The organism is Azospirillum brasilense (genome assembly GCF_003349955.1).
Taxonomy (GTDB): Bacteria; Pseudomonadota; Alphaproteobacteria; order Azospirillales; family Azospirillaceae; genus Azospirillum; species Azospirillum brasilense_B.
The window spans coordinates 1-42,898 of the sequence record NZ_QLKQ01000068.1 but is presented as its reverse complement, the minus strand read 5'-3'; the positions used below and the strand labels follow the sequence as shown (position 1 = coordinate 42,898).

General features: G+C 68.5%; 36 protein-coding genes. 8 read left to right on the top strand and 28 right to left on the bottom strand.

Annotated features, from left to right (window positions below; genetic code table 11):
- Positions 1–149: 149 nt before the first annotated feature.
- The 7 genes from DXK32_RS24605 to DXK32_RS24575 form a co-directional block, all read right to left on the bottom strand.
- Positions 150–1,565 (bottom strand): amidase, encoded by a 1,416-nt coding sequence (locus tag DXK32_RS24605; protein WP_114860906.1) that lies wholly within the window; start codon positions 1,563–1,565, stop codon positions 150–152.
- A 31-nt stretch (positions 1,566–1,596) separates the two neighbouring features.
- Complete coding sequence (hydA, locus tag DXK32_RS24600; RefSeq protein WP_114860905.1) at positions 1,597–3,048, bottom strand: dihydropyrimidinase; 1,452 nt, start codon at positions 3,046–3,048, stop codon at positions 1,597–1,599.
- Between the two features lie 142 nt (positions 3,049–3,190).
- Complete coding sequence (locus DXK32_RS24595) at positions 3,191–3,922, bottom strand: maleate cis-trans isomerase family protein (protein WP_114860904.1); 732 nt, start codon at positions 3,920–3,922, stop codon at positions 3,191–3,193.
- Between the two features lie 17 nt (positions 3,923–3,939).
- The gene (locus tag DXK32_RS24590; protein ID WP_114860903.1) at positions 3,940–5,271 is read right to left on the bottom strand and encodes an amidohydrolase family protein; all 1,332 of its coding nucleotides are present in this window, start codon (positions 5,269–5,271) and stop codon (positions 3,940–3,942) included.
- The gene (locus tag DXK32_RS24585) at positions 5,268–6,050 is read right to left on the bottom strand and encodes an ABC transporter ATP-binding protein (protein WP_114860902.1); all 783 of its coding nucleotides are present in this window, start codon (positions 6,048–6,050) and stop codon (positions 5,268–5,270) included. Before DXK32_RS24585 ends, DXK32_RS24590 begins: the two co-directional genes overlap by 4 nt.
- A 3-nt stretch (positions 6,051–6,053) precedes the next feature.
- Entirely contained in the window at positions 6,054–6,860 is an 807-nt protein-coding gene (locus DXK32_RS24580) for an ABC transporter permease (protein WP_114860908.1), read from the bottom strand.
- 156 nt (positions 6,861–7,016) lie between these two features.
- A complete protein-coding gene (locus DXK32_RS24575; protein ID WP_114860901.1) occupies positions 7,017–8,030 on the bottom strand; it encodes an ABC transporter substrate-binding protein in 1,014 nt (337 codons plus the stop codon).
- A gap of 225 nt (positions 8,031–8,255) precedes the next feature.
- On the opposite strand from DXK32_RS24575, the gene DXK32_RS24570 reads away from it, so the two are divergent.
- The 3 genes from DXK32_RS24570 (at position 8,256) to DXK32_RS24555 (ending at position 10,638) form a co-directional block, all read left to right on the top strand.
- Positions 8,256–9,002, top strand: a complete 747-nt coding sequence (locus tag DXK32_RS24570; protein ID WP_247877322.1) for a GntR family transcriptional regulator — start codon at positions 8,256–8,258, stop codon at positions 9,000–9,002.
- A 581-nt stretch (positions 9,003–9,583) separates the two neighbouring features.
- Entirely contained in the window at positions 9,584–9,751 is a 168-nt protein-coding gene (locus DXK32_RS32780) for a hypothetical protein (RefSeq protein ID WP_199230182.1), read from the top strand.
- A gap of 152 nt (positions 9,752–9,903) precedes the next feature.
- Positions 9,904–10,638, top strand: coding sequence for a proteasome-type protease (locus tag DXK32_RS24555; RefSeq protein WP_040136233.1), 735 nt, complete (start codon positions 9,904–9,906; stop codon positions 10,636–10,638).
- On the opposite strand, the gene DXK32_RS24550 is transcribed toward DXK32_RS24555, so the two are convergent.
- From DXK32_RS24550 to DXK32_RS24535, 4 genes are all read right to left on the bottom strand, one after another.
- Positions 10,635–12,737, bottom strand: coding sequence for a molybdopterin-containing oxidoreductase family protein (locus DXK32_RS24550; RefSeq protein WP_114860899.1), 2,103 nt, complete (start codon positions 12,735–12,737; stop codon positions 10,635–10,637). The genes DXK32_RS24555 and DXK32_RS24550 overlap by 4 nt on opposite strands.
- A 27-nt stretch (positions 12,738–12,764) precedes the next feature.
- Positions 12,765–13,907 (bottom strand): THUMP domain-containing class I SAM-dependent RNA methyltransferase, encoded by a 1,143-nt coding sequence (locus DXK32_RS24545; protein ID WP_114860898.1) that lies wholly within the window; start codon positions 13,905–13,907, stop codon positions 12,765–12,767.
- 157 nt (positions 13,908–14,064) lie between these two features.
- Positions 14,065–14,823: a GntR family transcriptional regulator gene (locus DXK32_RS24540; protein WP_114860897.1), complete on the bottom strand. Its 759-nt coding sequence runs from the start codon at positions 14,821–14,823 to the stop codon at positions 14,065–14,067.
- Between the two features lie 36 nt (positions 14,824–14,859).
- Positions 14,860–15,546 (bottom strand): CBS domain-containing protein, encoded by a 687-nt coding sequence (locus DXK32_RS24535; protein WP_114860896.1) that lies wholly within the window; start codon positions 15,544–15,546, stop codon positions 14,860–14,862.
- Positions 15,547–15,707: 161 nt separating this feature from the next.
- Between DXK32_RS24535 and DXK32_RS24530 the strand changes: the two genes are divergently transcribed.
- Positions 15,708–15,896 (top strand): hypothetical protein, encoded by a 189-nt coding sequence (locus DXK32_RS24530; protein WP_114860895.1) that lies wholly within the window; start codon positions 15,708–15,710, stop codon positions 15,894–15,896.
- A 7-nt stretch (positions 15,897–15,903) separates the two neighbouring features.
- On the opposite strand, the gene DXK32_RS24525 is transcribed toward DXK32_RS24530, so the two are convergent.
- The 4 genes from DXK32_RS24525 to DXK32_RS24505 form a co-directional block, all read right to left on the bottom strand.
- Positions 15,904–16,608 (bottom strand): TerC family protein, encoded by a 705-nt coding sequence (locus DXK32_RS24525; RefSeq protein ID WP_114860894.1) that lies wholly within the window; start codon positions 16,606–16,608, stop codon positions 15,904–15,906.
- 97 nt (positions 16,609–16,705) lie between these two features.
- Positions 16,706–18,196, bottom strand: coding sequence for a tripartite tricarboxylate transporter permease (locus tag DXK32_RS24520; protein ID WP_247877321.1), 1,491 nt, complete (start codon positions 18,194–18,196; stop codon positions 16,706–16,708).
- A gap of 224 nt (positions 18,197–18,420) precedes the next feature.
- Positions 18,421–18,927, bottom strand: coding sequence for a tripartite tricarboxylate transporter TctB family protein (locus tag DXK32_RS24510; RefSeq protein ID WP_114860892.1), 507 nt, complete (start codon positions 18,925–18,927; stop codon positions 18,421–18,423).
- 83 nt (positions 18,928–19,010) lie between these two features.
- On the bottom strand, positions 19,011–20,084 hold the full coding sequence (locus DXK32_RS24505; protein ID WP_114860891.1) for a Bug family tripartite tricarboxylate transporter substrate binding protein: 1,074 nt from the start codon (positions 20,082–20,084) through the stop codon (positions 19,011–19,013).
- Positions 20,085–20,592: 508 nt separating this feature from the next.
- Between DXK32_RS24505 and DXK32_RS24495 the strand changes: the two genes are divergently transcribed.
- Positions 20,593–22,293, top strand: coding sequence for a right-handed parallel beta-helix repeat-containing protein (locus tag DXK32_RS24495; RefSeq protein ID WP_432612362.1), 1,701 nt, complete (start codon positions 20,593–20,595; stop codon positions 22,291–22,293).
- Between the two features lie 101 nt (positions 22,294–22,394).
- Here the strand turns inward: DXK32_RS24495 and DXK32_RS24490 are convergent, their stop codons facing one another.
- The 13 genes from DXK32_RS24490 to DXK32_RS24430 all read right to left on the bottom strand — a co-directional run bounded on the left by DXK32_RS24490 (position 22,395) and on the right by DXK32_RS24430 (position 39,528).
- A complete protein-coding gene (locus DXK32_RS24490; protein WP_114860888.1) occupies positions 22,395–22,865 on the bottom strand; it encodes a hypothetical protein in 471 nt (156 codons plus the stop codon).
- A 143-nt stretch (positions 22,866–23,008) separates the two neighbouring features.
- On the bottom strand, positions 23,009–23,779 hold the full coding sequence (locus tag DXK32_RS24485; RefSeq protein WP_114860887.1) for a hypothetical protein: 771 nt from the start codon (positions 23,777–23,779) through the stop codon (positions 23,009–23,011).
- A 162-nt stretch (positions 23,780–23,941) separates the two neighbouring features.
- Positions 23,942–25,129 carry a polysaccharide pyruvyl transferase family protein gene (locus DXK32_RS24480; protein ID WP_114860886.1) on the bottom strand — a complete coding sequence of 396 codons (1,188 nt, stop codon included), beginning with the start codon at positions 25,127–25,129 and terminating at the stop codon, positions 23,942–23,944.
- 63 nt (positions 25,130–25,192) lie between these two features.
- Complete coding sequence (locus tag DXK32_RS24475; protein WP_205215823.1) at positions 25,193–26,482, bottom strand: hypothetical protein; 1,290 nt, start codon at positions 26,480–26,482, stop codon at positions 25,193–25,195.
- Positions 26,482–27,795: a glycosyltransferase family 4 protein gene (locus DXK32_RS24470; protein ID WP_114860885.1), complete on the bottom strand. Its 1,314-nt coding sequence runs from the start codon at positions 27,793–27,795 to the stop codon at positions 26,482–26,484. Before DXK32_RS24470 ends, DXK32_RS24475 begins: the two co-directional genes overlap by 1 nt.
- A gap of 29 nt (positions 27,796–27,824) precedes the next feature.
- Positions 27,825–29,987, bottom strand: a complete 2,163-nt coding sequence (locus tag DXK32_RS24465; RefSeq protein ID WP_114860884.1) for a hypothetical protein — start codon at positions 29,985–29,987, stop codon at positions 27,825–27,827.
- Positions 29,984–31,297, bottom strand: a complete 1,314-nt coding sequence (locus DXK32_RS24460; protein WP_114860883.1) for a glycosyltransferase family 4 protein — start codon at positions 31,295–31,297, stop codon at positions 29,984–29,986. The genes DXK32_RS24465 and DXK32_RS24460 overlap by 4 nt, the downstream gene beginning before the upstream one ends.
- Complete coding sequence (locus DXK32_RS24455) at positions 31,294–32,121, bottom strand: class I SAM-dependent methyltransferase (RefSeq protein ID WP_114860882.1); 828 nt, start codon at positions 32,119–32,121, stop codon at positions 31,294–31,296. Before DXK32_RS24455 ends, DXK32_RS24460 begins: the two co-directional genes overlap by 4 nt.
- Positions 32,122–32,125: 4 nt before the next feature.
- On the bottom strand, positions 32,126–34,477 hold the full coding sequence (locus DXK32_RS24450; RefSeq protein ID WP_114860881.1) for a glycosyltransferase family 2 protein: 2,352 nt from the start codon (positions 34,475–34,477) through the stop codon (positions 32,126–32,128).
- Positions 34,478–34,551: 74 nt separating this feature from the next.
- Positions 34,552–35,373, bottom strand: coding sequence for a calcium-binding protein (locus DXK32_RS24445; RefSeq protein ID WP_114860880.1), 822 nt, complete (start codon positions 35,371–35,373; stop codon positions 34,552–34,554).
- A gap of 754 nt (positions 35,374–36,127) precedes the next feature.
- Complete coding sequence (locus DXK32_RS24440; RefSeq protein ID WP_114860879.1) at positions 36,128–36,343, bottom strand: hypothetical protein; 216 nt, start codon at positions 36,341–36,343, stop codon at positions 36,128–36,130.
- A gap of 93 nt (positions 36,344–36,436) precedes the next feature.
- Entirely contained in the window at positions 36,437–37,810 is a 1,374-nt protein-coding gene (locus DXK32_RS24435) for an HlyD family type I secretion periplasmic adaptor subunit (RefSeq protein ID WP_114860878.1), read from the bottom strand.
- Positions 37,807–39,528 carry a type I secretion system permease/ATPase gene (locus tag DXK32_RS24430; RefSeq protein ID WP_114860877.1) on the bottom strand — a complete coding sequence of 574 codons (1,722 nt, stop codon included), beginning with the start codon at positions 39,526–39,528 and terminating at the stop codon, positions 37,807–37,809. Before DXK32_RS24430 ends, DXK32_RS24435 begins: the two co-directional genes overlap by 4 nt.
- Before the next feature lie 475 nt (positions 39,529–40,003).
- Between DXK32_RS24430 and galE the strand changes: the two genes are divergently transcribed.
- Genes galE through DXK32_RS24405 form a run of 3 tightly spaced genes read left to right on the top strand, consistent with a single transcriptional unit; the run spans position 40,004 to position 42,803 of the window.
- Positions 40,004–41,023 carry a UDP-glucose 4-epimerase GalE gene (gene galE / locus DXK32_RS24415; RefSeq protein WP_114860874.1) on the top strand — a complete coding sequence of 340 codons (1,020 nt, stop codon included), beginning with the start codon at positions 40,004–40,006 and terminating at the stop codon, positions 41,021–41,023.
- 14 nt (positions 41,024–41,037) lie between these two features.
- Complete coding sequence (locus DXK32_RS24410; RefSeq protein ID WP_114860873.1) at positions 41,038–41,574, top strand: MarR family winged helix-turn-helix transcriptional regulator; 537 nt, start codon at positions 41,038–41,040, stop codon at positions 41,572–41,574.
- Between the two features lie 50 nt (positions 41,575–41,624).
- A complete protein-coding gene (locus tag DXK32_RS24405) occupies positions 41,625–42,803 on the top strand; it encodes a DUF2336 domain-containing protein (RefSeq protein WP_114860872.1) in 1,179 nt (392 codons plus the stop codon).
- Positions 42,804–42,898 lie beyond the last annotated feature (95 nt).

Sequence of the window (42,898 nt, the reverse complement as noted above, 5' to 3'; positions counted from 1 at the left end):
CGCAACCAAAAAGCGTTGAAAGCCCGTCTCGCAAGAGGCGGGCTTTCGGCATTTCGGGTTTGCTTCGGCGCACGCCTTCAGGATCGCGCAGAAGTGCGCCGGATTTCCTGGAGGCCCCGTCATCTGAGAGAGCGGGGGAGGTGGCGCGGTCACATCCCTTCCGGCCAGCGATGGCGGAACCCCAACTCCCGCTCCAGGAAGCGGGCGCAGCGCAGCAGCCGGTCCTCCTCGTAGGGACGGGCGATCAGTTGCAGGCCGATGGGCAGCCCGTCGGCCGTCCAACCGCAGGGGATCGACAGGCAGGGGAAGCCGATCAGCGACACGGTGTAGGTGATCGCCAGATAGTCGATGATGGTGGACAGCCGGAAGCCGTTGATTTCCGTCACGTCGCCTTGGGCGTTGGGGAAGGGCGGCACGCTGGCGCTCAGCGTCATCAGGATGTCGTGGTCGCGGAAGAAGGCGGCGAAGCGGCGGTAGAGGGCGCTGCGCTGGGCCTCCGCCCGCAGATAGTCGGCGGCGCTCAGCCCCTTGCCCCGCGCGATGTTCCAGGCGACCGACGGGCTCAGCCGGTCGCCATCCTGCTCCAGCGTCCGGCCGTAGGTGTGGAAGATGTGCGCGGCGCGCAGCGTGCCGAAGGCGGCGCCGGCTTCCCGGCAGTCGGGCGTGGCCTCCACGAAGTCCCCGAAGCGGCCGTCCAGACCGCGCATCACCGCCTCGAACCGCTCGGCCAGCCCGAGGTCGATCAGGGCGGAGCCGAGGTCCGTGCTCCAGGCCACCCGCAGCGACAGCGGATCGAACGCGTCGAGGTCCGGCACCGTCCATTCCGGAACGGGCAGGGAGGTCGGGTCGCGTGGGTCCGGCCCGCTGACGGCGGCGAGCGCCAGAGCGGCGTCGGCCACGTCGCGGGCGAGGAAGCCCTGCGTCGCCAGCCCGTCCCAGGCCAGCGCGCGGCCCGGACTGGGGATGCGCCCTGGCGTTGGGCGCAAGCCCACCACCCCGCAGAAGCTGGCCGGCGTGCGCACCGAACCGCCGAAGTCGGTCCCCTGGGCCAGCGGCACCAACCCGGCGGCCACCGCGGCAGCACTCCCGCCGCTCGACCCGCCGCTGGTCCTGTCGAGGTCGTAGGGGTTGGCCGTCGGCCCGCACAGCTCGTTGCCGGTGATGGCGCCGAAGCCGAACTCCGGCGTGTTGGTCTTGCCCAGGATGATGGCGCCCGCCGCCTTCAGCCGGGCGACGCTGAGGTCGTCGGTGTCGGGAATCAGGTCGGTGTAGAGGGTGGAGCCGTAGGTGGTGCGCAACCCCGCCGTCAGCGTCAGGTCCTTGATGCCCATCGGCACGCCGTGCAGCGGGCCGAGCGGCGACCCTGCCTCGACCCGGCGGTCGGCGGCCTCGGCGGCGGCAAGGGCCGCGTCGGGGGCGACGGTGATGAAGGACTTCAGCCCGCCGTCCAGCGCCGCGATGCGCTCCAGGCTCGCCGCCACGAGGTCGCGCGCCCGGAAGCGGCGGGTGCGCACGCCCTCCGCCATCTCGGAGGCGCTGAGGCGGAACAGGTCGGGTGTGCTCACGGGCAGGGTCTCCGAATGGTGCGGACCGAGTTTAGAACGGCAGGAGGGGGGCGGGCGAGCCCTTGGGCCGCGCCGGGGCGGGCAGGCCGCAGGGCAGGAACTCGCCGCGCCCAGGTTCGGCCAGCAGTTCGCCGTCGCGGCAGATCACCGCGCCACGGGACAGCGTGGCGACCGGCCAGCCGGTGACCTCGATCCCCTCATAGGGCGTGTAGTCCACATTGTGGTGCAGGATGCCGTTGGTGATGGTGACCGTGCGCGACGGGTCCCACAGGGCGATGTCGGCGTCCGCCCCCACGGCGATGGTGCCCTTGCGCGGGTGCAGGCCGTACATGCGGGCGGGGTTGGCGGCGGTCAGCTCGACGAACCTGGTCAGCTCCATCCGGCCCTTCATCACCCCCTCGGAGAAGAGCAGCGGAAGGCGCGTCTCGACGCCGGGGATGCCGTTGGGGACGCAGCGGAAGGGCGCCTGCTCGCCATGCACCTTCTTGCCGCCCGGCCCGTCGAAGCGGAAGGGCGCGTGGTCGGAGGAGAAGACCTGGAAGGCGCCGCCGGTCAGCCCGTCCCAGATCACCTTCTGGTTCGCGGCGTCGCGCGGCGGCGGCGAGCAGATGCACTTGGCGCCCTCGAACCCCCCTTGATCAAGATCAGGCCCACCCAGGTCGTCGGCGGTCAGGAACAGGTACTGCGGGCAGGTTTCGGCGTAGATGCGCAGGCCGCGCCCCTGCGCCCAGCGGATCTGCTCCACCGCGTCGGCGCCGGAGACATGGACGATCAGGATCGGCACGTCCACCAGCTCCGCCAGGGAGATGGCCCGGTGGGTGGCCTCGCGCTCGGCCACGCGGGGGCGGGAGACGCCGTGGAAATAGGGGGCGGTCTGGCCGGCGCGCTCCAGCTTCTCGGTCAGCCAGGCGATGCAGTCGGCGTTCTCCGCGTGCATCATGACCATGGCGCCCTCGGCGCGGGCGATGTCCAGAACCTCCAGGATCTGGCGGTCGTTCAGCTTCAGCGCGTCGTAGGTCATGTAGATCTTGAAGGACGTGTAGCCCTCGCGGATCAGCGCCGGCAGCTCCTGGCCCAGCACCTGCTCGGTGGGGTCTGTGACGATGAGGTGGAAGGCGTAGTCGATCAGCGGCTTTCCGGCAGCGCGGCGGTGATAGTCGTCCACCGCGGCGCGCAGCGTCTTGCCCTTCTCCTGGCAGGCGAAGGGCAGCACCGTCGTGGTGCCGCCGAAGGCGGCCGAGCGGGTGCCGGTCAGGAAATCGTCGGCCATGACGGAGCCGTCGCCGGTCGGCTGGTCGAAATGGACGTGCCCGTCCACCCCGCCCGGCAGGACGAGCAGCCCGGCGGCGTCGATCTCCTCCCGCCCGGCGGCCAGCCCTTCGCCGAGCGCGGCAATCCGCCCGCCGCGCACGCCGACGTCGGCCTTGAACACGTCCGACGCGGTGGCGACCGTGCCGTTGCGGATGACCAGATCGAAGCTCATCGTCGTTTCTCCCATCGTGACGTTTTTGCCCCCTCCCTAACCCTCCCCCGCTGACGCAGGGGAGGGGACTGCCCCCGCTTCGCAGAAGGCACCCTCTCCTGCGAAGCGGGGGAGGGTCGGGGAGGGGGCAAAGGCACGGCCCTCAGCCATGCAGCTCGTGGAACAGGCTGCCCCAGCCCTCGACGCGGCGGGTGTCCACGCCGGTCATGCGCAGCGCCTTCCACACCACCGTGGACACCGTGTCGTAGACGGGGATGCCCAGCGCCTTCTCCATGCGCTCCGCCACCGGGGCGCCGCGCATGTTGGTGCAGATGATGGCGATGGCCTCCGGCTTGGACTCCGCGACCTCCAGGCACATCCGCTCGATGGTCTCCTCGGTCACCTCGGAGAAGGAGAAGTTGCCGCGGTCGTTCAGGTGCCGCTCCGCCACCACCTCGAAGCCGGCGGCGTTGTAGTTGGCGACCATCTTGTCCTGGATCTCGTCCAGATAGGGGCTGACGATGGCGAAGCGCTTGCGCCTGGTCGTCGCCAGAATCTCGTTCAGCGCGAGCATGGAGGTGCAGGCGGGGATGCCCGTCTCCGCTTCGATGGAGGCGCACAGCTTTTCGTCCGCCGCGAAGCCCAACCAGCCGGCCGAGGTGCCGTTCCAGCCGATCACGTTCAGCCGGGCGTCGGCCAGCAGCCGGGCGGCGTCCAGGAAGGGCGCGTCGGTGAACTGGTCCAGCGCCGCGGCGCGCAGTGAAATTTCCTTCACCGTGAAGCGCCCGAAATGGGCGGTCACCTCCGGCAGGCCGCTCAGCATTGCGGAGGTGACGGGCTCCAGCACCGTGTTGGAGGAGGGGGTCAGCATGCCCAGAAGGACGCGGTTGCTCATATCCATGGTTCTTTCGGTCAGGCGCGCGCCCACAGCGCGCGGGCGGCCTTGTCGGCCTCGGTGCAGATCTCGTTCAGGTCGGCGCGGACGGGGCGCCCGTCCGCGACCAGCGTTTCGCCGTCCACCAGCACCATCTCCACGTCGCGCCCCTGCGCGGTGTGGACGAGCGTGCCGAGCGGGTTGATCAGCGGGCGCAGATGCGGCCGGCGGGTGTCGAAGACGACGAGGTCGGCCTTCTTGCCCAGGGCCAGCGTGCCGATCTCGTCGGCCATGCCCACCGCCTGCGCGCCGCCCAGCGTCGCCATGCGGAGCACGTCGGCGGGCTGCCATGCGGCGGTGACCCCGCCCTGCTGGATGCGCGCGGTGGCGAGCGCCCAGCGCATCGCCTCCACCATGTCGCCGTGCTGCGTGTCGGTGCACAGCGCCAGATTGACGCCCGCCTCCTTCAGCTTCGGCGTCGGGGCCAGCCGGCCCGAGGCGGCGTTGCATTTCGGCACATGGACCGCGTGCGCCCCGGCGCGGGCGAGGCGGGCGATGTCGGCGTCCTCGACATAGAGGCAGTGGGTGGCGAGCAGCCGGTCGTTCAGCAGCCCGCACTCGTCCAGCAGTTCCGCCGGGGTCAGGCCGGTGGATGCCTTCACCCGCTCCACCTCCACCCGGCTCTGCGCCAGATGGGTGTTCACACGCATGGAGCGCGCCGCAGCCTCGTCCGTCAAGGTGCGGAGGAAGGCGGGGGAGCAGGTGTCCGGCGCATGGGCGGCCATCTGCACGCGGATGCGTCCATTGTTGGCGCCGTTCCAGCGGTCGTGCAGGTCCAGCGTGCGCAGCAGCAGGTCGCTGCCGATGGCCGCGTCGAAGCGCCATTCCCCCTGGGCTACGCGGGCGAAATCCACGTCGTGGACGCGCCAGCTCGCATGGACGCGCAGGCCGAGGTCGGCGATGGCGTCCAGCGTCGCGTCGGCGTGGACGAAATGGTCGCAGATCAGCGTCGAGCCGGCGAGCAGGGCCTCCACCGCGCCCAGCCGGGCCAGCGCGCGGGCCTCCTCCGGCGTGGCGTCGGTGCCCTTGGGCACGCCCGGCGTGTAGGAGGGGGCGAAACCCAGGTCGGCGGCGACGCCGCGCACCATCACCAGGACGGCGTGCAGATGCGCGTTGACGAAGCCCGGCGTGACCACCCGCCCCGGCAGATGCCGGACCTCGGCGGCGGCGGGAAGTCCCTGCGATGCCGGGGCGAGGTGGGCGATGCGCCCGTCGCGGATGCCGATGGCGGCGTCCTCGACGACGCTGCCGGCCGCCTCCCCGGTCAGGGCGGTGACTCCGGTCAGCAGCAGGTCGAGCCGGCCGGTCACGCGACGGCGGCCTGCCGTTGCTGCAGGCCCTCCTCACGGATCAGGTTGAGGATGTGGCGTTTGTGGTCGTTGAAGCGCGGGCCGGTGGTGTCGCGCGGGCGTGGCAGGTCGAGCGCGATCAGCTCGCGGATGCGGCCTGGACGGCTGGTCATCACGGCGACGCGGGTGCCGAGCACCAGCGCCTCGTCCACGCTGTGGGTGACGAAGACGACGGTGCAGCGCTGCTTCTGCCAGATGGCCACCAGCTCCTCCTGCATGTCCATCTTGGTCTGGGCGTCGAGCGCGGCGAAGGGCTCGTCCATCAGGATGACCTGCGGGTTCAGCAGCAGGGCGCGGGCGATGCCGACGCGCTGGCTCATGCCGCCCGACAGCTCCGCCGGGAAATGGTTCTCGAAGCCGCGCAGGCCGACCATGTCGATGTAGTCCTGGGCGGCGTCGCGCCGGTCGGCCTTGCGCCAGCCCTTCAGCCGCAGATGGAAGGCGACGTTCTCCCACACCGGCAGCCAGGGCATCAGGTTGGCCTGCTGGAAGACCATGCCGCGGTCGGCGCCGGGGCCGTCCACGGCCTTGCCGCCCACCGTCACGCTGCCTTCCGTCGGCTTCTCGAAGCCGGCGATCATGTTCAGCAGCGTGGACTTGCCGCAGCCCGACGAGCCGAGCAGGCAGAGGAACTCGTTCTTCTCCACCGACAGGCTGACGTTGTCGATGGCCAGCAGGTCGCGCTTGCGCTTGGCGTCGCGGAAGATCTTGGTGATGTTGCGAAGTTCGATGGAAGCCATCGCTCAGCCCTCCCGGCTCTGGAGCGTGGAGCCGTGCTGCCAGTGCAGCGCGGCGGACATCAGGACCTTGATGAGCGCGTCGGTCGCGTAGCCGAGCAGGCCGATGCTGGCCATGGCGGCGAGCACGAGGTCGTAGCGCAGGAAGTAGTAGCTGTCCCACAGCACGTAGCCGAGGCCGCTCTTCACCGCGACCATCTCCGCCGTGACGGTCAGCATCCAGGCCGCGCCGATGCCGATGCGCAGACCGGCGAAGATGCTGGGCAGGGCCGCCGGGAACACGACGTGGCGCAGCAGCTGCTGTTCCGTGGCGCCCATCATCGAGGCGGCGCGGATCAGGTTGCGGTCGGCGGTCTTCACCCCGTGGATGGTGTTCATCAGGATCGGGAAGAAGGCGCCGAGGAAGACCAGGAAGATGGCCGGCTTGTTGGCGATGCCGAACCAGATGATCGCCAGCGGAATCCACGACACCGGCGGCACCGGGCGGAGCATCTGGAGCGTCGGCTCCACCGTGCGCTCGACCCAGCGCCACCAGCCGATGGCGATGCCCAGAGCCACGCCGCTGACCACCGCGATGCCGTAGCCGGCGGCGACGCGGGTGGCGCTGGACAGGGCGTCGGCCAGCCAGCGGCCGGTGTTGCCCTGCGAGGTCTCGTCGAAGCCGAAGATCCAATCGCCCCAGGTGTGCAGAACCACCGACGGGGCCGGCAGCAGCGCCGCCGGCAGGAAGCCGGACCGGGAGAACACCTCCCAGGCGGCGAGGATGAAGAGGGGAACGACGGCGCGCTCCCAGGATTTCGACAATGCCGTCATGGCCCGGATTCCCTGTCCCGTCATGTTCATAGCCCTCTCCCCTCCTGGGAAAGGGTGGCCCGTAGGGCCGGTGAGGGGGATGCGCTTTTGCCGGACCTTCCGCCACGCGCAACCCCCTCACCCTGGCCCTCTCCCCAGAGGGGAGAGGGGAAATTCTTAGAAGCCCAGCTCGCTCTTCGGCTTCTTGGTGACCGCTTCGAGGAACGTGTAATCCAGGTTCTTCTCCGCGGCGGCGGTGACGTCGTTGGAGATGTACTTCAGCTCGCGCATCATCGTGGCGATGGCCAACGTGCTGTCCTTGTGGATGGCGTAATCCGGGGAGGCGTTCTTCAGCGCCTCGATGGCGACGGCCTTGTCCATGCCGGTGTATTTGTTGATGACGTCCACCCACACGGTCTGGTCGGACTTCAGCTTGTCGACCAGGGCGACGACCGAGCCGACGGTGGCCTCGACCGCCTTCGGGTGGTCCTTGATGACGTCGGAGCGCGTGACGATCAGGTTGGTCAGGTTGCCGGCCGCCTGGTCGTAGGGGAGGGCGAAATGCGTGCCGACGCCGGTCTGGCGGATCTGCGAGGCGAAGGGTTCCACCGTGCAGATCACGTCGACCTCGCCGCGCTGCAGGGCGGCGGCGTGGTCGGACGGGTTCGGGATGTTGATGAACTGCACGTCCTTGTTGACGTTGATGCCGTGCTTCTGGAGAGCGCCGCGCATGTGGATGTCCTGCGCGTTGCCGCGCGACGCCGCGACGCGCAGCGGCTCGCCCTTCTCCTTGCGCTCGGCGATCAACTTTTTCAGCCCGTCCCAATCATCGGCCTTCAGGGTGATGCCCTTGCCGACGACGATCTCCGACCCACCGTTCACCTGACCGGACACGGCCACCACGTCGAAGCCCTTATCGAGCGCCGTGATGTAGTGCAGGTAGGTGACCTGGGCCATGTCGATGCTCTTCGACACCAGCGCGGTCAGCACGTCGTTGCCGGAGTTGAAGTTGATCGCCTCGATCTCCACGCCCTTGGCGAGTTCCGGGGTCAGCGCCATCGGCAGGCAGTGGGCGCATTTGGCGAAGCCCAGTTTCAGCTTCTCCGCGTCGGCGGCCTGGGCCGTCGCGGCGGCCGACAGAGCGAGGAAGGCGGCGGTGACGGTCGTCAGGGTGAGGGACCGGAACGTCATGAAAGGAGTGCTCCCGATGTGGTTGCGTCCCTCCTCCTTTCGCAAGGCGCGTGCCAAATTGTATACAATATTACAATCGCCAATTTGTTGGCTGTTTTCAGCCGTTTAGAGCATATTGAAGGAAGCTGGCCGCGCGAGAGCGGGTTTGCCTGAATTTTGGGCATAGCGCATCATTTCGGTATGCATGCCCAAGTATGCAGCACTTTTGGGGGGTGGTGGGTCAGGATGGACAGGATCAAGACCATGAAGGCGCCGGCCCGGCCGATCCGCCGCGCGACGCTGCACCATTCCGCCGTGGAGGAGCTGCGGGCGATGATCCTCGACGGCGAGCTGCCGCCGGGCGTCCGGGTGCCTGAGGTGCAGCTGTGCGAGCAGTTGGGAATCTCCCGCACGCCGCTGCGCGAGGCGCTGCGGGTACTGTCGTCGGAAGGGCTGGTGGAGCTTCGCCCCCACCGCGGCGCCATCGTCGCCCCGGTGGACCCCGGCGAGATCGGCGCGATCTTTGAGGTGATGGACGCGCTGGAGCGGCTGGCCGGGACGCTCGCCTGCCGCAACGGCTCCGACGCGGAGTTCGCGAAGCTCGACCGGATGCATGACCAGCTGGTCACCCAGCACGAGGCGGGGGAGCGTGCCGCCTACTTCCTGACCAACCGGCAGATCCACGCCCAGATCGTCGCCATGGCCCGCAACCCGGCGCTGGAGGCGACCTACGCCGGCTTCGCCGCCAAGATCCTGCGCGCCCGCTCGCTCGCCAACTACGACACGGGCCGCTGGCAGGAGTCGGTGGACGAGCATGAGGGCTTCATGGCGGCGTTCCGCCGCCGCGACGCCGAGGAGGCGGGGGCCCTGCTGGCCGACCACAGCCGCCGCACCGCAGTGGCGGTCATCCAGGCTCTGCGCCAGCCGCCGGTTCAGGCGGTGGGTCAGGAGGGCGGGGCGGCTGCCGATCCCACGCCGATGGATGTGGAGTGAGTCGTTCGATTAAGGCTTGAATTATGCTGCGCTGCGGAATATATTAGTTTCACTGACGCCTTTTCGGGCGTTTCCTCCCTAGACTCAGGCCGCCGGAGCAATCCTGGCGGCCTTTTTCTTTGCGCGCCGCGCGGCCTCTGTTCTTGTGCGGCGCAACAAAAAACCGACAATGTTTGGTGGAAAGCAAGGCCCGGAAAGTGAAACACGCTGCCGCCGTCAAAGCCCTGCGGGGGTGCGGGGGCTTGAGGCATGCAGCGTGTTGCATTGTGTGCGCGCCTTTGTTTTTGTGCGGCGCGCCCCTGCTTTCACGGACTACCGAGTCCTCCCTAGACTCCGGCCTGACGCTGTTCGCAGCGCTACGAAAGATAGACCATACGTACCCGCATGATGTCAATGGGCACAGAGGCCGGGGGAGTATATTTTTCCGCCTATGACCTTGCGCGGGTACCGGCAAACCCCACGCGAATCGGGACATGATCGACTGCCAATGTAGGAGCGGGCCGATCGTGGCGCGTACCATCGCCGTCTTGGTTCACGTCATGCCCGCCGGGCAGCGGAACCGACACTGCGGAGGAAGCACCATGGCCGACGAGCGGAACCCGAATCAAATGGGCAGCCAGGACGAGCGGAAGCAGGGGCAGCAGACCCAGGACAACCCGAAGAACCGGCAGCAGGGGCAGGACCAGGCGAACCGGCAGCAGCAGGACATGGACCGCGATCGGAACGAGAAGGGCGGGCAGCAGCGCTGACCACAAGCCGCATGGGCAGGGGGCATGATGTCCCGTGTCCCCCGATGGGTTTGCGGCGTGCTGGTTTTTTCGGCATACACTGGGGCGGCCAGCCGGCCGCCCCTTTTTCGCGTGGGCGGTCCGGCTTCCGCTGGGAGGAGAGAGGACGGACCATGACCTACTGCGTCGCCCTGTATCTGAAGGACGGCTTGGTGATGCTGTCGGACACGCGCACCAACGCGGGGGTGGATCACATCTCCATCTTCAGCAAGATGCACGTCTTCGAAGAGCCGGGCGACCGCATGATCGCCCTGATGACCGCCGGCAACCTGTCGCTGACCCAGTCGGTGATCGCGCTGATTCAGGAGGGGGTGGAACTGGACGGCGAGATCCGGACCATCTCCAGCGTGAACGGCATGTTCCAGGCCGCCCAGCTCGTTGGCGCCGCCGTCCGTCAGGTGTGGAAGCGGGACGGCCACGCGCTGAAGGAGCAGCGGGTGGATTTCGACCTGTCCATCATCCTGGGCGGCCAGATCCGCGGCGACCGGGTGCGGCTGTTCCACGTCTACGCCGCCGGCAACTTCATCGAGGCGACCGCGGACAACGCCTTCTTCCAGATCGGCGAACACAAATACGGCAAGCCGATCCTCGACCGCGCGTTGAACCACAATACGCCGTTGGAGGAGGGGATGAAGCTGGTGCTGATCTCCATGGACAGCACGCTGCGCTCCAACCTGACGGTCGGCCTGCCGCTCGACCTGATCGCCTACCGCCGCGATTCGCTGAAGCTGGAGACGCGGCGGCGGATCGGCGAGGACGACCCCTGCTTCAAGGAAATCAGCGACGGCTGGTCCCAGGCGCTCCGCGAGGCCTTCCGCTCCCTGCCGCCGCCCAAATGGGCTGATTAAGCGGAGGACGCCGCCTTCCGCACCCGCACATGGCTGTCGTGGAAGGCGGCGCCGCCGAAGGGCGCCACCGGGTCGGCGCCGGTCAGGCTGTTGATGCCGCGTCCGCCTTCGTGCGCGGCGTTGGGCCAGATGGATTCGGCGATCACCACACCGCGCCGCACCCCGTCGAACAGGCGGGCGTGCAGGAGCACCGCGCCGCGCCCGTTGGCGGCCTCCACCCGGTCGCCCTCCGCGATGCCCAGCGCCGCCGCGTCGTCGGGGTGCAGCATCAGGCTCGGGCGGCGCTCCCGCCCCGTCGACGTCGGGGTCTCGGTGAAGCTGCTGTTCAGAAAGTTGCGGGCCGGCGCGGTGACCAGCCGGAAGGGATGCTCCTCGTCCGCCTCCTCCGTCACTGCCCAATGGTCGGGGAAGGTCGGCATCGACTCGACCGGGCCGAAGGTGGACGGCGCGGCATAGGGCACCGTGGGCCAGTCCGGCTTCAGGCGGAACTTGCCGTCGGGCCAGCGGAAGCCCTTCACGAAATGCGCGTCCTCGAAGGCCGGCTGCACGTCGAGGAAGCGCTGGGATTCCAGTGTTTCCAGCGTGCCGTGGCCGGACGCGCGCAGCGTGGCGTCGATCAACTCCCGCTCGGTCATGGCGAAGCCGGGGTGGGAGTCGCTGCCCAGCCGCCGCGCCAGCTCCGTGATGACGGCGTGGTTGGGTCGGCAGTCGCCCGGCGGATCGACCAGCTTCGGCCCGAGCAGGATGTGCTGGTTGCCGCCGGCCTGATAGAGGTCGTCGTGCTCCAGGAACATGGTGGCGGGCAGCACGATGTCGGCCATGCGCGCCGTCTCGGTCATGAATTGCTCGTGCACGCAGACGAACAGGTCGTCGCGGGCGAAGCCGCGGCGCACGCGCGCCTGATCGGGGGCGATGGTCACCGGGTTGGTGTTCTGGATCAGCAGCGCCGTCACCGGCGGGCCGCCGGCCAGCGCCTCCGGATCGCCCTCCAGGATCGGGCCGATGCGCGACTGGTCGAGCGTGCGCACGGTCGGGTCGCGCAGGTCCAGCCCCTCGATCAGCGTCTTGTTCCAGCCGTAGATGCCGCTGTTGGAGTGGAAGGCCCCACCGCCCTCGACCTTCCAAGCGCCGCTGACCACCGGGATGCAGGAGGCGGCGTGCATGTTCACCGCCCCGTTGCGCGAGCGGGTGAAGCCGTAGCCCAGCCGGAAATAGCTGCGCGGCGTCTGCCCGACCAGCCGGGCGAAGGCCTCGATCTCCGCCGCCGGCAGGCCGGTGATGGCCTCGGCCCATTCCGGGCTGCGGCTGGCGAGATGCGCCTCCAGCCCGGCGGGGTCGTCGGCGTGGCTGGCGAGATAGGCGCGGTCGGCCAACCCGTCGCGGAACAGCACATGCATCACCGCGCAGGCCAGCGCCCCGTCGCTGCCCGGACGGATCAGCAGGGGAATGTCCGCCTGCTCCATGGTCGGGGTGCGGTAGACGTCGACCACGGCGATCTTGGCCCCGCGTTCCTTGCGGGCGCGGACGGCGTGGGTCATCACGTTGACCTGGGTGGAGACGGCGTTGGTGCCCCAGATCACCACGAGGTCGGACTTGGCCATCTCGCGCGGGTCGGCCCCGGCCAGCTTGCCGGCGCCGGCCAGCCAGCCGGCCCAGGCCGGGTTGGTGCAGATGGTGGCGAAGAAACCCGACCAGCGCCGGGCGTGGCGCAGCCGGTTGATGCCGTCGCGCTGCACCAGCCCCATGGTGCCCGCGTAGTAGTAGGGCCACACCGTCTCCGGCCCGTGCCGCCGCTCGGCCTCCAGGAACTGTTCGGCGACGATGTCCAGCGCCTCGTCCCAGGAGATCGGCGCGAACTGGCCGGAACCCTTGGGGCCGGTGCGGCGAAGCGGCTGGGTCAGCCGGTCGGGGTGGTGCACCCGCTCGGCGTAGCGGGCGACCTTCGCGCAGATCACCCCGGCGGTGTAGCTGTTGTCGGCGGCGCCACGGATGCGCCCGATGCGGCGCTCGTCCAGCACCTCAACCTCCAGCGCGCAGGTGGACGGGCAATCGTGCGGGCACGCCGAGGCTTGCAGGCGGGGAGCGGGGCGGTTCGACATGGTTCTACAGATGGGGCCTGGAGGGGGTCAGGGAAGGGCGGCGGTGCTGTGCAGCGTCACGCGCAGGCCGCCGTGCGACACCGACGGACCGGACGGCTGGAAGGGCAGGCCGGTCGCCTGGGCCAGCGACGCCTCGTTGGTGACGAGGCCGACCCGCCAGCCGGAGAAGCGCGACAGCAACGTCTGGCCCAGCGCGCCGTAGAGGGCGAACAGCGGCTTCTTCTCGCCAATCCGCGCACCGTAGGGCGGGTTGACGATGACGAGGCCCGGCGGACCCTCCGGCGGCATCAGGTCGCTGACCGCGTGCTTCTGGAAGTCCGTCAGGGCGGCCACACCCGCGCGCTCGGCGTTGGCGCGGCTCATGGCGATGGCCCCGCCGTCGCGGTCGCTGCCGTAGAAGCGGACGGCGGGTGCCGTGCCCGCACCACCCGCGGAGCGCATCGCCTGCCACGCCGCGTCGTCGAAGGAGGCGAGCTGTTCGAAGGCGAAGCGGCGCGTGCGTCCAGGGTGCAGGCCGGCGGCGATCTCCGCCGCCTCGATGACGAAGGTGCCGGACCCGCACATGGGATCGACCACCGGCTCCGTCCCGTCGTAGCCGCAATGGCGCAGGAACAGGGCGGCCAGCGTCTCGCGCAGCGGGGCCTTGTGGATCTCCTCCTTGTGGCCGCGCTTGTGCAGGGACTCGCCCGACGCGTCGACGCTGATGGTGCAGAGGTCGTCGTCGATGCGGGCCTTGATGGACACCTCGGCCTCGGCGGAGATGGGGGCGCCCAGCTCCTCGCTGATGGCGCGCTCGATACGCTGGGCGGTCGCCCCGGCGTGGTAGATGCGCGAGCCCTTGCAGGACGCCTCGACGCGGACCGGCACGTCGGGGCGCAGGAACTCCGCCCAGGGCACCCGGCGCGCCCGCTTGTCGAGCTGGGCGAGGTGGAAGGCGCGGAAGGAGGCGACGCGGGCCAGCACGCGGGTCGCGCCGCGCAGTTCCAGGTTCGCCCGCCAGACCTCCGGCCAGCCGCCGCGGACGGTGACGCCGCCCTTGATGGCGGTGGCGTCGCGGAAACCCTTGGCCTTCACCTCCGCGCAGAGCACGGATTCCAGGCCCGGCGCTGTGACGATGAAGATCTCGAAATCGGTGCCGGTGTGGTCGGCGGCGGCGGTGTCGCTGGTCATGGCCCCTAGATACCGCCATGGCAATCGCTTTTGAAGTCCCCTCTCACCTCCGGGAGGACGGCCAGGGTGAGGGGGAGCGCCTGTGCCGAACGCTTCGCTGCGCGCGCACCCCTCTCACCGGCTCTCGGCGGATGCCAGAGGAATCCGCCTGCCACCGCTACATCAGCGGCAGTCCGTCCTTGAACGCGGCCTTCACGTCGGCGCTCCGCACCTCGGCCAGCCGCAGCCAGTCGAGGAAATCGCCGTGGCGCTCGACATGGGCGGCGAGACCCAGCGTGTGTTCGCGCGCCAGACGCTCCGCCAGTTCGCCGTCGCGCCGCTCCAGCGCCCGGATGATGTCGCGATGCTCGTGCATCGACTGTTCGGCCCGGTTGTCCTGGCGGATCGACAGCTTGCGGATGGCCCTCATGTGGATGAACAGGTTGTCGGTCAGCGTCTCCAGGATGCGCGCCCGGCTGAGGCGGATGATCGCCTTGTGGAACTCGATGTTGGCGTCGGAATATTCCTGGATGTTGTCGGAGGGCGCCTGCTCCTCGAAGCTGCGGAAGATGTCCCACAGCGTGCCGATGTCCTCCGCGGTGGCGCGCTCGGCGGCGAGGCGGGTCGCCATGCTTTCCAGCGCCGCCCAGGCGATGATCATCTCGATGATCTCGGTCTTGGTCTTGCGGACGATGTAGATTCCCCGCCGCGGCTCCAAGCGCACCAGTCCTTCCTGCTCCAGCAGGGTCAGGGCCTCGCGGATCGGGGTGCGGCTGACGCCCAGCAGGCCGCTGAGCTGGCGCTCGTCCAGCCGGACGTCACCGGGGTGGTCGTAGATGTCCATCTGGATGATGGCCTGCTTCAAGCGTCGATAAACCTGGTTGCGGAAGGTGGCTCCGGAGTCCAGGGGCTGGACGGTCAATTCGGGTGGCGGCATCGGGCTGCTCCTTCAATGGGGCGCATAGGCGGGGGATCACCCGACGAAGCGGTTCCGGTTCAGATGCTCCTCGACGCGCTTCACCCCGCTCACGCCGCTCGCCGCGGTGTGCAGGGCGCGGCGCTGCTCCTCGCTGTCGACCATGCCCCAGAGCTGCACGACCCCGTCGTTGACGACGATGTTGATCCGATCGAGGTCCACCCAGGACTGTCCGTCCAACGCCTCCAGCAGCGCGGCGCGGATCGCCTCGTCGCCGGACGCGCCGAAGCCGGTCCCGCCGCGCCGGTTGCGGAGCAGCCCGTGCAGCAGATTGGCCCGGCTGATGATGCCGACCGGGCGGCCGTCGACCAGGACGGGGGCGCGCTTGATCCGCTTGTCCTCCATCAGGTCGGCGATCTCGGCGATTTCCGTGTCGGGCGCGACGGCCTGGACCGGGCGCGACATGACGTCGCGCGCGCAGCGCCCATGGGTCTTCAGGAAGTCGGCGGCCTGCACGTTGCGGCCCACCAGCATCTCCAGCCAGCGGGCGCGCGGTCGGTCGGTGCCCGTCTCCACCCGGCGCAGAAGGTCCCCCTCGCTGATGATGCCGACCGCGCGGCCGTCCTGGTCGACCACCGGCAAGCCGCTGATCCGATGGGTCAAAAGCAATTCGGCAATGTCCGGCACGGGGGTGTCCAGCGCCACCGTGATGACCGGCGATGTCATGACGTCCTTCGCTTGCATCTCGACGTTCCTCCCTGAACTGACGGTGCGGAGCCTGTGTCCGGCTCCTGCTGCGTGTCTGGTATACGAAATGCTATGTTTCTTATCCCTTGCTCCCCAACGGACTTTGCGCCATCTCTGCTGCAACGCAGCATGAGTGTGGTCGAAGTCCGGAGTTCCCGATGTTGGAGAGTCTTGCCATCGTGTTCGCCCTGGCCGGGTTGGCCGCTGTGGTGACGGAGATTTTGCGGAACGATCCGGGCCTCATCTCCGAGATCACCAGCGACGTGCGCGCCATGGCCCTGCCGGGCCGGTTCCGGGCGGTGCGGGGCGACCGCTGCCGCGAACCCCGTCGCCCATCCTCCTGCTGACGGCTCCTCAGGCGGGATCGGTCTCCACCAGGGCGCGGCGGCGGTTGATGCTGCGGGCCATCAGATAGCCGGCGGTCATCACGCCCAGCGCCGCGACGAAGGGGGCCGTTCCGGTCAGCACCGGCAGGCTCTCCGTCACATGGGAATGGATGCTCGGGTCGGTGAGGATGACCTCCGCCGCGATGTAGCCGAGCAGCCCGGCGCCGGCATAGACCAGGGCCGGCAGCCGCTCGATGGCCTTCAGGATCAGGGTGCTGCCGAAGACGATCAGCGGAATGCTGATGGCCAGCCCGAGGATCAGCAGGACCGTGTTGCCGTGCGAGGCGGCGGCGATGGCGATGACGTTGTCCAGGCTCATTACCGCGTCGGCGATCACGATGGTGCGGACCACCCCCCACAGCCCGGCGGTGGTGCCGGCATGTTCCGCCTGCGCTTCCTCCTCGGTGGGCAGCATCAGCTTGATGGCGATCCAGAACAGCAGCACCCCGCCGATGATCTTCAGGTACGGGATGGCCAGCAGATAGGCGATGATGACGGCGAACAGCACGCGCAGCACGATGGCCGCCCCGGTGCCGAGAATGATGCCGATCTTCTGTTGCTTGGGCGGCAGCGAGCGGCAGGCCAGCGCGATGACCAGCGCGTTGTCGCCGCTCAGCAGGATGTCGATCCAGATGATCTGGAGCAGAGCGATCATGAAATCGGACGTGTCCATCGTCCCGAACCCCCCGATGTGAGAAGAAATCCCCCCGCCGGTCGTCCCGTCCCGGAGGCCGGCGGGGGAGTGGGTGGAGCTGGTTCACGGGGATGACTTATTTGACCGGGATCACCTGGGTCCCGCCGTCCTGCCGGGACTGGCGCTTGCGCAGCAGGGCGGAGATCACCGGCCAGAACAGCATGACCAGCGCCAGGGTGACGATGCTGCCGACCAGCGGGTTGGACCAGAAGATCGCCAGATCGCCCTGCGACACCAGCATGGCCTGCCGGAAGGAGCTTTCCGCCATGTCGCCCAGCACCAGGGCCAGGACCAGCGGGGCCAGCGGGTAGGACAGCTTCTTGAAGACGTAGCCGACGACGCCGAAGACCAGCATCATGACAATGTCGAGGAAAGCGTTGTGCACGGTGTAGGCGCCGACCGCGCAGATCACCACGATGACGGGTGCGATGATGCTGAAGGGGATGCGCAGGATCGAGGCGAAGACCGGAACCGTGGTCAGCACCACGATCAGGCCGGCGATGTTGCCCAGATACATGCTGGCGATCAGGCCCCAGACGAACTCCTTCTGCTCGATGAACAGCAGCGGGCCGGGCTGGAGGCCCCAGATCAGCAGGCCACCCAGCAGCACCGCCGCGGTGGGCGAACCGGGGATGCCAAGCGTCAGCATGGGCAGCAGCGCGCTGGTGCCGGCGGCGTGGGCCGCGGTTTCCGGAGCGACCACGCCCTCCATCTCGCCGTTGCCGAAATTCTGGCGGTTTCGGGAGAAGCGCTTGGCAAGGCCGTAGCTCATGAAGGAGGCGGGAGTGGCGCCGCCGGGCGTGATGCCCATCCAGCAGCCGACGATGGAGCCGCGGATGGCGGTGACCCAGTAGCGGGGCAGGCTCTTCCAGGTCTCCCACACGACCTTGGCGTTGATCTTCGCGGCCTTGCCCTTGAAGGCCAGCCCTTCCTCCATGGTCAGGAGGATCTCGCCGATGCCGAACAGGCCGATGACCGCGATCAGGAAATCGAAGCCGCGCAGCAGTTCCACCGACCCGAAGGTCATGCGCAGCTCGCCGGTCACGCTGTCCAGCCCGACGGCGGCCAGCGCGAAGCCCAGCATCATGGCGCACAGCACCTTGAAGGGGGACTCGCTGCCCATGCCGACGAAACTGCAGAAGGTCAAGAGCTGGACCGCGAAGAACTCCGCCGGGCCGAAGCGCAGGGCGAAGCCGGCGATCACCGGGGCCAGGAAGGTGATGAGCAGGACCGCCACGAACGCCCCGAAGAAGGACGAGGTGAAGGCCGCCGTCAGCGCCTCGCCCGCATGGCCCTTCTGCGCCATGGGGTGGCCGTCGAAGGTGGTCGCCACCGACCACGGCTCGCCCGGTATGTTGAAGAGGACCGAGGTGATGGCCCCGCCGAACAGCGCCCCCCAATAGATGCAGGAGAGCATGATGATGGCGGAGGTCGGCGACATGCTGAAGGTCAAAGGCAGCAGGATCGCCACCCCGTTCGCCCCGCCCAGCCCCGGCAGCACGCCGATCAGGACGCCCAGCGTGATGCCGATGAACATGTAGGCGATGTTCATGGGATCGGCGAGCACGCCGAACCCCTGTATGAGTGATCCGAGCGCTTCCAAGTTTCCCTCCCTTTCCGGCACCCGCGCCCGTTCCGTTTGGAAAGGTCGCGTCTTGAGCGCGCAGGACGGGGTTCGTCCCCGTCGCATGGGCTGGTTCGTCGCGGATGCCCGCCGCTGCTTCGGTGTGCGCGGCCGTTCCCGCGGCCGCCCCGGCTTTCAAAAAACTGGACTGCTAGAAACTGGACTCGTCAGAACCCGAACATCGTCTCCACCGGTCCCTTGGGAAGCGGTACCAGGAACCAGATCTCGAACATCACGAAGAGGCCCGCGGGCACGAGAATGGCGACGGGCAGGATCGTCTTGAGCGGATACTTGCCGACCCAATGCATGAAGAAGGCGATGAACAGCACCGCCGACAGATAGATGCCCAGGAAGGCGGTCAAGGCCACGAAGACCGCGCTGGGGACCAGCACCTGGAGAACCAGGGCGAGCTGGTGCTTTTCGACGAAGGCGGTCCGTTCGCCGCTGTGGCGCCGGATGTTGACGACCAGCGTGGCCAGACTGCTGACCAGCATGATCAGGCCGACATAGAAGGGGAAGTAACCGGCCTTCGGTCCGTCGGACCCCCAGCCGTTGCCGACGCGGACGCTGTCGGCCATCACCACGAGGGCGACGAGGGCGAACAGGCCGGCGACGACGATCTCCATGGTCCGGTTCGAGACGACCGGATCACTGTTCTGCGTTTCCTGCTCCATGGCTCACTCCCACGAAAACCCGGAAGGTGGGGGAGGGCGCTCGGGGCGCGATGCCCCGGGCGCCGCGCGGTGGACGGGAGAGGCTATTGCTTGGTGAAGCCCGCCTTGTCCATCAGGGTCTTGTGCTGGGTTTCCGCCGCGGTCAGCCAGCTCTTGAAGTCGTCGCCGGTCTTGAAGCTGACGTTGAAGGCTCCCTTCGCCATGAAGTCCTTCCACTCCTCGGTCTCGCGGACCTTCTTGAAGAGGTCCACGTAATAGGCGACCTGGTCCGGCGTGACGCCCGGCCCCATGAAGATGCCGCGCAGCATGGTGTATTCCACGTCCAGCCCGGATTCCTTGCAGGTCGGGATGGTGTTCCACGACTTGCCGTCGGCCACCGGCTCCTTCAGCGGGATGCGCTCGTTGTCGAAGACGCACAGCGGCCGCAGCGCGCCGGCGCGCCATTGCGACACCGCCTCGATCGGGTTGTTAACGCTGGCGTTGATGTGGTTGCCGACGAGCTGCGCCGCGACGTCGCCGCCGCCCTTGTAGGGGACGTAGGTGAAGGTGACGCCCGCCGTCTGCTCGATGGCGGCGGTGATGATCTGGTCTTCCTGCTTGGAGCCGGTGCCGCCCATCTTGAAGCGGTTGGCGCCGCCCTCCTTGGCGGCCTCGACGAATTCCTTGGGCGATTTCTGCGCGGCCTCGCTGTTTACCCACAGGACGAAGTTGTCCAGGGCCAGCATCGCCACCGGCGTCATGTCCTTCCAGGAGAAGGGAACGCCGGTCGCCAGGGGCGTGGTGAACAGGTTGGACAGGGTGATGATGATCTTGTGCGGGTTGCGGTTCGACGATTTGACGTCGAGGAAGCCTTCCGCACCGGCGCCGCCCGACTTGTTGATGACGACGATGGGCTGGCCCATCAGGTTGTTCTTCTGAATGATGCCCTGAATCATCCGCGCCATCTGGTCGGCGCCGCCACCGGTTCCCGCCGGGACGACGAATTCGACCGATTTGGTCGGCTCCCAGGCGGCCTGGGCCGCGGCCGGGACCAGCAGAAGGCCGAGCGCGCCGGCCAGGGCCGTTCCGCCGGCAAGCGTTCTTCTTGGCGTGTTTTTAAAAGCGAAGGAGTCAAAAGGGGTCTTCCGCGCGCAGCGCGGGCGCTGTACGTCCTTCATGCCTCATTCCTTCCCTTTTGGGTGGCCGGGCTTCCGTCGGCACGGCTCATCATTTTTGGATTGTCTGGCGAGACGGATTGTTTGTTATGCAAACTGTCCGTGTGGCGTATGGTATGTGGCATCCCAGCTTTCTTCAACAGGAATGTCACAAGACAACCGGGCCCATTCACTGGGTGCGGCGCAGAAATTCATCGGAACAGAGCGGCTAAATTCTTGTAGTTCGGAACGATTTCAAGAATTTACCGAAAGAGATACCCCGTTTGTGCTAACGCTTAAATTCGAGGAACTACCCCGTTCGTTAGGGGGGTCCTGTGACGGATTTGGCGCGCTTCAAAAACTAATTATCCTAAAATCGAACCATTTAAGGCCACACGGTGCTGGCTAGGCTCCGGTCCTGTCGAAAACGATTGAGCGCACAGCAAGCGGGACGGCGCGATCCGCGCACATTCCCGCCCACCGCCACAAACGTGGCGCTGTAAAAAGGAAAGAGTGAAAGACCATGGATCATATGGCCATTGAGCTTGATCATCAGAACCACGCCGACACGACCGGTTTTGTCGGTGATTCTGCTGCCGATGCGTTCCAGGCTGTTGTCGACAGCGTCACTCCGGTGACCGCCGACAGCGCCGCAACGCCGGACTCAATTCTCCATCTCCAGGCACTCCAGACCACCGCGCAGCCTCTGGCGCTGGCCGACGCCACGGCGCTGGCCGCCACCGCCAAGATCGTCGTCAACGCCTCCGGCACCGCCGCGGGCGGCGTCTCGCCCCATTTCAAGCTGCTGGTGGACGGCGCCGTCGTCGGCGAAGGCACCGCGGGCGGCGATGCCAAGGACTTCTCCTTCGACGCCAACGTGACCGCCGATCAGGCGCACAAGATTCAGATCCAGTACGACAACGACGGCGCCGTCGATGGGCAGGACCGCAACCTGACGGTCAACGCCATCTCCATCAACGGCCACAAGGTCGCCCCGACCGATCCGTCCGTCACCTATGACAAGGGCGCGCTCGACGGCAAGGACGTCGTCCCGGGCCAGGCCAACATGTGGTGGAACGGCACGCTGGCCGTCGCCGCGCCGAAGGAGTTCTTCGCGACGACCGCCGCCGCGGCCCCGGCCGCCCCCACGGCGCCGACCTCCGGCACGTCGGACTATCCGTCCACCCCGGCCTCGCAGATCTACTACGTCGATGCGACCAACGGCAGCGACAGCAACTCCGGCCATGACGCGAACCAGGCCTGGAAGTCGCTGGACAAGGTGAACTCGACCAACTTCGCCCCCGGCTCGCTGGTCCTGTTCGAGCGTGGCGAGACCTGGCACGACAGCCTGCTGGCCTCCACCTCCGGCACCTCCGACAAGCCGATCATCTACGGCGCCTACGGCACCGGCGCCAACCCGGTGATCGAGGCGGCCAGCGGCTCCAGCTACGCCGTCAGCCTGAACAACAAGGACAACATCACCTTCGACAGCCTGACCATGAAGGGTTCGGGCGACGCCGGCCTGCTGCTCAACGGCGGCGCCGACAACGTGAAGGTCACCAACTCGCAGATCGTCGACAACCACGGCTCGGGCGTCGTCATCAGCGGCACCTCCCACGGGCTGCGGATCGACGGGTCCACGATCGACGGCAACGGCGCTTACGGCATCGTGCATTACTCCGCCGACAACGCCGACCAGTACTTCACCAACAACACCATCAGCGACAACGGCTGGCGGACCGACGGTGTGTATTCGGGCTGGAACGGCCGCATCCTGAGCGGCGAGATCGCCGGCAACACGATCTTCAACAACGGCGCCGGTGGCGGCGACGGCCGGTCGCACGGGCTGTACCACGACCACAGCCAGGCCAACAGCACGCTGAAGATTCACGACAACACGATCTACGACAACCCGCGCGGCGCCGGCATCCTCGCCAAGTCGAGCACCGAGATCTACGACAACACGATCTACGGCAACGCCAACGTCGGTATCTCGGTCGGCCAGAACCAGGGCACCAGCGTCACCTACAAGATCTACGGCAACGAGATCTTCAACAACAACGGCGGCATCATGGAGCACCTGAAGGGCGCCGGGTCGATCACGCTCGACGTGCACGACAACATCTTCAACAACAACAACGGCCGCTCCGCCGTGTCCATCGCCGACAGCATCAAGCAGACGGTGACCAACAACACCATCTCGTCGGCCGCCAAGGCCAGCCCGACCGCCTAAGGACGGGTTCTCTCTTCGCATTTTCGGTGATGACCGCGCCCGGCCATTCCTTGGCCGGGCGTCGGTGCGTCCGGATGCCGCCGGTCTCGCCGTTGACGGTCTCACCAGTGCAGGAAGATTCCGACGTCGCCCGGCATGCCGCCGGGATAGCTCAGGATCTGGGCGCGCAGCTTGTAGCCGGCGGGACGCAGATACCGGTCGTAATTGTCGTAGACCTCCCGCGCGAAGCCGGTGAGGCTGTCCGGCCAGTCGGGCTCGAAATTGTTGATCGCCCGGCCGCCATCGCTGCAGTAGCTGCTGGGAAAGCGCACGATCTCGATCTCGGTTTCCCCGCGTTCCGCCGCGGCGCGCACGGCGCGGGTGAAACGTTCCTTGGCGTCGGGACGGACATGCTGGTGCATGAAGGCGTCGTGGATCGCGCTCTGCTCCTCCTGCCTTTTCTTCTCAAGCTCCTGCGCCTCCTTTCGCCGCGCCATCTCCTGCGCTTCGCTGATCGCGTGGAGATCCCTGGGCGTGATGAGATCGCCGCCAAGCGGAGGGGTCGGAGGGATGGAAGGACGATCTGCGGGCATGTCGCCTGTCTCCCGGTAAAGGGCACTCCTTCAGGGTGGCACGCGGAACGGCGGCGCGTCCACCACTGGCGCACGGAAAAGCCGCCGCCGGACTCGGCGGCGGCTGAAGCGCCTGGAAATGACGAGGTGGCGGTGGGCCGCCGTTACCCGAAGATCGCCAGCCCGATCACCGTTGCGGCGAAGGCTCCCACGGCCGAGGCCAGGGCGGCGATGATGGTGGGGGCGTGCGACTTGGCCGACTTCACCTTCAGCGCGTCGTCGAAGCCGCGCAACGTCGTGTCCATGCGGACGAGGAAGACCTCAAGCCCGGCCACCCGTTCCTGAAGGCTGTGCAGCGCCTCCGACAGGGCGGCCTGCTGGGCCGCGGCGGCACCGGCTCCGGCCTGGCCGGCGGCGATGCGCTCCTGCGTCTCGCGCAGCAGCCGGGCGATGCCCTGCTGGCCGGCGGCGATCTGCTGGTGGTCGCGGCGGGCGGCGTCCAGCCCGGCGCCGATGCGCACCAGATGCGGGGCGAGGGTGCGCTCCAGCAGTTTTTCCTCGGCGCTCGGCTGGGCGAAGGTGGCGATGGTGCCAGTGCTCGGTGCGGCGGCCACGGCGACGACGCGCGTGGGGTCGAGCCCGGCCGGAATCTCAAGGTCGGCCTCGAAGGCGTGGTGCCCGTCGCCGAAGTTGCCGCCGACCAGATCCTCGCGCGGGCGATCGGCCAGCGCACGCCCCAGGACCACGCTGCGGCCGTCCGGCATCTCAGCGCGGAACTCCACCGTCAGGCGGTCGGTGGGATAGGAGCGGTCCCAGGCCCAGCCGTAGATCCGTCCGGCCTGGACGGCGTCCACCCGGCCTTCGATGACGGACGCCGCAGGCTCCGCCGCGACGGGGGTGGAGGACAGGGTGTCGGGCGTGGCGACGTCGGGCATGGCGGGCACTCGCGAAGTAATTGAAGTCCCCTCTCCCTTCTGGGGAGAGGGTTAGGGTGAGGGGGATGCGCTTTTGCCGGGCGTGCCGCTGTGTGCAACCCCCTCACCGGCCCTCCGGGCCACCCTCTCCCCAGAGGGGAGAGGGCTATAAGGCAACCGCCGTCAGGCCGCCTTGCGCTGCGGGGTCTTGCGCGCGGTCGGGCTGGGCATGCGGTGCGGGATGTAGTTCTCGTCCAGGAACTCCCGCATGTCGCGGTAGCGCTGGTAGAAAGTGCGGTTGAACTTCTCGAACAGGCTCTGGTCCCAGTATTCCTCCAGGACGAAGGGCTTGTCGGAATAGACGTCGTAGCAAGGGATCGCGAAGGTCTCCGCGAACTCCGCCGTGCGGCTGTCGTAGCTGAAATAGACCGACGGCGTGCCGTTCGACAGCGCCATCAGGTTGCCGTGCAGGCGGTAGCCCAGCACGAGGTCCTTCGAGCGCACGATGCTCTCATAGTCGGCGACGACGTCCGAGTACCACAGGCGCGAGCGGTACAGTTCGTCCAGCTCCTCGTCGAAGTACCAGTTCTTCAGCCAGTTGTTGTTGTGCAACTCGTCCCAGGCCTCGGCCTTCTGCTCGTCGGTGCCCCAGAGCAGCTTCTTCTCCTCGACCTCGCCCTGCATCATCAGGACGGTGTCGAAGCGGCGGCTCATGTCCTTGACGAAGTCGCGGTGGCGGGTGAGGTAGGTTTTCACGTCCGGCGAATAGTGGCTGGACACCTCGCGGCGCATGGTGATGCCGACGTTGCGCACGCTGTCCAGCGACGGCAGGTCGATGCGCAGCTCCGGATCGCGGTTGCGGAAGGCGGTCGGGCAGCCGACGATGCGCACGTTCTTGATGCCGAGGTCCCACAGCACTTCGGCGGTGTAGGTGCCGCGCACGCCCAGCGTCGTCGACTTGTCGGCGAACATCTGCCAGATGCGCTTGCTCTCGTCCGACAGCGTCAGCTTGCCGGTGGCCGGGGCCTGGGCGCCGACGCCGAAGGCGATGACCGGGATGCGCAGCTTGGACAGCACCTGCTCGGTGCCCTCCGGCCAGGTCATGTGGTCGTGGATGTAGTTCGATCCGCGCAGGAACACGTAATCGTATTCGGCGTTGGCCCGGTCCACCACCTCCTGCTTGAACTCGCGGATCTCGACGACGTCGAGACGGTCGAAGGTCAGCAGCTTCAGCGAGGAATCGTAGACGAAGGCGTCGCCGATGTTGTGGTAATGATTGATGCTACGCTGAATGTTCTGGTAGCTGTACCACCGCACGCAGTCATGGTCATAGACTTCGCCGGAGGGAATCATGACTAGGATGTTAGCCAATTTAATTCTCCTGGGGTCGGGGTGGTGGAGGGTTGCAAGGTTCGGGTTTTGTCTTGATGAATTCTAGCCACTTTGGGGCGGATCAACCCGGATCATTATTCGGACCAGATCGCGATCCCTGGTCGGCTTGCAGTTCCTCTGCGCAAGCCGGGTCAGGTAGAGCCAGGCGTTTCCATCCGTGTCCTCGAAATTCCGGCTTCTGGCGTCCGGATCGAGAATGGCCGGGTAGTAGAAGGTCTCGTCCACGGCGCAATTCTTGTCGGTGAGCAGCGGTGCCGCCCAGGCGAGACGCGGGGCGGACCAGCCGATCAGGTCGGCGGAGGTCGACACCCACACGCCGGACACGGGCTCCGCCCCTTTGCGCTCCGCCCGCCGTCCCGCCATCACCGCGACGTAGAGGCCGCTCGGCGTGTGGCGGACGAGGCTGGTGACGGTGAAGGGCAGGCGGTCGGGCGGCAGCGGCGCGCAGACCGACGCCTCGGGATCGGCCTCGCCCTCGGTGTAGGGGTCGCGGAAGCGGACGGTGAAGTCCCGCCCGTCCCACGCCCGCCAGGACGCGGGATCGGCGAGGTCGCGGGTGCGCATCAGGCAGACGCCGCGCTTTTGCGCGCCGATGCCCTCGGCGAAGGCCATCGCGTAGTACCAGCCGTCGCGCGCGATGATGTTGCTCGGCGCGAACAGCCCGGCGCGCTTCCCCAGATCGCCGCGGAAGCGATAGGGCACCCCGGCGACGTAGCGCGCCGGACCGAAGCTCTGCCCGCCGTCGTGCGAGACGGTGAGGGTCAGCGCGTTCCACCAGCAGGCCATGTAGTCGCCGGTCGGGCAGAGGTCGCGGCGCTTGTGGCCGTGATACTCGTTGTGGACCAGCCCGTAGACGGTGGTGCCGTCCAGCGTGTAGGGCGAGGTCAGCCAGCCCATGTCGTCGAAGCGCGCCGGGTCGTCGCGCTTGGCCGACTGGAAGACGATGCGGCAGGTGTGATGCAGGTCGTTCAGCGACGGGCCGCTGAGGACACGCGCGCGGGTGTGCGCGGCGAGCAGCCGGACGCTGCCGTCCGCCGCCTTCCAGGCGCGCGCCGGGGCGTCCGGCACGTCCCAGTCCTCGCAGGCCTGGGTGCGGTGGTCGTAGACGGTCTCCAGCGCCGCGCCCGCGGGGACGCTGACGCGGAGGTCGGCGGCGTGCGAGGGGGTGGCGAGGAGGAGGGTGGCGAGGAGAGCCAGGGTGCATTGCCCCCTCCCTAGCCCTCCCCCGCCTTTGGCGGTGGAGGGAACTGCCGCCGCTCTGCTCCGGCTCCCTGTCCCGCGCAGCGGGGGAGGGTTGGGGAGGGGGCCGCTGTCCTGCACGCGCTTTCCCATCACGGCTTCTGCGCCACCGCCCGCTCGGGCATCGACACCGCGCCACCGCCCGCGTTCGCGATCAGCGCGTCGAACACGTCGGCGTGGCGGCGGGCGCATTCCGCGCGGTCGATGGGGCGGCGGATGCGCATGCGCAGGCGGTCCCACAGCTCCGGCGTGGTCAGCGCCTCGGTCAGGCGGTCCACCAGATCCTCGACGCTGGCGTTGCGGAAATGCAGGCCGTCCACGCCATGGGTGACTTTCTCGCCCATGCCGCCGATGTTGCTGGAGATGATCGGTCGCCCGTGCAGGAAGGCCTCCTGGATCACCACCGGCGAGTTCTCCCACCAGATGGAGGGCATCACCACCCAATCCACGTCTTTCATCAGGCCGGGCAGCTCAGCGGAGCGGTAGCTGCCGTAGAAGCGCACGCGGTCGCCGGCGCGCTCCACCGCCTCGTTGAACTTCTTCTGGTAGGCCTCGGGCTGGCGCTCCAGGTTGCCGCCGAAGATCATCAGCGCGCCGTCCTCGCCCCACGCCTTCTCCGAAACGCGGCCGATCGCCTCGACCAGCACATGGGCGCCCTTGAACTCGGTGAGCTGGCCGAAGAAGGCGAAGCGGTTGCGCTTGCCGCCGCGGGCCAGCGGGCGGGGCGGGGCGATGCCCTCGACGGTCAGGCCGTTCTCGATCATGCGGAACTTCTCGCGGGGCAGGCCCCAGTCGACGTAGCGGTCGATCAGGAAGTTCGACGGGCTGACGTAGAAATCCGCCTGCTCCAGGAAGGTCTTCAGGAACAGCTCGCGCTTGAAGAACTGCGCCTCGCCGATGTGCGGGAAGCAGCCGGCGCAGTCGGCCGGGCTGGCGCGGTAGCACAGCGTGTTGCGGCTGGTCTTCACCATCTGTCCGTGGTGGTGGCAGATGGACAGATATTCGTGGAAGGTCACCACGATCGGCACGCGCGGCAGGGCCTGCCGGATCGCCTGGATGGTCTCGATGCCCAGACCCAGGAAATGGTGGAAGTTCACCACGTCCGGCTGGAGGTCGCGGACGTAGCGGACGAAGTCCTTCTCCAGCCCCGGCAGGTTGCGGTTCGACAGCCGGAAATGGTCGTAGTCGTTGGCGTAGTAGAGGACCTCCCGCTCCTTCTGGCGCAGCGCCATCAGGGCGGAACTGCCGTGCGGCGTGACCGGCGGGGAGGTGCGGGCCAGGTAATGGCTCTCCCAGCCCGGCAGGTCGTGCAGCCCCTGGTGCAGGTTGTAGGAGGCCACCTCCGCGCCGCCCAGCGAGAAGGCGGGATGGCCGTGGCTGATGATCAGGACGCGCTTGTTGCTCATGGTCGGGCCGATCTCGAATAGGGCTGGGTTCAGGCGGCGGCGCGGGCGGACCAGATGTCCTCGAAGCTCCAGCGGTCCACCATGGCGCCGGCGCGGCGCCAGCGGTCGGCGTGCGCGTCGCGCGGCTGTTCGTCCAGCGCCACCAGGGTGACGCGGGGCAGCCAGACGCAGGCTCCGCCCAGCGCGCGCAGGCGCAGGCAGAGGTCCAGCCCCTTGTGGTCGGCCCCCATGTAGGACCCCATGGTGGCCAGCGTCCGGACCAGGGCGTCCTTGGGCAGCAGCGCGCATTCCGGGGCGGCGGCGTCCACCGTCGCCGCGTCCTGCTCCTTCAGCCAGTCGCGCGGGTAGCCGGCGAACCGCCGCTCGAAGGTCTTGGCGCCGTCCGAATCCTCCACCGCCATGATGCCGGCGAAGCGGATCGAATGGTCCTCGTAGAGCAGCGTCGGGCTGACCATCACCGGCCCGCCGGACTTGCGCGACACCCGCTCCAGCGCCGCCAGCCAGCCCTTTTCGGTCGGCAGGACGGAGGGGGAGAGCGTCAGCACCCGCTCGCCGCGGGCGTGGGGCAGGGCGGCGGCCATCGCCTCGAAGGCGTCGGTGGCGTCGGGCGCGGCGACGAAGGTGACGGCCATGCGGTAGAAGGCGGCGGCCTGACGGACCGCCCCGCCCAGCCGCTCGTGCGTGCCGGCGGCGGCGACCACCAGCAGCTCGGTCTCGGCGAAGTCCGGGTCGATGGCGAGGCGGGCGATGTTGAGGTCCACATCCTCCCGCGCGTCGGTCACCGGCAGGATCACCGAAACGCGCGGCGCCTTCACCGGACGGCCCATCGGGTGCACGCCGGTCGACGGCAGCGGCCCGGAGCGGGCGCGGGCGGTGCGCAGCATCGGGCCGACATGGCGCGCGATCAGCGTGTCGATGGACGGGCTGTCCAGATTGACCAGCGAGAGCATGCGGCGCAGCGCTTCCGGCGCCGGCGGCAGGCAGCTCAGCGGCAGGAAGGCGAAGCGCTCGTCGGCCAGTTCCAGCTCCAGATGGAACTCGGCGCCCGGGGGCAGGCCCGACGGCTCGGCGGCGAAGGCGGTGAAGCCGTGCTGGTCCTGGCCGGGGATCATGCGCCCGGCAAACAGGCCGTCATGCTGGAACGCCTCCGTCACGTCGCGACGGGCCAGCCGCGACCAGCCCTCGTCGAGCCGGACGGCGACGCCCGGCCCCTTCAGCGTGACGGCGCGGACCTGCCGCGTCGGGTCGAGCAGCCAGCCGGCGACGAACAGCCCGGCCCCCGGCACGCGCAGCGCCATGTCCAGACCGGTCCGCACCGGGATGTCGAGCCGCGACACGGTTTCCGCACCGTCGTAGCGCGAGGCGGCGATGCGTGTCATCCGCTGGCGCGTCTCGGCGTCCTGGATGTTGCCCAGCATGTCGCGCACATGGGCGGAGGCGACGCCATCGGGCAGGATGGTGCGGTGCTCGAAGATCTCCAGATGGCGCCAGCCCTCGGCGGCGCGGTAATGGATGCGGCGGATGGCGGTGGGAAGCGGGGTCCGGTCGGTCAGCACCGCCATCACGCCCGACGCCTCCGGCGGCAGGTCGGGACGGGCGAAGGCCCCGGCGGTGGCGCGGTAGGCGGCGGTCTCCTCCGCCTCGATCAGGATCTTCTGGGCGCCGTTGCGGAAGCTGCGCGCCCAGCCCTGGAGCATCAGGCTGCCATCGCGGAAGCGGCCGAACACCTCGGCGAAGCCGTCCGGCTGCGACACCTCCTGGGCGAGGCCCGCGAGCAGGCGGCCGACGCGGTCGGAGTCACTGTCCGAAGACGCGGCGAGCTGGATCGCGAAATCCAGCGCCACGGCCAGCGCGCTGGGCTGGAAGCCCTTCAGCGCCGAGACGAGGTGCGACGGGTTGGTGCGGACGTTGGACAGCCGCGGCAGGACGAGGCGTTCCCCCGTCTCGTCCGCCAGCTCGACGCGCGATGGGCGCATCTGGGCCAGCCCCGGCACGCGGATGCCGCCGAGGAACCAGCGCTCGCCCTCCGCGTCGGCCCAGGAGCGTCCGGCGTAGCGGCCCTCCACCGACCCGTCGAGATGAACGGCGCCCTGGGCGGGCAGCGCCCGGTCGATGGCGCCGAACAGGACGAGCGTGTCGTCGTCAAGGAGAATGGCCGCCGTGATGTCGGCCTTGGTGATCGGTTCCTTCATCCCGCGATGCTCCCCGCAATCGAGCCCTGCCCATGTGTTTGCCCATGCCTTCCCCCCGGACCGTTGATTATGTCGTCATAGAGAATGACGTGTTTTTCGGCGGCCTCCTCGGTCGTCGGGACCGCCGGCATGTTGGAAACGAGCCGGTCCCAAAGCCCCGGCTCGGTCATCGCGCGCGTCATCACGCGCGCCAGATCCGCGGCGTCCCCCGCCCGGAAATGCAGGCCGTCCACCCCGTCGGTCACCGATTCCGCCATGCCGCCGATGCCGCTGCAGATGACCGGGCGGCGGTGCTGGAAGGCTTCGCGGATGACCAGCGGAGCGTTCTCCCACCAGATCGACGGCATCACCACCCAATCGGCGGCGGCCATCAGCTCGGGCATCTCCTCGCGCCGGTAGGGGCCATGGCGGACGGCGGTGCCGCGGGCGTTCTTGAAGCCCTGCTCGACCTTGTCCTTGAAGGCGTCGGTCTGGAAGGGCGCGCCGCCATGGACGGCCAGCGTCAGGTCCTGCCCCTGCTTCTCCAGCCGGGCGGCGGCGTCCAGCGCGACGGTGATCCCCTTGAAGGGATTCAGGTTGCCGAAATAGGCGAAGGCGTTGCGCGGCGCGCCCGCGGGCAGCGGCCGGTGCGGCGCCGGACGAACCGCCGGGCGCCCGTTCTCCATGACGGAGATGCTGTCCGGGTCGAGGCCCCAGGCGATGTAGCGGTCGCGCAGGAAGGCGCTGGGCGCCAGGAAATGATCGACCAGCCCGAACATTGCCTTGATGTGCTTGTCGCGCAGCACGAACTGGTCGGCCGGCCGGTCGGGGAAGCAGCGGTGGCAGGCGTCGGGCGAGGCCATGCGGCAAAGGGCATGGCCGTTGGTCGTCACCATCTGCCCGTCGTTGGCGCAGATCGGGTAGTAGTCGTGCAGCGTGTAGACGATCCGCGCCCGCGGGCAGACGCGGCGGATCAGGAACAGCATCTCCACGCCGAGCAGCAGCGTGTGGTGGATGTGCACGATGTCCGGCTGGAAGGCGCGCAGCAGGTTCGACAGGTCGGGCACGATGCCGTGCAGGTCGATCTGGCTCTGGAAGAAGTGATCGAAATGCCCGGCCCACAGCACCACCTCGTCGGCGCTGCGGCCCAGCGTCTGGAGGTTGGTGCCGGGCTTGCGGTCGCGGTGGACGCCGTTGGTGCAGGCGAGGAACAGGGCCTCGGCACCCTTGGCCTTCAGGCTGCCGAACAGCTCGTGCGCGAAGATTTCCGTGCCGCCGGGGTGCAGGCTGGGGTGGTTGTGGGCGACGACGAGGACGCGGGGCAGGCTCATCGCGCGCCCTCCTTTTCCAGAACCAGGATATCCTGGAAATTCTCGGCGTTGCGCTGCCCGCTCCAGTGGCCGCGCAGAACTGGGCGCGCCGGGCGCAGCCCCTGTTCCGCGAAGGTGTCGAGCAGGAAGGACTCGCTGTAGGCGACGGCGGCGTTCGGGTTGGCCTCGTCGGCGATGAACTCCGGCCCGGTGGCGTCGAGGAAGGCCGGGCGGGCGGTCTTCTTGGCGATGCCGTCCCGCGCGCGGGCATCGACCAGGAACAGGCTGAGGAAGCAGCGCCCGCCCGGCTTCAGCACGCGGGCGATCTCCGCCGCGTAGCGCACCGTCTCCGCCGTCCGCAGATGGGTGATGACCGAGGTCAGGATCACGAAGTCGTGCCCGCCGTCCGGGAAGGGCAGGCGGGTCCGCGCCGCGTCCTCCGCCCCGCCGGGGTTGTAGAGCGCGTTCGCCACGTCAAGCGTCCGGAAGCGGAATTCCGGATAGGCCGGGGTGATCGTCTCCGTGCACCAGCGGATGCCGTCCTCGACGATGTCCACGCCGTCGTAGCTGGAGTCGAGATACTGGGTCAGCGGCACGGCCATGCGCCCGATGCCGCAGCCGATCTCCAGCACGCGGTGCTTCGGCTTCAGCCCGCCGACGCGCACGAAATGGCGCAGGAACTCCGCCCCGATGGCCCGGAAATCGCCGTCGCCGATGAACACACGGTCCGGCGGCGGAACGGGCAGGAAGCGGTTGCGGGCGATCTGCGCGCACAGCCATTCCAGCCGCGGGTCGGTGTTGCGGCGCAGGACGGCGAGGCGGCGCCCGGTGAGGATCTCGTTCATCAGGTCAGCTCCGGTTCCGGTTCGCGCGCCCGAACAGGCGGGACTTGCCCGGAACGGCAACGGGAAGGGCGGTGTCGGTGGGAGCGCTCGCCGACAGGGGGCGCATCAGGCTGTCCTCCAGCGCGGGCGGCGGCGGTGGCGCGTTCCAGTCGCGCGCGGCCAGCTCCTCCATCATCGCGGCCCAGCGGCGGGCGTGGAGCCAGCCGTTGTATTCGGAGGCGACGCCGCGGGTGTAGCCCTGGTGCCGGCTGATCGAGCGGCGCTCCAGATGGTACAGCTCCACCGAGGGGACGTAGCGGATGTCCAGCCCGGCCTTGCGGATGCGCAGGCAGAGGTCGGAGTCCTCGTAGTCGCCGATGACGTAGTCCTCGCAGAAGCCGCCCACGGCGTCGAAGGTCTCGCGGGTCATCATCAGGCAGGCGCCGGTCACGCCGGGCACGCTGCGCTCGCGCCGGGCGGGCAGGAAGTCGCGCGGCAGGCCCTTGAAGAAGTGGTGGTTGTACCAGCGCCCGCGGACGTCGCGGTCGAAGTAGAGGCCGGCGTGCTGCAGGCTGTCGTCGTCGAACAGCAGCTTCGGCCCGACCGCCCCGGTGCCCGGCGTACGCTCCAGCGCGGCGAGCAGGACAGGCAGCCAGCCGGGCTGGTCGGGGATCACGTCGGAATTCAGGAACAGCAGGGTCCGCCCGGTGGAGGCCGCGACTCCGGCGTTGTTGGCCGCCGAGTAGCCGTAGTTGGCCGGCTGCACCAGCACCCGCATCGGCAGGCCGTAGAGCGCGTGGAAGCCGTGCAGCATGTGCACCAGCTCGTCGCGCTGCTCCGGGCTGTCGAGCACGAAGATTAGTTCCACTTCGGCCATGCCGGGATCGGTGGCGAAGCTGGAGAGCTGGAAGCGCAGGAACTCCAGCGCCTTGTAGAGCGGGATGATGACCGAGACGGCGGGCGTCTCTGGACCGCGCCCGAAGGTGACGGTTTCCGGCTCGCCGCGGCTGGCCATGTGGGCGGCGTGGAGCGGGGCGACGGCCGGGGCGATCACGGTTTCCAGAACCAGCGGGGTCGCGTGCTGCGGCGGCAGGCTGCCGAGCACCGCGGCGCGGGCGTCGGCGGGCGACAGCGGGCGCAGCGGCGGCACCAGCCGGATCGACCCGCCGGAGCCGAGGCGAAGCTCCGCATGGACCTGAAGCGCCGCGGCGGGCTCGGGCGCGCCGGGCAGATAGGCGACGAAGCCGCTGCGGTCGGTGGACGGCGCGGTGCCGAACAGCTTCGCCACGTCCTCGCGCGGAAAGCGGTGCTCCAGCACCTCCAGCCGGCGCTCGCCGCCGAAGGGCGTGTGCACGGTGAGGCCGCCGGACAGGCCGTGCGGGTCGTGCACCCAACCGGCCAGGAACAGCCCGCCGTCGCCGGTCGGCACCGCGAGGTCGAGGGCGGCGCCGATGGAGCGCTTGGCGTCGGCGACCTGCCGCTTGGGCAGCGGGGCGAGCACCTGAAGCTCGCGCACCGCCGCCGCCGCCGAGGCGTTCGACCGTCCGCGCTGGGCGAGCGCGTTCAGAATGTACTGGCGCAGCTCCAACGGCGTGTCGCGGCGCGTGGACAGCCGCTCGGTCAGGCTCGGCAGGTTGGGCGCCACGGCCGAGAAGGCGCGGCAGGCCAGCCCGTTGCGGCCGAGAACCACCAGCAGGTTGCCCGGCGCGCACAGCGCCTTGTCCACCAGCAGCGACATGGCCGCGCGCCCGCGCCGGTCCAGCGCGGAGCCGACGCAGACCTCGAAGGGGGAGGGGCCGACGGCTCCCGGCGTGATGATCACCGCCCCGGTCACCTCGCCGAAGCCCGACGACAGCGACCCGCCGCAGAGCAGAAGCTCGTCGGTCGCCAGGGCGCGGGCGACGAGGGGGGAGGGGGTGGGCGACAGCTCCAGCACCATGCGGCGGCAGACCGTGGCGAAGCCGGCGTCGCTGCGCAGCGCCGGGGTGGAGCGCGCGAAATCGAAGAGGAAACGCACGACGCGCAGCCGCGACGGCGCGTCGAGGCTGCCGAGCAGGAAGGCGGGATCGGGATCGGGGACCTGCGGTTCGGCCAGGACCTCCGCCACGACGCGGCTCTGGGCCACGAAACGGACGGGCGCACCGGAGGTCCGGGGCGCCCGCAGGATCGACAGCACCCGCTGCCCGCCCCAGCTCGTCCGCACGGACAAGGTGGTGTAGGGGGGCCGCACCTCCTCGCCGTCGAGGGTGGGAACGACCCGGCCGGAGGGCTCCGGTCCGTCGCTCTCCCACGAGGCGAGCACGAAGTCGTCGCCGAGCGCATGGAGCTGGGCGGACGCGATGGAGGCGGAGGCCGGCAGGACGGCGAGCACGGTCATGCGTTCCTTAGCCGGACCCATCGGCGGCGTGAATGCAGCACGCCGCCGGTCCGGTCCCTGGGTGGGTTACGGCTTTAGTGAATGACGAAGAAGTCGTTCGGGTTGTTGTGAACTTCGTCGGCCGAAACGCCCTTCAGCATGATGCTGTCGCCGTTGCCGAGATCGATCATGGCGTTGCCGCCCATGTCGGTGACGCGGGCCGCCAGATCGGAGGCGTCGTTGATCTCCAGGCCGTTGATGTTGCGTTCGATCTGGAGGATGTCCTCGCCGGCGCGGAAGTCGAGGACGACGTCCTGGCCGCCGCCGCCCGAGAAGACGAAGATGTCGTTGCCGGCGCCGCCGACCAGGATGTCGTTGCCCGCACCGCCTTCCAGGATGTCGTTGCCCGCGCCGCCATCCAGGTAGTCGTCGCCCTCGCCACCCTTGAGGATGTCGTCGCCGGTGCCGCCCATCAGGATGTCGTTGCCCGCGCCGCCATCCAGGTAATCGTTGTGGCCGCCGCCCATCAGGACGTCGTCGCCGTTGCCGCCGCGCAAAATGTCGGCGCCGTCGCCGCCGCTCAGAACATCGTCGCCGTTCCCGCCGTCGAGGATGTCGTTGCCGCGGCCGCCGATCAGCATGTCGTCGCCGTTGCCGCCGGACAGGTAATCGTCGCCGTCCCCGCCATCCAGCGTGTCGTTGCCGTTGCCACCGTCGAGGACATCGGCCCCGCTGCCGCCGCTCAGCAGGTCGTTGCCGTTCCCGCCGAACAGGGCGTCGCGGCCGTCGCCGCCCAGGATCGTGTCGTCGCCGTTGCCACCCATCAGGATGTCATCGCCCTTACCGCCGTCGATGAAGTCGTTGCCGTTGGTGCCGGTGATGATGTCGTCATAGTTGCCGCCAGGAAGGGTGGCCATGAATCATACTCCTTAACGATTGGATTTCGGTGGGGTGGGGGATTTCCTACCCCGAAATGGCGAGGTACCCCTTAGCCTTTACCCAAATACCGTTTGGCGTGGCTGTGACAAACATAAGGTCAAACCCAGGCAAATCTTGAGTTCATAGAGTCAAAACACAATAATCATCAACGTTCATTACGTCATTGCTGTCACCTTGGCTTCAAAGCCCTTCGAAAATCTAAACATCTAATTTTGGATGCGGCGCCTGATGGGGAGTTTTGGGCCCTCAATTCAAGGCGATGACTCATGGTTAACGGAAGATTTTAAATTGTTCGTCCATAATACTTTCAAAGTTACCGGGAAGGGGTTTTGTCGAATTTCGACGAAATGCCGTGAAATGACCCGCGAGTCCTATGCGTTTGGCTTAGGATTATGCCGTTGATCATTGCCCGTTGGTGGCGCCGGCCGATGCTGCAGCGCATTCAAAACCACGGCCTTTTTAAAAATTCGAGGGCGAGGGCGGAGGATTTTAAAAACCGGAATTTGAAAGCGGCGGCTGCGCCGTGGAGGGCGTCCAGGGCGACGGGCATCCGGAAAACACGCTTGCGGACCGGCCGGCCGGGCGCTTTGGCGGGTGCGGAGCGCTCCGGCGGCCCGCCGCTGCCGGGCCGAAGGCCGCCGGATGGCCGTCACCGATGCCCTTGGGAGGGGCGAAAATTTTTGTCTTGCGGTGCTGCCCGGCGCGTGGGCCGGGTCGGATTTTTGGGCTGGTTCAGACTTTGCCCGCTTCCGCGGCGTCCAGGGCGACCCGCGCCAACTGCATCAACTTGTCGTCGACCGCCGCCTGGTCATAGCCGGGGCTGTCGGCCAGCGAATCGCGCAGGCGCATGGCGATGAACTCGCCGGTGTGGTGCTTGTCGTAGAGATGGACGTCGCCGATGGCGTCGGCGACGCGCTTCAGGGTGTTCCGGTCCCACGGTGTGGTCATGCTCGCACGCTCCCTTTCCGGCCTGCCGGCCTTTCTCTTGCCTGCTGGGCAACGGGGGAGCGTGCGAAATGATCCGGCGCGGGGCCGCCGCGGTCAGTTCTCGCGGAAGGCGCGGTTCATGCCGTCGGTCAGCGGCGTCAGGAAATACTCGATGGCCTTGCGGGTGTGGCCGTGGATCATCACCTCGGTCGGCATGCCGGGATGCAGGTCCACGTTCGGCAGGGCCTTCAGCGCCGCGGCGTCGAGGCTGATCCGGGCGAGGAAATAGGCCTGCCCGGTGCGCTCGTCCTCAAGCTGGTCCGCGGACAGGGTCAGCACCTTCCCCTGGACCGGCGGCACCAGCCGCTGACGGTAACCGACCAGCCGCACCATGGAGCTGCCGCCCACGTCGATGTTCTGCACGTCGGCGGGGGAGACGCGGGCCTCGACGATCAGCCCGTCGTCCTGCGGAACGATGTCGAGGATGCCCTGGCCCGCCGGGATGACGCCGCCCGGCGTGTAGAAGCGCAGGTTGGTGACCCGGCCCGCCTGGGGGGAGACGAGTTCCTGGCGCTTCAGGATGTCGCCGGCGCTGCGCAGCCGCTCCGACAGGTCGGAGACGGTGGCCTGGATGGTCTGAAGCTCGTTCCCCACCTCCGACCGGCGGGTGTTGCCGAGGTTGATGATCTCCAGCTCCGCGGCGGCGATGCCCTGCTCGGCCTTCGATTTGTCGGCCTGGATCTCGCCCAGCCGGCCCCGGGTGTCGGCGACGTTGCGCTGAAGCTCCAGCATGCGCGGCTTGCGCTCGTAGCCCTTGGCGAGCAGCGTCTCGACGATCCGCAGTTCGTCCTGGGTGTAGCGCAGCCGGTCGTTGGCGGCGACGCGCTGCGACTCCAGCGCCACCAGCTCGTCGCGGAGCTGGCCGATGCGCTTGCGCTGGATGGAGATCTGCCCTTCATAGGCGTCGCGCCGCGATTCGAACAGGCGCTGTTCGGCGGCCAGCGCCTCGGCGGCGACGGAGCTGGTCTTGGCGGCGGCCACCAGCTCGTCGGCGTAGACCGGGGCCTTGGCGTCGGTCTGCTCGGCGCGCAGCCGGGCCAGCCGGGCCAGCGAGGTCCAGTATTGCCCGTGAAGCTGGGCGACCACCGCGCCGCTCTGCGTGGTGTCGAGCCGCAGCAGGACCTGTCCGGCCGTCACCATGTCGCCGTCCTTGACCAGCAGCTCGCTGAGGATGCCGCCCTCCAGGTGGGAAACGGTCTTGCGGTGGCTTTCCACCATGATGGTGCCGGGCGCGATGGCCGCGCTGTCCAGGCTGGCGGTGAAGGCCCAGCCGAAGAAGCCGCCGAAACCGATGGCGACGGCCAGCGCCCCGGCCAGCGCGGTGCCGCGCAGCGTCGGTTCGTGCGGCGTCACGTCGATGACCGGCGACCAAGCGGCGGTGAGGGGGGATGGCGCGTTCGCGGGCTGGGTGATCGTCGTGTCGGTCATGCGGATTCTCCCGTCCGGACCAGCCGGGCCACCTTCACGGCGCCGCCGGGCTGGACCATCTTCAGCACGTCGGTGCGTTCGCCGAAATGCTCGACCATGCCGTCCTTGAGGACGAGCAGCTTGTCGGCGACCGACACGATGGAGGGGCGGTGCGCGACCATCACGATGGTGGCGCCGTCGCGCCGTGCGTGGTTGATCGCGGTCAGCAGCGCCTGCTCGCCCTCGTGGTCGAGGTTGGAGTTCGGTTCGTCCAGAACGATCAGGCGGGGCTTGCCGAACAGCGCGCGGGCCAGCGCGATGCGCTGCCGCTGGCCGCCGGACAAGGCGAAGGCGTTCTCGCCGACCGGCGTGTCGTAGCCGAAGGGCAGGCGGCCGATCATGTCGTGGACCCCGGCCAGGCGGGCGGCGCGCACGATCTCTGCCGGGTCGGCCTGGGCCATGCGGGAGATGTTCTCGCCGATGGTGCCGTCGAGCAGCGCCACCGACTGCGGCACATAGCCGACATATTGGCCGAAGCTCTCGCGCTCCCACAGGAAGGTGCTGGTGCCATCCAGGTAGATGCCGCCGGCGGTGGGCTCCCAGATGCCGACCAGCAGGCGGGCGAGGGTCGATTTGCCGGCTCCCGACGGGCCGATGATCCCCAGCACCTCCCCCGGCTCCAGCGCGAAGGAGACGCCGCGGAGCACCGGGCGCTGCAGGCCCTTCGGCACATGACTGACGCGGTCCACGGTCAGGCGCCCGTCGGGGCGGGGCAGCGGCATGGTGCTGCGCCGCGCGCCCTCGCCGTTCAGAAGCTCGCGGATGCGCTTGTGGGCGGTCTGGGCGACGATCCACTGCCGCCAGTTCTCCACCAGATGCTCGAAGGGCTGGAGCAGGCGGGCCATGATGATGCCGGTGGCGATCATGCTGCCCGGCGACGCCTCGTTCCGGATGACCAGCGCGGCGCCCGCGGAGATCGTGGCGATCTGCAGGATCAGCCGCAGCGAGCGGGAGGCCGAGGCCATGCCGCGCGACAGCACCACGCCGCGGTCGATCAGCGAGGCGGAGCCGATCTGCGCCATCTGCCAGCGCCGGGCCAGCGGCGGCAGCATGCCCATGGCCTCGATGGCCTCGGCGTGGCGGACGGTGCTGGCCACGTCGGCGAAGACCTTGGCCGACGCCTCGTTCGCCTCGGCGATGGGGCGGCGGGTCAGCGCGTCGGTCAGCGCGTTCATGGTCAGCAGCAGCAGCGCCGACCCCACCGCGATCCAGCCGTAGATCGGGTGCAGGATGAACAGGATGACCAGGAAGATCGGCGTCCACAGCAGGTCCAGCGGCACCACCACGGCGTTGCTGGTCATGAAGTTGCGCAGGTCGTTCAGGTCGCGCATGGTCTGGCCGGCGTTGCGCGTTCCGCCGCCCAGCGCGTCCACGATGGCCGCCTGCAGCGCCGGCACGTTGAAGCGGTGCGCGATCACCGCCCCGCAGACCAGAAAGGCGCGCGCCCGGATGAAGTCCAGCACGCCGTACAGCACCAGCCCGCCCACGGAGATCACCGCGAGCATGGTCAACGTCTCCAGGCTGCGGCTGCTCATCACGCGGTCGTAGACCTGCATCGTGTAGAGCGGCACCACCAGCATCAGGATGTTGACGAAGAAGGTGAGGGCGCCGGCCAGCAGCAGGCCGCGTCCGATCTTCCGGTAGGCTTGGGTCAGCAGGGTCCGATCCGTACCGCTCATGCCAGTTCCTTTTCTTGCGTCCCGCGCGCTCGCGCTGTGGGGCGGGCCATGAAGCCGGTCATGCAAAGGGTTTCATGGTTAACGAAATGTTGAGATTCGGCCACGTCGCATGAACGTCTTTTGAGACGAAGTCCGGACAAAGGCCGCCCATTGCGGGAAGACTGGTCCCGCGCCATTTCCGCTTACGTCCGACGCTGCGCTGCGGCGTGTGACAACTTTGAGCCCTTACCCCGTCCGACACTGATCGAAAGGGGTATTTGCAGCGCTGTAAAATGTTGTTTCAGAACATTTTTCCGATGACGCTCGGGTCCTTTGCCGGCGCCCGTGTCTCTTTTTCGTCAACTGGCCTTCCGCCTGAATTGACGGCATGGTGCATCGCGGAACTCTTGCACTTGCCACCGGGGGATGTACGATCCTTTGATGCCGGCGGGTGCCTGGACTGACGAATATTTCTCAAATCCAAGGAATATTTACGATGAACACGCCCCAGACCGTACTCGTGACCGGCGGTGCCGGCTATGTCGGCAGTCACTGCGTGGCCGAACTGCTCGACCGCGGCTTCCGGGTCGTCGTGCTCGACAATCTGCGCCAGGGCCACCGCGCCGCGGTGCCGTCCGACGCCGTCTTCGTGGAGGCCGACCTTGCCGACATGGACGCGCTGACCCGCGTCTTCGCCGAATGGCCATTCGACGCGGTGTTCCATTTCGCCGCCCTGTCGCTGGTCGGTGAATCGATGCGCGACCCGCACCTCTATCTGCACGGCAACACCGTCAATTCGCTGAACCTGATCCGCGCGGCGACCACGGCGGGCGTGCGCAAGATGGTCTTCTCCTCGACCGCCAACCTGTTCGGCACGCCGGAGCGCCAGCCGATCGACGAGGAGACCACCATCGACCCCGGCAGCCCTTACGGCGAATCCAAGTTCTTCATCGAGCGCGCCTTGCACTGGGCGGACCGCTGCCATGGCCTGCGCTCCGCCTGCCTGCGCTACTTCAACGCCGCCGGCGCACACCCGAACGGGATCATCGGCGAGGATCATGACCCGGAAACCCACCTGATCCCGCTGGTGCTCGACGCGGCCAGCGGACGGCGCTCGCACATCGAGATCTTCGGCGACGACTACCCGACGGCGGACGGCACCTGCGTGCGCGACTACATCCATGTCTGCGACCTTGCCGACGCGCATCTGCGGGTGCTGCCGGCCCTGGAGACGCGCAGCGTCCGCTACAACCTGGGCAACGGCACGGGCTACAGCGTCCGCCAAGTGATCGAGGCGACGGAGCGGGTCACCGGCCTGACGGTCCCGGTGAAGGTCGGGCCGCGCCGGGCCGGCGATCCGGCGGTGCTGATCGCCTCGTCGGAGCGCATCCGGGGCGAGCTGGGCTGGAGCCCGCGCTTCCCCGATCTGGACAGCATCATCGGCAGCGCGTGGGAATGGCGCCGCCGCCATCCGGGCGGCTATCGCGGCCCGGCCGTGGCGCAGGCCGCCGAGTGACGGAGAAACGAGGGATGAGCACGCAGCGCCGGGCGGGCGCCGAAGCCAAGCCGGCCGAAGCCAAATCAGATGCCATCGACGCGGCGGAACTGGCCGAGTATCACGGGCTCGCCCGGCTGATCGAGCGGATGCACCGCCGCTTCCTCGACGTCGTGCGGGCCGGCCTGTTGCGGCAGGGGATTGACGACATCGGGCCGGTCCAGGCGCTGATGGTCATGCTGATCGGCGACGATGAACCGTCGGTCCGCGACCTGATGGAGCGCGGCTATTATCTCGGGTCCAACGCCTCCTACAGCCTGAAGATCCTGGTGGAGGCCGGCTACATCGACCGTGGCGCCAGCCAGCGCGACCGCCGCACGGCCCGCCTGCGCCTGACCGACAAGGGGCGGGCGCTGCGCGACGAACTGTTCACGCTGGAGCAGGTGCAGGCCACCGCCCTGGTCCGCAACGAGGCGGAGGCGGCCGACCTGAAGGCCGCCTACCGCACGCTGCGCCGGCTCGACCGCATCTGGGGCGACATGGTCCGCTACGCCGGGCAGGGCCTTGATTGAGGGCCTTGATTGAACCGCCTTATGCATCTCTCATCCGCAGGCATCCGCACATGACCGATTCATCCCTGTCCATCCGCGATGTCGAGCGCCTGCTCGAATCCTCGTCGGCGGAGGCCCGCATCGACACGATGCAGAAGCTGGCCGGCGATCTGGAGAAAGGCGGGCTGACCGACGCCGAGCGGTCGCTGGCGCTGGAGGTCATGCACTGCTTCGCCGCCGACGCCCAGGTGGCGGTGCGCGAGGCGGTGGCCTGGCAGATCCGCAACAACGCCATGCTGACCGCGGAATTGGCCGAGCGGCTGGTGAAGGACGTGGCCCGCGTGGCCTTCCCGATCCTGCGCGACGCCGGAAGCCTCAGCGATGAGTTGCTGCTCGACGTGCTGGCCGACCCCGACGCCGGCAAGCACATGGCCGTCGCCAATCGCCACACCGTGTCGGCGCGGGTGGCCGGGGCCGTCGTCGAGACCGGCAACGTCGCGGTGGTGACCGCGCTGTTGCGCAATCCCGGCGCGGAACTGGCGGAGCCGGCACTGCACCGGGCCTTGGACCGTTTCGGCCGCGTGCGCATGGTCAGCGAGGCCGCGGCGACTCGCCCCGGCCTGCCGTTGGCCGTGGTGGAGCGGTTGGTCGCCTTCGTGTCCGACGCGGTGCGCGCCACGCTGGCTCACAGCCATGGCCTGTCCAAGGATCTTGTGGACCGGCTGGCCAACCGCGGGCGCGAGTCGGCGACGATGCGGCTGCTGCGCCCGGCGCTCCGCGGCGACGAGGATGTGGAGGCGGTGGCCCGCTGGCTGCACGCCAACGGGCGCTTCACCGCGGCGCTGCTGTTCCGCGTGCTGTGCGCGGGCGACGTCGCGCTGTTCGCTGCGGGGCTCGGGGCGAAGGCCGGCATTCCGGCGGAGAATGCCCGCAAGCTGGCCTGGGACGACGGGGCGCTGGGGCTGCGGGCGGTGTTGAAGAAGGCGTCGGTCGCGCCGGTGCTGGTGCCGCCCTTCCAAGTGGCGATCGCCACCGCCAAGCGCATGGGTTACGAGGGCAGCGACAACCGCCGGGACGACTTCCAGGCGGAGGTCATGGCCGACCTGTTCGCCGCCTTGACCCCGACGAACGAGTGGGTGGTGGACGACCTGCTACTGCAACTGTTCGACGGCGCGTCGGACGAGGTGATCGACCGCGCGTTGGATCAGGCGGGCCTGCCCTTCGCTCCGGTGCGCGGGACGGGGACGTGAGGGTGAGGTTGTTGCGACGCTTGCCCCCACCCTGACCCTCCCCCGCTGGGCGGGGGAGGGAATTGGTCTCCCTCCCTTGCGAAGCGGGGGAGGGA

What these genes read in the sequence shown, in the direction of transcription:
- DXK32_RS24545 (WP_114860898.1), bottom strand. Translation starts at nt 13,907, where the DNA reads ATGACCAGCGACACCGCCGCCGCCGACCACACCGGCACCGATTTCGAG.
- DXK32_RS24450 (WP_114860881.1), bottom strand. Translation starts at nt 34,477, where the DNA reads ATGACCGTGCTCGCCGTCCTGCCGGCCTCCGCCTCCATCGCGTCCGCC.
- DXK32_RS24405 (WP_114860872.1), top strand. Translation starts at nt 41,625, where the DNA reads ATGACCGATTCATCCCTGTCCATCCGCGATGTCGAGCGCCTGCTCGAA.
- DXK32_RS24570 (WP_247877322.1), top strand. Translation starts at nt 8,256, where the DNA reads ATGGACAGGATCAAGACCATGAAGGCGCCGGCCCGGCCGATCCGCCGC.
- DXK32_RS24495 (WP_432612362.1), top strand. Translation starts at nt 20,593, where the DNA reads ATGGCCATTGAGCTTGATCATCAGAACCACGCCGACACGACCGGTTTT.
- DXK32_RS24525 (WP_114860894.1), bottom strand. Translation starts at nt 16,608, where the DNA reads ATGGACACGTCCGATTTCATGATCGCTCTGCTCCAGATCATCTGGATC.
- DXK32_RS24575 (WP_114860901.1), bottom strand. Translation starts at nt 8,030, where the DNA reads ATGACGTTCCGGTCCCTCACCCTGACGACCGTCACCGCCGCCTTCCTC.
- hydA (WP_114860905.1), bottom strand. Translation starts at nt 3,048, where the DNA reads ATGAGCTTCGATCTGGTCATCCGCAACGGCACGGTCGCCACCGCGTCG.
- DXK32_RS24485 (WP_114860887.1), bottom strand. Translation starts at nt 23,779, where the DNA reads ATGCCCGACGTCGCCACGCCCGACACCCTGTCCTCCACCCCCGTCGCG.
- DXK32_RS24510 (WP_114860892.1), bottom strand. Translation starts at nt 18,927, where the DNA reads ATGGAGCAGGAAACGCAGAACAGTGATCCGGTCGTCTCGAACCGGACC.
- DXK32_RS24595 (WP_114860904.1), bottom strand. Translation starts at nt 3,922, where the DNA reads ATGAGCAACCGCGTCCTTCTGGGCATGCTGACCCCCTCCTCCAACACG.
- DXK32_RS24430 (WP_114860877.1), bottom strand. Translation starts at nt 39,528, where the DNA reads ATGAGCGGTACGGATCGGACCCTGCTGACCCAAGCCTACCGGAAGATC.
- DXK32_RS24580 (WP_114860908.1), bottom strand. Translation starts at nt 6,860, where the DNA reads ATGACGGCATTGTCGAAATCCTGGGAGCGCGCCGTCGTTCCCCTCTTC.
- DXK32_RS24455 (WP_114860882.1), bottom strand. Translation starts at nt 32,121, where the DNA reads ATGAACGAGATCCTCACCGGGCGCCGCCTCGCCGTCCTGCGCCGCAAC.
- DXK32_RS24445 (WP_114860880.1), bottom strand. Translation starts at nt 35,373, where the DNA reads ATGGCCACCCTTCCTGGCGGCAACTATGACGACATCATCACCGGCACC.
- DXK32_RS24490 (WP_114860888.1), bottom strand. Translation starts at nt 22,865, where the DNA reads ATGCCCGCAGATCGTCCTTCCATCCCTCCGACCCCTCCGCTTGGCGGC.
- DXK32_RS24470 (WP_114860885.1), bottom strand. Translation starts at nt 27,795, where the DNA reads ATGAGCAACAAGCGCGTCCTGATCATCAGCCACGGCCATCCCGCCTTC.
- DXK32_RS24550 (WP_114860899.1), bottom strand. Translation starts at nt 12,737, where the DNA reads ATGTCGAACCGCCCCGCTCCCCGCCTGCAAGCCTCGGCGTGCCCGCAC.
- galE (WP_114860874.1), top strand. Translation starts at nt 40,004, where the DNA reads ATGAACACGCCCCAGACCGTACTCGTGACCGGCGGTGCCGGCTATGTC.
- DXK32_RS24465 (WP_114860884.1), bottom strand. Translation starts at nt 29,987, where the DNA reads ATGAAGGAACCGATCACCAAGGCCGACATCACGGCGGCCATTCTCCTT.
- DXK32_RS24540 (WP_114860897.1), bottom strand. Translation starts at nt 14,823, where the DNA reads ATGCCGCCACCCGAATTGACCGTCCAGCCCCTGGACTCCGGAGCCACC.
- DXK32_RS24505 (WP_114860891.1), bottom strand. Translation starts at nt 20,084, where the DNA reads ATGAAGGACGTACAGCGCCCGCGCTGCGCGCGGAAGACCCCTTTTGAC.
- DXK32_RS24440 (WP_114860879.1), bottom strand. Translation starts at nt 36,343, where the DNA reads ATGACCACACCGTGGGACCGGAACACCCTGAAGCGCGTCGCCGACGCC.
- DXK32_RS24475 (WP_205215823.1), bottom strand. Translation starts at nt 26,482, where the DNA reads ATGGGAAAGCGCGTGCAGGACAGCGGCCCCCTCCCCAACCCTCCCCCG.
- DXK32_RS24535 (WP_114860896.1), bottom strand. Translation starts at nt 15,546, where the DNA reads ATGCAAGCGAAGGACGTCATGACATCGCCGGTCATCACGGTGGCGCTG.
- DXK32_RS24555 (WP_040136233.1), top strand. Translation starts at nt 9,904, where the DNA reads ATGACCTACTGCGTCGCCCTGTATCTGAAGGACGGCTTGGTGATGCTG.
- DXK32_RS24410 (WP_114860873.1), top strand. Translation starts at nt 41,038, where the DNA reads ATGAGCACGCAGCGCCGGGCGGGCGCCGAAGCCAAGCCGGCCGAAGCC.
- DXK32_RS24435 (WP_114860878.1), bottom strand. Translation starts at nt 37,810, where the DNA reads ATGACCGACACGACGATCACCCAGCCCGCGAACGCGCCATCCCCCCTC.
- DXK32_RS24460 (WP_114860883.1), bottom strand. Translation starts at nt 31,297, where the DNA reads ATGAGCCTGCCCCGCGTCCTCGTCGTCGCCCACAACCACCCCAGCCTG.
- DXK32_RS24585 (WP_114860902.1), bottom strand. Translation starts at nt 6,050, where the DNA reads ATGGCTTCCATCGAACTTCGCAACATCACCAAGATCTTCCGCGACGCC.
- DXK32_RS24530 (WP_114860895.1), top strand. Translation starts at nt 15,708, where the DNA reads ATGTTGGAGAGTCTTGCCATCGTGTTCGCCCTGGCCGGGTTGGCCGCT.
- DXK32_RS32780 (WP_199230182.1), top strand. Translation starts at nt 9,584, where the DNA reads ATGGCCGACGAGCGGAACCCGAATCAAATGGGCAGCCAGGACGAGCGG.